General features: G+C 68.9%; 55 protein-coding genes and 1 pseudogene (1 of these 56 only partly in view). 28 read left to right on the top strand and 28 right to left on the bottom strand.

Annotation, left to right across the window (positions count from 1 at the left end):
• The 4 genes from A5727_RS25350 to A5727_RS25335 form a co-directional block, all read right to left on the bottom strand.
• A protein-coding gene (locus A5727_RS25350; protein ID WP_068257062.1) for a nucleoside deaminase crosses the window boundary here: on the bottom strand, positions 1-335 show its 5' portion. Its footprint begins 145 nt before the window's first position; the window shows 335 of its 480 coding nt (coding positions 1-335); it begins with the start codon at positions 333-335; its stop codon lies beyond the left edge, outside the window.
• A 29-nt stretch (positions 336-364) separates the two neighbouring features.
• Positions 365-2,101, bottom strand: coding sequence for an ABC transporter ATP-binding protein (locus tag A5727_RS25345; protein WP_068257059.1), 1,737 nt, complete (start codon positions 2,099-2,101; stop codon positions 365-367).
• Complete coding sequence (locus A5727_RS25340; RefSeq protein ID WP_068257204.1) at positions 2,098-4,674, bottom strand: ABC transporter ATP-binding protein/permease; 2,577 nt, start codon at positions 4,672-4,674, stop codon at positions 2,098-2,100. Before A5727_RS25340 ends, A5727_RS25345 begins: the two co-directional genes overlap by 4 nt.
• Before the next feature lie 91 nt (positions 4,675-4,765).
• Positions 4,766-6,439, bottom strand: a complete 1,674-nt coding sequence (locus A5727_RS25335) for a tetratricopeptide repeat protein (RefSeq protein ID WP_231992222.1) — start codon at positions 6,437-6,439, stop codon at positions 4,766-4,768.
• 89 nt (positions 6,440-6,528) lie between these two features.
• Between A5727_RS25335 and A5727_RS25330 the strand changes: the two genes are divergently transcribed.
• Together A5727_RS25330 and A5727_RS25325 are read left to right on the top strand one after the other, a co-directional pair.
• The gene (locus A5727_RS25330) at positions 6,529-7,578 is read left to right on the top strand and encodes an ABC transporter permease (protein WP_068257054.1); all 1,050 of its coding nucleotides are present in this window, start codon (positions 6,529-6,531) and stop codon (positions 7,576-7,578) included.
• Positions 7,578-8,570: an ABC transporter ATP-binding protein gene (locus A5727_RS25325; RefSeq protein ID WP_068257051.1), complete on the top strand. Its 993-nt coding sequence runs from the start codon at positions 7,578-7,580 to the stop codon at positions 8,568-8,570. The genes A5727_RS25330 and A5727_RS25325 overlap by 1 nt, the downstream gene beginning before the upstream one ends.
• A 1-nt stretch (position 8,571) precedes the next feature.
• On the opposite strand, the gene A5727_RS25320 is transcribed toward A5727_RS25325, so the two are convergent.
• Positions 8,572-10,536 carry an FUSC family protein gene (locus A5727_RS25320; protein WP_068257048.1) on the bottom strand — a complete coding sequence of 655 codons (1,965 nt, stop codon included), beginning with the start codon at positions 10,534-10,536 and terminating at the stop codon, positions 8,572-8,574.
• 32 nt (positions 10,537-10,568) lie between these two features.
• Here A5727_RS25320 and A5727_RS25315 point away from each other — a divergent pair, with 32 nt between their 5' ends.
• Both A5727_RS25315 and A5727_RS25310 read left to right on the top strand, forming a co-directional pair.
• Complete coding sequence (locus tag A5727_RS25315) at positions 10,569-11,282, top strand: EthD domain-containing protein (protein ID WP_068257045.1); 714 nt, start codon at positions 10,569-10,571, stop codon at positions 11,280-11,282.
• Positions 11,283-11,287: 5 nt separating this feature from the next.
• The gene (locus A5727_RS25310) at positions 11,288-12,043 is read left to right on the top strand and encodes an enoyl-CoA hydratase/isomerase family protein (protein WP_068257042.1); all 756 of its coding nucleotides are present in this window, start codon (positions 11,288-11,290) and stop codon (positions 12,041-12,043) included.
• A gap of 19 nt (positions 12,044-12,062) precedes the next feature.
• On the opposite strand, the gene A5727_RS25305 is transcribed toward A5727_RS25310, so the two are convergent.
• On the bottom strand, positions 12,063-12,251 hold the full coding sequence (locus tag A5727_RS25305) for a (2Fe-2S)-binding protein (RefSeq protein WP_068257040.1): 189 nt from the start codon (positions 12,249-12,251) through the stop codon (positions 12,063-12,065).
• 258 nt (positions 12,252-12,509) lie between these two features.
• On the opposite strand from A5727_RS25305, the gene bfr reads away from it, so the two are divergent.
• Genes bfr through A5727_RS25280 form a run of 5 tightly spaced genes read left to right on the top strand, consistent with a single transcriptional unit; the run spans position 12,510 to position 18,109 of the window.
• Entirely contained in the window at positions 12,510-12,989 is a 480-nt protein-coding gene (gene bfr / locus A5727_RS25300; RefSeq protein WP_068257037.1) for a bacterioferritin, read from the top strand.
• Between the two features lie 52 nt (positions 12,990-13,041).
• Positions 13,042-15,078 (top strand): MDR family MFS transporter, encoded by a 2,037-nt coding sequence (locus A5727_RS25295; protein WP_068257034.1) that lies wholly within the window; start codon positions 13,042-13,044, stop codon positions 15,076-15,078.
• A gap of 34 nt (positions 15,079-15,112) precedes the next feature.
• On the top strand, positions 15,113-15,607 hold the full coding sequence (locus A5727_RS25290) for a carboxymuconolactone decarboxylase family protein (RefSeq protein WP_068257031.1): 495 nt from the start codon (positions 15,113-15,115) through the stop codon (positions 15,605-15,607).
• A 39-nt stretch (positions 15,608-15,646) separates the two neighbouring features.
• Complete coding sequence (locus A5727_RS25285) at positions 15,647-16,999, top strand: type I glutamate--ammonia ligase (protein ID WP_068257028.1); 1,353 nt, start codon at positions 15,647-15,649, stop codon at positions 16,997-16,999.
• Positions 17,000-18,109: an amidohydrolase family protein gene (locus A5727_RS25280; RefSeq protein WP_068257025.1), complete on the top strand. Its 1,110-nt coding sequence runs from the start codon at positions 17,000-17,002 to the stop codon at positions 18,107-18,109. It begins immediately after the preceding gene.
• A 24-nt stretch (positions 18,110-18,133) separates the two neighbouring features.
• Here the strand turns inward: A5727_RS25280 and A5727_RS25275 are convergent, their stop codons facing one another.
• Together A5727_RS25275 and A5727_RS25270 are read right to left on the bottom strand one after the other, a co-directional pair.
• On the bottom strand, positions 18,134-19,903 hold the full coding sequence (locus tag A5727_RS25275) for an N-acyl-D-amino-acid deacylase family protein (RefSeq protein WP_068257022.1): 1,770 nt from the start codon (positions 19,901-19,903) through the stop codon (positions 18,134-18,136).
• A gap of 9 nt (positions 19,904-19,912) precedes the next feature.
• Entirely contained in the window at positions 19,913-20,386 is a 474-nt protein-coding gene (locus A5727_RS25270; protein WP_286150276.1) for a nuclear transport factor 2 family protein, read from the bottom strand.
• A gap of 110 nt (positions 20,387-20,496) precedes the next feature.
• Between A5727_RS25270 and A5727_RS25265 the strand changes: the two genes are divergently transcribed.
• Entirely contained in the window at positions 20,497-21,405 is a 909-nt protein-coding gene (locus A5727_RS25265; RefSeq protein ID WP_068257198.1) for a dienelactone hydrolase family protein, read from the top strand.
• On the opposite strand, the gene A5727_RS25260 is transcribed toward A5727_RS25265, so the two are convergent.
• The gene (locus A5727_RS25260; protein ID WP_068257018.1) at positions 21,393-22,220 is read right to left on the bottom strand and encodes a formate/nitrite transporter family protein; all 828 of its coding nucleotides are present in this window, start codon (positions 22,218-22,220) and stop codon (positions 21,393-21,395) included. The two genes, A5727_RS25265 and A5727_RS25260, sit on opposite strands and share 13 nt — an antisense overlap.
• A gap of 85 nt (positions 22,221-22,305) precedes the next feature.
• Between A5727_RS25260 and A5727_RS25255 the strand changes: the two genes are divergently transcribed.
• From A5727_RS25255 to A5727_RS25245, 3 genes are all read left to right on the top strand, one after another.
• Positions 22,306-23,133 (top strand): acyl-CoA thioesterase, encoded by an 828-nt coding sequence (locus tag A5727_RS25255; RefSeq protein WP_068257195.1) that lies wholly within the window; start codon positions 22,306-22,308, stop codon positions 23,131-23,133.
• 78 nt (positions 23,134-23,211) lie between these two features.
• Positions 23,212-24,327: a glycosyltransferase gene (locus A5727_RS25250; protein ID WP_068257015.1), complete on the top strand. Its 1,116-nt coding sequence runs from the start codon at positions 23,212-23,214 to the stop codon at positions 24,325-24,327.
• A 77-nt stretch (positions 24,328-24,404) separates the two neighbouring features.
• Entirely contained in the window at positions 24,405-24,899 is a 495-nt protein-coding gene (locus tag A5727_RS25245) for a hypothetical protein (protein ID WP_068257013.1), read from the top strand.
• Positions 24,900-24,904: 5 nt separating this feature from the next.
• Here A5727_RS25245 and A5727_RS25240 read toward each other — a convergent pair whose 3' ends face one another.
• The gene (locus A5727_RS25240) at positions 24,905-26,227 is read right to left on the bottom strand and encodes a cytochrome P450 (protein ID WP_068257010.1); all 1,323 of its coding nucleotides are present in this window, start codon (positions 26,225-26,227) and stop codon (positions 24,905-24,907) included.
• A gap of 69 nt (positions 26,228-26,296) precedes the next feature.
• Between A5727_RS25240 and A5727_RS25235 the strand changes: the two genes are divergently transcribed.
• Entirely contained in the window at positions 26,297-26,713 is a 417-nt protein-coding gene (locus tag A5727_RS25235) for a hypothetical protein (RefSeq protein WP_157521558.1), read from the top strand.
• On the opposite strand, the gene A5727_RS25230 is transcribed toward A5727_RS25235, so the two are convergent.
• A complete protein-coding gene (locus tag A5727_RS25230) occupies positions 26,714-28,012 on the bottom strand; it encodes a cytochrome P450 (protein WP_068257004.1) in 1,299 nt (432 codons plus the stop codon).
• 162 nt (positions 28,013-28,174) lie between these two features.
• Here A5727_RS25230 and A5727_RS25225 point away from each other — a divergent pair, with 162 nt between their 5' ends.
• Positions 28,175-29,308 (top strand): pyridoxal-phosphate dependent enzyme, encoded by a 1,134-nt coding sequence (locus A5727_RS25225; RefSeq protein WP_231992221.1) that lies wholly within the window; start codon positions 28,175-28,177, stop codon positions 29,306-29,308.
• A 144-nt stretch (positions 29,309-29,452) separates the two neighbouring features.
• On the opposite strand, the pseudogene A5727_RS28555 reads toward A5727_RS25225, so the two are convergent.
• Positions 29,453-29,683 (bottom strand): annotated as a pseudogene (locus A5727_RS28555) (transglycosylase family protein); the annotation flags it as partial.
• 304 nt (positions 29,684-29,987) lie between these two features.
• Between A5727_RS28555 and A5727_RS25215 the strand changes: the two are divergent.
• The 5 genes from A5727_RS25215 to A5727_RS25195 all read left to right on the top strand — a co-directional run bounded on the left by A5727_RS25215 (position 29,988) and on the right by A5727_RS25195 (position 33,664).
• A complete protein-coding gene (locus tag A5727_RS25215) occupies positions 29,988-30,452 on the top strand; it encodes a protein disulfide oxidoreductase (RefSeq protein WP_502687712.1) in 465 nt (154 codons plus the stop codon).
• Positions 30,453-30,456: 4 nt separating this feature from the next.
• Positions 30,457-31,338, top strand: a complete 882-nt coding sequence (locus A5727_RS25210) for a cytochrome c biogenesis CcdA family protein (RefSeq protein WP_068257001.1) — start codon at positions 30,457-30,459, stop codon at positions 31,336-31,338.
• 10 nt (positions 31,339-31,348) lie between these two features.
• Positions 31,349-31,873, top strand: a complete 525-nt coding sequence (locus tag A5727_RS25205) for a hypothetical protein (protein WP_068256997.1) — start codon at positions 31,349-31,351, stop codon at positions 31,871-31,873.
• A gap of 70 nt (positions 31,874-31,943) precedes the next feature.
• Positions 31,944-32,285 (top strand): ferredoxin, encoded by a 342-nt coding sequence (fdxA, locus tag A5727_RS25200; RefSeq protein ID WP_068256994.1) that lies wholly within the window; start codon positions 31,944-31,946, stop codon positions 32,283-32,285.
• A gap of 161 nt (positions 32,286-32,446) precedes the next feature.
• Complete coding sequence (locus tag A5727_RS25195; RefSeq protein WP_068256991.1) at positions 32,447-33,664, top strand: DUF7159 family protein; 1,218 nt, start codon at positions 32,447-32,449, stop codon at positions 33,662-33,664.
• A 7-nt stretch (positions 33,665-33,671) separates the two neighbouring features.
• Here A5727_RS25195 and A5727_RS25190 read toward each other — a convergent pair whose 3' ends face one another.
• From A5727_RS25190 to A5727_RS25180, 3 genes are read right to left on the bottom strand one after another with little or no spacing between them, the layout of a single operon-like run.
• Positions 33,672-34,334, bottom strand: a complete 663-nt coding sequence (locus A5727_RS25190; protein WP_068256988.1) for a sterol desaturase family protein — start codon at positions 34,332-34,334, stop codon at positions 33,672-33,674.
• A complete protein-coding gene (locus A5727_RS25185; protein WP_068256985.1) occupies positions 34,331-35,050 on the bottom strand; it encodes a FadR/GntR family transcriptional regulator in 720 nt (239 codons plus the stop codon). Before A5727_RS25185 ends, A5727_RS25190 begins: the two co-directional genes overlap by 4 nt.
• Positions 35,051-35,091: 41 nt before the next feature.
• Positions 35,092-36,336 carry a cytochrome P450 gene (locus tag A5727_RS25180; protein ID WP_068256982.1) on the bottom strand — a complete coding sequence of 415 codons (1,245 nt, stop codon included), beginning with the start codon at positions 36,334-36,336 and terminating at the stop codon, positions 35,092-35,094.
• A gap of 149 nt (positions 36,337-36,485) precedes the next feature.
• On the opposite strand from A5727_RS25180, the gene A5727_RS25175 reads away from it, so the two are divergent.
• Entirely contained in the window at positions 36,486-36,923 is a 438-nt protein-coding gene (locus A5727_RS25175; protein ID WP_068256980.1) for a hypothetical protein, read from the top strand.
• Here A5727_RS25175 and A5727_RS25170 read toward each other — a convergent pair.
• Positions 36,920-37,540: a hypothetical protein gene (locus tag A5727_RS25170; RefSeq protein WP_068256977.1), complete on the bottom strand. Its 621-nt coding sequence runs from the start codon at positions 37,538-37,540 to the stop codon at positions 36,920-36,922. The two genes, A5727_RS25175 and A5727_RS25170, sit on opposite strands and share 4 nt — an antisense overlap.
• Positions 37,541-37,713: 173 nt before the next feature.
• Here A5727_RS25170 and A5727_RS25165 point away from each other — a divergent pair, with 173 nt between their 5' ends.
• A complete protein-coding gene (locus A5727_RS25165; RefSeq protein WP_068257182.1) occupies positions 37,714-38,094 on the top strand; it encodes a hypothetical protein in 381 nt (126 codons plus the stop codon).
• A gap of 75 nt (positions 38,095-38,169) precedes the next feature.
• Here A5727_RS25165 and A5727_RS25160 read toward each other — a convergent pair whose 3' ends face one another.
• A complete protein-coding gene (locus A5727_RS25160) occupies positions 38,170-39,291 on the bottom strand; it encodes a nitronate monooxygenase (RefSeq protein WP_068256974.1) in 1,122 nt (373 codons plus the stop codon).
• Positions 39,292-39,462: 171 nt separating this feature from the next.
• Here A5727_RS25160 and A5727_RS25155 point away from each other — a divergent pair, with 171 nt between their 5' ends.
• Entirely contained in the window at positions 39,463-42,249 is a 2,787-nt protein-coding gene (locus A5727_RS25155) for a glycoside hydrolase family 2 protein (protein ID WP_082950027.1), read from the top strand.
• A gap of 1 nt (position 42,250) precedes the next feature.
• Here A5727_RS25155 and A5727_RS25150 read toward each other — a convergent pair whose 3' ends face one another.
• The gene (locus tag A5727_RS25150; protein WP_068257179.1) at positions 42,251-43,375 is read right to left on the bottom strand and encodes an epoxide hydrolase family protein; all 1,125 of its coding nucleotides are present in this window, start codon (positions 43,373-43,375) and stop codon (positions 42,251-42,253) included.
• An 82-nt stretch (positions 43,376-43,457) separates the two neighbouring features.
• Here A5727_RS25150 and A5727_RS25145 point away from each other — a divergent pair, with 82 nt between their 5' ends.
• Both A5727_RS25145 and A5727_RS25140 read left to right on the top strand, forming a co-directional pair.
• Positions 43,458-44,120 (top strand): GNAT family N-acetyltransferase, encoded by a 663-nt coding sequence (locus A5727_RS25145; protein WP_068256971.1) that lies wholly within the window; start codon positions 43,458-43,460, stop codon positions 44,118-44,120.
• 31 nt (positions 44,121-44,151) lie between these two features.
• Positions 44,152-45,417: a competence/damage-inducible protein A gene (locus A5727_RS25140; protein ID WP_068256968.1), complete on the top strand. Its 1,266-nt coding sequence runs from the start codon at positions 44,152-44,154 to the stop codon at positions 45,415-45,417.
• 12 nt (positions 45,418-45,429) lie between these two features.
• On the opposite strand, the gene A5727_RS25135 is transcribed toward A5727_RS25140, so the two are convergent.
• From A5727_RS25135 to A5727_RS25120, 4 genes are read right to left on the bottom strand one after another with little or no spacing between them, the layout of a single operon-like run.
• Positions 45,430-45,840: a nitroreductase family deazaflavin-dependent oxidoreductase gene (locus tag A5727_RS25135; protein ID WP_068256965.1), complete on the bottom strand. Its 411-nt coding sequence runs from the start codon at positions 45,838-45,840 to the stop codon at positions 45,430-45,432.
• A 23-nt stretch (positions 45,841-45,863) separates the two neighbouring features.
• Positions 45,864-46,793, bottom strand: a complete 930-nt coding sequence (locus A5727_RS25130) for an alpha/beta fold hydrolase (protein WP_068256960.1) — start codon at positions 46,791-46,793, stop codon at positions 45,864-45,866.
• Entirely contained in the window at positions 46,786-47,034 is a 249-nt protein-coding gene (locus A5727_RS25125; RefSeq protein ID WP_231992220.1) for a hypothetical protein, read from the bottom strand. The genes A5727_RS25130 and A5727_RS25125 overlap by 8 nt, the downstream gene beginning before the upstream one ends.
• Positions 47,035-47,037: 3 nt before the next feature.
• Positions 47,038-47,871: an AraC family transcriptional regulator gene (locus tag A5727_RS25120; protein WP_068256957.1), complete on the bottom strand. Its 834-nt coding sequence runs from the start codon at positions 47,869-47,871 to the stop codon at positions 47,038-47,040.
• 70 nt (positions 47,872-47,941) lie between these two features.
• Here A5727_RS25120 and A5727_RS25115 point away from each other — a divergent pair, with 70 nt between their 5' ends.
• Positions 47,942-49,204, top strand: a complete 1,263-nt coding sequence (locus A5727_RS25115; protein WP_353612284.1) for an amidohydrolase family protein — start codon at positions 47,942-47,944, stop codon at positions 49,202-49,204.
• Here A5727_RS25115 and yaaA read toward each other — a convergent pair.
• From yaaA to A5727_RS25090, 5 genes are all read right to left on the bottom strand, one after another.
• Positions 49,103-49,849 (bottom strand): peroxide stress protein YaaA, encoded by a 747-nt coding sequence (yaaA, locus tag A5727_RS25110; RefSeq protein ID WP_068257171.1) that lies wholly within the window; start codon positions 49,847-49,849, stop codon positions 49,103-49,105. The genes A5727_RS25115 and yaaA overlap by 102 nt on opposite strands.
• Before the next feature lie 26 nt (positions 49,850-49,875).
• A complete protein-coding gene (locus A5727_RS25105) occupies positions 49,876-51,006 on the bottom strand; it encodes an alkaline phosphatase family protein (protein ID WP_068257162.1) in 1,131 nt (376 codons plus the stop codon).
• Positions 51,007-51,056: 50 nt separating this feature from the next.
• Positions 51,057-51,716, bottom strand: coding sequence for an MOSC domain-containing protein (locus A5727_RS25100; RefSeq protein WP_068256954.1), 660 nt, complete (start codon positions 51,714-51,716; stop codon positions 51,057-51,059).
• Between the two features lie 10 nt (positions 51,717-51,726).
• Positions 51,727-52,143 carry an STAS domain-containing protein gene (locus tag A5727_RS25095; RefSeq protein ID WP_082950026.1) on the bottom strand — a complete coding sequence of 139 codons (417 nt, stop codon included), beginning with the start codon at positions 52,141-52,143 and terminating at the stop codon, positions 51,727-51,729.
• Positions 52,144-52,331: 188 nt separating this feature from the next.
• Positions 52,332-53,207 carry a DMT family transporter gene (locus tag A5727_RS25090; protein WP_068256948.1) on the bottom strand — a complete coding sequence of 292 codons (876 nt, stop codon included), beginning with the start codon at positions 53,205-53,207 and terminating at the stop codon, positions 52,332-52,334.
• A gap of 238 nt (positions 53,208-53,445) precedes the next feature.
• Here A5727_RS25090 and A5727_RS25085 point away from each other — a divergent pair, with 238 nt between their 5' ends.
• Together A5727_RS25085 and A5727_RS25080 are read left to right on the top strand one after the other, a co-directional pair.
• Positions 53,446-54,660: an acyltransferase family protein gene (locus A5727_RS25085; RefSeq protein ID WP_068256945.1), complete on the top strand. Its 1,215-nt coding sequence runs from the start codon at positions 53,446-53,448 to the stop codon at positions 54,658-54,660.
• A gap of 9 nt (positions 54,661-54,669) precedes the next feature.
• Positions 54,670-55,368 (top strand): Rv0518 family GDSL lipase, encoded by a 699-nt coding sequence (locus A5727_RS25080; RefSeq protein ID WP_502687710.1) that lies wholly within the window; start codon positions 54,670-54,672, stop codon positions 55,366-55,368.
• Positions 55,369-55,405: 37 nt separating this feature from the next.
• Here the strand turns inward: A5727_RS25080 and A5727_RS25075 are convergent, their stop codons facing one another.
• Positions 55,406-56,230, bottom strand: a complete 825-nt coding sequence (locus tag A5727_RS25075) for a mycofactocin-coupled SDR family oxidoreductase (protein WP_068256942.1) — start codon at positions 56,228-56,230, stop codon at positions 55,406-55,408.

The following is a 56,230-nucleotide window of genomic DNA, read 5'->3' as shown; positions in this document are numbered from 1 at the left end:
TGTGACAACTGCGCGGACGACGTGGCATAGACGATGCGGCCCAAGCCCACCCACGCGTGCGCGGCCGAGCACATGGGGCAGTGCTCACCCGAGGTGTACACCGTGGTCCGGATCCGCCGCACGGGAGGGACGTTCTCCGCGGCCCACCGCGCGATGGCGAACTCCGGGTGCTGCGTGGCGTCGCCGTCCTTGACCCGGTTGCGGTCCTCGAACAGGAGCCTGCCGTCGGCGTCGACGAGCACCGAGCCGAACGGCTCGTCGCCGTCCTCGAGGGCCTCCCGCGCCAACTCCACGCAGCGAGTCAGGTGTCGCACATCCTCATCGGAGACAGCCACGCTCGCAGTCTACGCACCCGCGCCGCGCACTAGCCGTTGGCGATCTGCCACTCGGCGGCAGCGCGCTGCTGGGTCCAGAACTCGGCGAATCGGCCGTCGGCGGCCAGCAGTTCGTCGATGCTGCCGTCCTCGATGATTCGGCCCTCGTCGATGAACAGCACCCGGTCGGCGTTCCGGATGCTGGCCAGGCGGTGCGCCACGATCACCCGCGTGCGCGGTCGCAGGTCCACCGTGAGCGCGTCGACCACCGCGGCCTCGTTCTCGGTGTCGAGCGCGCTGGTGGCCTCGTCGACAAGCAGCACCGGGGCCGGCTTCACCAGCGCACGCGCGATGCTCACGCGCTGGCGTTCACCGCCCGACAACGCGGTCCCCGCCTCGCCGACGAGCGACTGCACACCGTCGGGCAGGTGCGCGCTGAGCTGATCGACCCTGGCCAGGCGTGTCGCGGCGGCGACCGTGGCGTCGTCGGCCGAGGGATCGCCGACCCGCAGGTTGTCATCGAGTGTGCCGTCGAACAGGTACGGATGCTGGAACACCACGCTGACCGCGTCCCGCCGGGCGGCGGGTTCCAGGCTCGCCGTGTCGACACCGTCGAAGAGCACGTGGCCGCCGGTCGGTTGATGCAGACCCGCGATGAGCGCGAGGATCGTGCTCTTGCCCGAGCCCGAGGGCCCGACGATCGCGGTGGTGGTGCCGGGTTCCAACACGAAGCTCAGCCCGTCGAGCACCCTGGTGCCGCCGGGAAAGTCGAACGCGACCCGGTCGAACTCGATGCGCGGAGCGGCCTGCGGCTGCGGCAGCGCACCGGCCCCGGTCGCGAGCGTCGGTGCGTCGAGGACCGCCCGGATGCGGCCGAGGGTCGTGCGGATGGTCTCGATCGCCGGTGCCAACTCACTGAGCATCGTGAAGGGCTCGAGATAGCGGACGATGACGACGATGAGCGCAATCGCTTCGGGGACAGCGAGTTCGCCGCGCATCGTCAGCAGCGTCGTCATGCCGGCGAGCAGGATCAGTGCCACCTGGCTGGCCAGGCTGAACAGGACCTGACCGGGCACCTGCAGCGCCAGCAGCCGCACCGTGGCACCGTGCTGGGCGGTCAACGCGGTGCCCACCAGGCTGCGGGCCGGTTCGACCCGGCGCGCCGCGCGCAGCGCCTGCTGGGTGCGGGCGAACTCGATGAGCCGCTCGGTCAACGCGGTGTTCGATTCGTCGGCGACCGCGTCGGCGCGCCGCGACAGCCGCCCGGAGGCCCCCATGGCGCCCAGCAGGACCGCGACCCCGGCCAACGCCGCGAGCCCGAGTTGCGGCGAGATCGCCAGCAGCGCCACGGCAATGGCGGCGGGCAGCAGGATCGCACCGATCAGCGGCGTGAGCAGGTTGACCACCAGCCCCACCAGTTCGGGTCCGGTGGAGGCGATCGCCTGCCGTGCGGTCGCGGTGTTCTCGGCGGTCAACCAGTCGAGGCGGACGTCGGGCAGGCGGTCGGCCACGTCGTGCTGGGTGTGGTCGAGCACCGCGAAACCCAGATCGAACCCGAGTCGCGCCGTGGCGGTGTCCACGGCCCAGCCGGCGACGGTGACGACGGTGAGCCAGCCCAGCCAGACCCAGGCGTCACCGGGGGAGTCGCCGAACAGCGCGGCCACCAGGGGCACCAGGAGCACCGTGCCCGCGGCCCGCAGCAGCACCGACAGCAGGGTCAGCACGGTGTACGCGGCCACCCGGTCACGCCGGTCGGCGGGAATCAGCGCCAGCAGCGTGCGGATCATCGGTTCGCCTCCTGCATATGCGCCGCGGCGGGGTGGCCGGAGTCCCACAGTGCGCGATAACGGCCCGCCGCGGCCAGCAGCTGCCCGTGCGTGCCGGATTCGGCGATCCGGCCCTGATCGAGCACGACGATCTGGTCGGCGTGGGTGATGGTGTGCAGCCGGTGGGCGATCACCAGCACGGTGCGGTCCCGGGTCAGCCGGTTGAGGGCCTGCTGCACAAGGTATTCCGACTCGGGGTCGGCGAATGCGGTGGCCTCGTCGAGGATCAGCACAGGCGTGTCGGCGAGGATCGCGCGGGCGATCGTCAACCGTTGCCGTTCGCCGCCCGACAGACCCGATGCCGCCCCCAGGACGGTGTCGTAGCCCTGCGGCAGCCGCAGGATGCGGTCGTGGATCTGCGCATCGCGGGCCGCGGCCTGGATCCGGTCGAGACTCGCGTCGGGGACGGCGAGTGCGATGTTCTCGGCGACCGTGCCCCGCACCAGCTGGGTGTCCTGCAGGACGAATCCGATGCGGCGGTAGAGGTCGTCGGCCTCGAGCGTGCGGATGTCGGCGCCGTCGATGCGGATTGCGCCCGCATCGACGTCGTGGAACCGCGCGAGCAGGGCCGCCAGCGTGGACTTGCCGGAGCCGGACGGGCCGACCAGCGCGGTGATGGTGCCTGGTTCCAGACGCAGCGTGACGTCGTCGACGACCGTGACGCCGGGCCGGTAGGAGAACGTGACGTGGTCGAACTCGACGGTGCCGCGGGGGGCGTCGGTGACCTCGCCGTCATGGCGCGACAGCTCGGCTTCGTCGAGGGCGCCCTGGATGCGTCGGGCCGCGAGCATGCCGCCCTGGATGCCGCCCACCCCGTAGCCGATGCCGAGCAGCCGCGTGCCGAAGGTGGTGCCCAGGAACAGGAACGGCAGCAGGTTCACGGGATCCATGTGGCCGCTCACGATCAGCGGGGTGCCGACCACGACGATGAGCCACAGGAAGGTCCCCGGCCGCGTGACCAGGTCCATCCAGGTCTTCTTCCCGACGAACGGGCGCTGCCAGGTGACGAGGAAGTCGATGTATTCGTCGAGGCGGCGCCGGAAACTCGACGCGGCCGCGCCGCCGAAGATCCGGACCACGGGCTGACCCTCGAGGTAGGCGCCCGCCTCGCCGCCCATCCGCTCGGTCCACCGCTGCGACTGCCCGATCTTGGCAGCCGATTGAAACGACATGTTCGACATCAGCAGCAGCGCCGCCAGAACGGGGACGAACAGGACCAACGCCAGGCGCCAATCGACGACGAACAGGTAGACCAGCACCGCGACGGGCGCGACGACCGCCGCGACCGCGTCGGGTATCGCGTGGGTGACCAGGTAGTGCAGCGCGAGGGTGTCGTCCTGGACGAGTTGTTTGATCGACCCTGATCCGCGCGCGGTGAACCAGCCCAGCGGCAGGCGGGAGAGCTTGGTCAGCAGGCGGGCACGGATGTCGCGGGCGAAGCGGGCGTCGATCCAATGCAGCCACAGCGTCAACGCCGCCGCCAGCACCGTGCCCGTCCCGAGCAGTCCGATGGCGGTCAGGCCGAGGGACCACAGCCGGCTCTGGTCGGCGCCGGAGAGCAGCAGCCGAGTCAGTTCGACCAACAGCACGAACGGCGCCAACTGCACCAGCGTGATCAGGGCCTGCAGCACACCCGAGAGGATCAGCGGCGTCTTGAGCGGCGCGAGCAGCCGGCCCGCGCCCTGCGCGCGCCAACTGCCCTGGGCGGGGGGCTTGGCGGCCGGGACTTCCGGTGCCTCGGGCGTGGGTGTGGGTGTGGTTTCGGCGTCTGGGGTCTCATCGCCGCGACGCGACCCCATCGCGCGGCCCTCGGTCCAGTAGGCCTGCGGATGCATCTCGGACTTGGGGAAGCCGAACTCGTCGCGCAGTCGCGTGCGCAGGTGTTTCAGCGATCCGGCCTCGGGTCCCATCCAGGCATACCAGTTGGACCAGTCCCGCGACTCGATGGCCGCCGCGAGCGAGGTGACACCGTCGCGGGGCACCCAGTGCACGCGCAGGCGCGGGTGCTCGGCCAGCGGAATGAGGTGGTCGTTGTGGTCGTGCTGTTCGAGGTAGCACTCGATCGGCAGGTCGTCGGGAACCGCGCCGATGATGCCGCGGATCGCTGGCAGCGACGCCGAATCGCCGATCAGCAGGTATCCGGCCGGGCGGGCGTCGGGGTCCTCGGCGACGTTGAACCCGCGCGAGCCCAGGCTCACGACGGGGATGGTGTCGCCGGGTTTCGCGCTGCACAGCCAGGTCGATGCCGGTCCCGCGGGTTCGTGCAGGACGACGTCGATGGCGAACCGGCCCGTGTCGGGGTCCGCCTCCGAGAGCGTGTAGGCGCGCTGGAACTCGGTGTCGGAGCCGTCGGGATCGGGGAACCAGAACCGCAGCCACGCGGTCGGTTCGGCCACCGCGTCGGTGAACACCGTCGGTGAGACCATCCGGACACGACGGAAGTGCGGGGCCAGTTCGATGGTCTCGACGACCGTCGCCTCGTGGTCTCGTCCGCCGAATCCGCGCAGCATCACGCCCTGAAAACCGCGTGCCATCTCCCGGTCCTCTCCCGCGACGCCCACGTGGCCGCGTCGTCATCGATCGACGAGGACTAAGGTTAGCCTTAGTGAAGATGCGGTGGTGTGCTCAGCCCCGCGAGAGCGCCTCCAGGGCGCATGCGCAGGACGCCTTGACCGGCACGTCCGCCCGGGCCCTGGCCAGATCCAGCTGGCGGCCGATGATGTTCGCCTCGGCGTCGCGGCCCAGTCTGCGCAGGCACTCGTGGTAGCCGTGCAGGCTCCACAGGTTGCCCGGATGCTGGCATGGTCGGCTCAGCGTCGGGTCCAGGCCCAGATCGGCCTCGTAGACCGCGGCCGCCTCCTCGACGCGCCCCTGTTCGAGCAGCAGCGCCCCCAGGGCGTGCCGGGTGGGCTGCATCCATCCCCAGGGTTCGTCGTAGGGCAGTGAATCGTCGAGTTCGATCGCGCGTCGCAGATGCGCGAACGCGACGTCGAAGTCACCTTCTCGGTAGGAGATCTCGCCGTCGAGCATTTCGGCGGCGACGGCCAGGATGTCGCGGCTGGTGTTGTTGAAGAGGTATCGGCTCTCGGGGATGGTCTCGTAGGCCGCCGAGAACGCCTCGCGTTCTGCCTTCGCCTGGGCCAGTTGGCCTTTCGCGGCATGGGCGACACCTTTGCCGTAGTGCAGCGTGGCCGTGGTGGTGCAGTACAGCTGCGTGTCGGCGGGCAGCGGCTGGGCGATCAGATCGTCCCAACGACCGAACCGCACGAGGACGTGGGTGCGCAACGGGGCGAACGCCTCGAGCCAGTCCGCCATCGGCGGTGACTCGATCGACAGCAGTTCGGGAGTCAACTGCTCGGCGAGTTCGTCGGCGGCGGCCAGCGCCACCCTCGACTGCCCGCTGAACATCGCGGCGTAGACCACGAAGTGCAGGTCGTGTGCGCGGTAGAGCGAATAGAAGTTCAACGGGCCTTCGCGCTCGACGAACCTGCGGTCGGCCTCGACCGCGGCCAGATTCGACTCGACCGCGCTGCGATAGTCACCGCAGAGCACGTCGAGGTGGGTGGGCATGTGCTGCAGATGCCCGGCATCGGGGACCAGGCCGCGGAGCAGATCGGCTGCGGGAAGGGCGGTTTCGGGATGCGCCGACATCTCCATGGTGTGGATGTAGAGGTGCAGCAGGCCTGGATGGCTGCGGCCGGCCTCGGTGGCCAGCGCGGCGTCGAGGATGCGCTTGGCCTCCACGACTCGTGACCCGGGCGCGGGCTCCCCGGTGCTGATGTCCCACAGCGCCCACGCGGTGACGTTGACGAGCGCATCGGCGGCCAGCGTCTGGATGTCGACATCGTCCGGATACGCCTCGGCGAGTTCGGCCATCGCATCGGCGTAGGCGGAGTGACCCGCGGCCAGGGCCTCGTCATCGTCGGGGTCATCGGTGCGGAAGCGTGCGCTGAGCGCGTCGATGAGCCCGAGTTCGGCGGGCGTGGCGCGGCCGTTGCGGGCCAGCGTCAGCTCCATCCGCGCGCGGGCCAGTGAGGCCGCGAGGTCAACCGGATCGAACGCGTCCCAGGCCTTGTTGTAGTTGGGACCCACCGAGTAGGCGATGCCCCAGCGTGCGATCGCCAGGTCCGGGTCCAGCGCCAAAGCGTGCTCGAAGCAGCGCACGGCCTCGTCGTGATTGAAGGCGTAGGCCCACACCAGTCCCCGGTCGAACCAGACCTGCGCCTGCGGCGACGGCGTGTCCACCTGCCGGTGGTGGGCGCCCAGGTCGTAGTAGTCGGTGTCCGGGTCCACAGTCACAGGCGAAACTCTAGTTCCGCGAGCCGTCTGCGCAACCATTCTTGGCTGGCGGCACCGCCGAGGTCCCGCATCGCGGTAGATTTCACAGCATGCTCACCGCGGCGTTGCGTGATCTGCAGTGGCGACGCCGTCGCTTCCTGATCGCGATCATCGGCACCGCCTTCGTGTTCGCGATGACGCTGGTGCTGACCGGGTTGGCCAACGGCTTTCGGGTCGAAGCCCGCAACACCGTCAACTCCTTCGGGGTGGACCACTTTCTGATCCAGGCGGGGGCGGTCGGCCCGTTCCTTGGTTCGGTTCCGTTTTCCGCATCTGAAGTTCGTGCAGTCCAACGGATTCCGGGTGTACAGGCAGCAGCTCCGTTGGTGTATGCGGGCACCACCGCGCTCGACAACGGGGTGCCCAGGACCATGAACCTGTTCGGCGCGCCCACCGACGGACCGGGAATGCCGGCGATGTCGCAGGGGCGCCCGCCGGCCAACCCGGACGAGGTCGCGGTGTCCTCGACGCTGGGCCGCAGCCTGGGAGACGACCTCGAGATCGCCACGAGCCGATTGACAGTGGTGGGGATCGTCGAGAACTCGACCGTACTGGCCAAGCAGCCCAACCTGTTCCTCACCGTCGCCGGAGCGCAGCGCCTCGTCTACGGCGGGCAACCCGTGGTCTCCTCGATCGGGATCCGGGGTGACCCCGAGCGCGTACCCGACGGATTCCGGTCCGTGGATCGGCAGAACGCGATCGACGACATGTTGCGCCCACTCAAGGTCGCCGTCGACGCCATCACGGTGATGGCCGTGCTGCTGTGGGTGGTCGCGGCGCTGATCGTGGGCTCGATGATCTACATGTCGGCGTTGGAGAGGGTGCGCGATTTCGCGGTGTTCAAGGCGGTCGGGGTCCCCACCCGGTCGGTGCTGGCCGGACTGGCGCTGCAGGCCGTGATCGTCGCGACCGTGGCCGCTGTGCTGGGAGCGCTGCTCTCCCTGGTGCTGGCGCCGCTGTTCCCCATGCGGGTCGACATCCCCGACGGCGCATTCCTGCTTCTGCCCGTGCTCGCGATCCTGATCGGCCTGGTGGCCAGTGGCGCCGGCCTTCGCCGCGCGGTGACCGTCGATCCGGCCCTGGCGTTCGGAGGTCCCTGATGCGTGAGCTGAGCATCCGCGACCTGGTGGTCGAGTACTCCAGCGGCGGATACGCGGTGCGCCCGATCAATGGACTCGACCTCGACGTCTCGGCCAAGTCCCTGGCCCTGCTGCTGGGCCCCAGCGGGTGCGGCAAGACCACGCTGCTGTCGTGCATCGGCGGCATCCTCAAGCCCACGTCGGGCCGGATCCTGTTCGACGACATCGACGTGACCGCGCTGGACGCCCGCGGTCTGGCGCTCTACCGGCGTCGCAGTGTCGGCATCATCTTCCAGGCGTTCAATCTCGTGCCCAGTCTCAATGCCGCGGAGAACGTCATGGTTCCCATGCGCGCGGCCGGACTGGGGCGTCGGGAGTCGCGGGCACGGGCGGAGGAGCTGCTTTCGCGTGTCGGCCTCGCCGACCGGATGGCGCACCGCCCCGGCGACATGAGCGGCGGACAGCAGCAACGCGTCGCGGTGGCCCGGGCGCTGGCGCTGGACCCGCCGTTGATCCTGGCCGACGAGCCCACCGCGCACCTCGACTTCATCCAGGTCGAGGAGGTGCTGCGGCTGATCCGCGAGCTCGCCGACGATGACCGCGTGGTGGTGGTCGCGACGCACGACAGCCGGATGCTGCCGCTGGCCGACCAGGTGGTGGAGCTGGTGCCCGACGTCGGCACCGCCGATCGTCCACCAGAGACACTCGAGGTGCCCGCCGGGGACGTCGTGTTCCGGCAGAACACCATGGGTGACCTGATCTACGTGGTGTCCGGTGGTGAGTTCGAGATCGTGCGCGAGCTGGCCGACGGCGACGAGGAACTCGTGTCGACCGCCAAGGCGGGGGAGTACTTCGGCGAAATCGGTCCGCTGTTCGGCCTGCCGCGCTCGGCCACTGTGCGCGCCCGCACCGATGGGACGCTCATCGGCTACACCGTCAAGGCGTTCCGGGAGCGCTTGGGCAACAACGGTGTTCGCGACCTGATCGAACACAGACCACTCGACCCCGACTGAGTCACCGGCGAGCCAGGTCGGCCACCTTGAGCAGGTGCCGGGTGATGGTCTCCGTTTCGGCGAGCAGCACACGCTGTGCGGTGTCCTGCTTGCCGAGCAGGCTCGCCGCATCCCGCAGCTGTTGGTCGGCCTCGCCGAGGTGGCGGGCGTCGAGGCTCCACGGCCGTCCGGCGCGCGGTGCCTCGCCACGAAGTGCATCCACGTAATCGTCGACGGCCACCACGAATCGGGGATCCAGCGTGTGAGGTTGCGCGGTGGGGGCGTGCTCCTCCAGCGTCGCGCACGCCCCGGTGACGGCATTGAGGGCCGCGCGATACGCCATCAGCCACCGCCGAACCTCGGGTGCGTCGGCTCGGGCGCTGCCGCTGGTCGCCTCGAACGCCGAGCGCGCACGGGTCGCGCGTTCCCACACCGCCGCGAGGGTCTCGTCGGCGTGGCCGAGTGGGTGCACGAACGCGCGGATCACCGTGGCCGCGTAGTCGATCTCCGCCTTGAGCAGTTCACCGGCGCGTTGCCGCAGCCGGACCAGCGAGCGGTCGGGCAGGATCACATGGCTTGCCACGGCGAGTCCGCCGCCGATGATCGTCGCCAGCAGGCGTTGACTGACGGTGGTCGCGTCGACCGGCCCCGACACGTCGATCAGGAACGACAGGGCGGCCGCGAGCGCGATGGCCAGCGGCACATAACTGAGGCCCACCACGGCGTAGGCCGCCCCGACGAACACGACGGCCAGCGTCGCGGCCACCGCGGGTCCGGGCTGCAGGACCGCCGTCACCGTCGTGGCCACCAGGACACCCGTCGCTGTCCCGGCCACGCGCGCCACGCACCGGGTGTAGGTGTGCGCGGTTTCCGGGCGAAGCACGAGCAGCACCGTCACTGCGATCCAGTACGCGTTGTGCACTCCGGTGACGGCCATGATGAGCATGCCGACGCCGACCGCCGCGGCGAGTCGCACGGCATGGCGCAGGATCGGCGAGTTGCCGTACCACTGGGCGGCGACGGTCGTGCGGGCGGCGCGGGCCGCCGACAACAGATCAGCGCCGCCGAAGTGTTCCGTGACCGCCTCGGTGACCTGCTCGCGCAGTCGGGCGACCACGACGGCGACGTTTCCGTGCAGGGCGGCCGCGGCATCGGTGAGGCGTCGCAACGCCAGATCGGCGTCGGTGCGTGCGGTGGGGGCGTCGCCATCGGATCCCGAAATCGCCTGCAGCGCATCAGCGGTGGCGAGCAGCACCGCCCGCAGATGGGGTGTGCCGGAGTACGGGCGCAGCGCGTTCAACGTCATCGCAATGCGCTCGGGCAGCCCGTACAACCCGCGGTGCGCGGGCGGCCTGCGCCGAGCCTGGTGTTCGGTCAGCGTCGCGGTTTCGCGGAGTTCGATCAGGGGAGTGGGGTCCAGGATCGTGTCGGGGTCGACGGCGATGTGTCGTGCTCCGGTGGCCAGCCATCCGTAGGCGTCGGTGAGGATGCGCCGCTGTCCTCTCCAGCGCTGGCGGGGCCATGCCGCGACCAGCACGGCCTGACTCAGGCCTCCCAGCAGAGCCAGCAGTGCAGCGGTGAGGGCCTCGGGTGGACCGGCGCCGGCCGCGGGTTCAGTGACCAGGAGGATGCTCGAGGATGCGGCCACCAGTCCGACATTGGCGCTGACGGCCCACGCCATGCCGGCGGCCAGACACCAGAGCACCGCCGTCGGTACATACAGGGCGGGATGCGGGGCGGCCAGTTCGCCGACGAACGCCGCGAGGGCCATTGCGGCCGAAGCCGAGACGACGAGTGGGAGCCGGCCGCGGGGGCTGTCCTGCAGGGCGATGGCGCCGGCGATCGCACCACTGAGCCCGGCCGCGATGGCACCCGCAGCGGAGCCGATCTCGAGTGCCACGAGCACCGAGAGCAGGATTCCGAGCAGACTCCGAGTCACTTCGCCGACATACGGCCACGGCGGCCGCAGGGCGAGGGCCCGCAACATACCTGCCATTATGCGCGGGTAGGTTCGCGATCGTGGAGAAGGTCATCGTGATCATGCAACCGCGTGTCGCCGACGACGGCTGGTGCGACCGACTGCGCGGGCCGGTCGCCGACGCCCTGCTCGATCTCGGGCTGCCGGGGGTGACCGTCAACGTCAAGGATTCCGCGGTGCGGGACTCCCTGATGACATTGACGACGCTGGATCCGCCGGTGGCCGCCATCGTGACCCTCTGGTCACAGCAGCACTACGGCGCCGACGTGGCGGCCGCGCTCGATGTGCTCGGGAACGAATCCGACCGGCTGGCAGGCTATCTGGTGACCGAGTCGGTGCCGTTGCCGCCGCCGGTGCACATCGGCGAACGGACACCGGGACTGGCCAACGTCGCGCTGCTGCGCCGGCCCGAGCGTCTCGACGAGGCGACCTGGCTGCGGCGATGGCACATCGACCACACGCCGGTGGCGATCGCGACGCAGGCGACGTTCGGGTATGTGCAGAACACCGTCGTGCGGGCCCTGACGGCACACGCGCCCCGGGTGGACGCAATCGTCGAGGAGTTGTTCCCCGCCGCCGCGGTGACGGACCTGATGGCGTTCTTCGGCGCGGCCGACGACGCCGATCTCAACGACCGGCTGAGCCGAATGGTCGCCAGCACAGCGGCGTTCGGCGCCAATGAGAACGTCGACACGGTGCCGACGAGCCGGTACGTCCGCAGGTCGCCGTTCGCGGACACCCCTGCGCTAGGTTGATCCGCGTGACGCTCACGATCGCCGACGAGAATCGGGTCCGGACCATCACGTTGAACCGGCCGGAGGCGCTCAACGCCTTCAACGAGGCCCTCTACGACGCCACGGCCATCGCGCTGCGAGAGGCCGCGCAGGATCCGGAGGTGTCGGTGGTGCTGCTGACCGGTGCCGGACGGGCTTTCACGGCCGGTACGGATCTGACTGAGATGCAGGCGATGTTCACCGATCCGGACTTCACGTTCGGTGAGTACGGCTTCAACGGTCTGATCGATGCCCTGGCCGAGTTCCCCAAACCGTTCATCTGCGCGGTCAACGGGGTCGGACTGGGCGCCGGAGCCACAATCCTCGGGTTCGCGGATCTGGTCTTCATGTCGACCGAGGCCCGGCTGAAGTGCCCGTTCACCTCGCTGGGGGTGGCGCCGGAGGCCGCGTCGTCATATCTGCTGCCCCAGCTGCTCGGCAGGCAGAACGCGGCCTGGCTGCTGCTGTCCTCCGAGTGGGTGGGCGCGGAGGAGGCCAGGCAGATGGGCTTGGTCTGGAAGGTGTGCGAACCCGACTCGCTGCTGGCTGAGGCGCGCAGGCACGCCGAACTGCTGGCCTCGCGTCCCCTGTCGAGCCTGATGGCGGTGAAGAGGACGATGACAGCGCCGTTGCTGGAGGAGATCGCGGCGGCCCGCAAGCGCGAGAACGCGTGCTTTGCGGAACTTCTCGGTGGTGCCGAGAACGCCGAGGCGCTGGCCGAGTTCAACGACCGCAGGGCGTAGTTCGCAGTTGGGTGCGAAGTTAGCTGGCCACCGTGATGCTGACCCTCGCGGCCTCCGCCTCGATGATGGCTCGGACGGTGTGACGGCACCTGCCGCAGTCGGTGCCGGCCCCGCAGGCCTGTGCGACCTGTTTGGAGGTGCAGGCCCCCTTGGCCACGGCGTCGGCGACTTCGTGGCTGGTCGCACCGGTGCAGAGGCACACGTACATCTATGCGGCCTCCTTGCGGGCGTCACGGCCGAACCGGGTCATGGTTGGTGAGTCTAACCTAACTTAGGCGGAAATGTTAGGGCAGCCTGCCCCTAATTTCGTGAGGCTTACCTACCCGGAAGAGTTTGCGGTGCCGCGGCGATTTGTCACGCTTCGGACCTGTTTCTGGGCTACATTCAATGGGTGCAGCAGCGACGTTCAGCCCACGTCCACTGCGGTTTTCACCACTGACAGCCCATGCTCTGACGAGGAGTGCTCATGCAAGGCGATCCAGAGGTTTTGAAGTTGCTCAACGAGCAGCTGACCAGTGAATTGACGGCGATCAACCAGTACTTCCTGCATTCGAAGATGCAGGACAACTGGGGTTTCACCGAGTTGGCCGCGCACACCCGCGCCGAGTCGTTCGACGAGATGAAGCACGCCGAGGCCATCACTGACCGCATTCTGCTGCTCGACGGGCTGCCCAATTATCAGCGGCTGTTCTCCCTGCGGGTCGGTCAGACGCTGCGGGAGCAGTTCGAAGCGGACCTGGCGATCGAGAGGGAAGTGCTGGAGCGTCTGCGCCCAGGGGTGATCATGTGTCGCGAGAAGCAGGACAGCACCAGCGCGTCGCTGCTCGAGGGCATCATCGCGGACGAGGAGAGCCACGTCGACTACCTCGAGACGCAGTTGGAGTTGATGGACAAGCTCGGCGAGCAGCTCTACGCGGCGCAGTGTGTGTCGCGGCCGCCGAGCTGATTGATTCCATAGCTCTGCTAACAAAGTCGTCACCGGCGGGTATAGACCGGGTATGACGACAGCTCCCACGGCCGATCCCGAAGCCGGCAGCGCGCTGATCAGCCCGCAACGGCGGAACCTGATCTTCGTCGCGGTTCTGCTCGGCATGCTGCTGGCGGCACTCGACCAGACGATCGTCGCCACCGCTCTGCCGACGGTGGTGGCCGACCTCGGCGGCGCGGGCCACCAGTCGTGGGTGGTCACCAGCTATCTGTTGGCATCGACCATCGCGACGGCCATCGTCGGCAAGCTCGGTGACCTGTTCGGACGCAAGGCCGTGTTCCAGGCCTCGATCGTGTTCTTCCTGCTCGGTTCGGTGCTCTGCGGTCTGGCGACCTCGATGGGCATGCTCGTGGCGGCGCGCGCTCTGCAGGGCATCGGCGGCGGCGCGATCATGGTGACCTCGATGGCCGTCATCGGCGAGGTCATCCCGTTGCGTGATCGCGGTCGGTACCAGGGCGCCCTGGGTGCGGTGTTCGGTGTCACCACGGTGATCGGCCCTCTGCTCGGCGGATTCTTCACCGACCACATGACGTGGCGGTGGGCGTTCTGGATCAATGTGCCGGTCGCGATCGTGGTGTTCGCCGTCGCGGTGGCGGCGATCCCCTCGCTGGCGCGGTCCTCGAAACCCGTAATCGACTACGCCGGCATCGTGCTGGTCGGCATCGGGGCCTCGGGCCTGACGCTGGCGACCAGTTGGGGCGGCGGCGAATACGCGTGGGGGTCACCGATGATCGTGGGCCTGTTCCTCGGCTCGGCGATCGCCCTGGCGTTCTTCGTCCGGGTGGAACTGCGTGCGGCGGAACCCATCCTGCCGATCCGGCTGTTCGCGAGTCCCGTGTTCACGGTGTGCTGCATCCTGGCCTTCATAGTGGGCTTCGCGATGCTCGGGGCCATGACGTTCCTGCCGACCTTCATGCAGTTCGTCGACGGTGTGTCCGCCACCGAATCGGGTCTGCGCACACTGCCCATGGTGCTCGGCCTCCTCATCACGTCCATCGGCAGCGGGCAGATCGTCGGGCGCACCGGGCGCTACAAGATCTTCCCCATCGTGGGCACCGCGGTGATGGCCCTCGGATTCCTCCTGCTGTCCCAGTTGGGCGTCGGTGCCCCGCTGTGGCGCGAGGGTCTGTTCCTGTTCATCCTCGGCACCGGTATCGGCATGTGCATGCAGGTGCTGGTGTTGACGGTGCAGAACACCGCCGCCTTCGCCGATCTGGGGGTGGCCACCTCGGGTGTCACGTTCTTCCGGACCATCGGCAGTTCGTTCGGCGCGGCGATCTTCGGCTCGCTGTTCGCCAACTTCCTCGCCGGCCGCATCGGGCCCGCGCTGCTGGCCTCGGGGGCGCCACCCGAGGCCGCCGAGTCGCCGAAGGCGCTGCACGGGTTGTCCGCCGAGATGGCTCGGCCGATCGTCGAGGCGTATGCCGACTCGCTGGGCCGGGTGTTCCTGTGCGCGGTCCCGGTGGCTCTCGTGGGCTTCGTGGTGGCCCTGTTCCTCAAGGAGGTGCCGCTGCGTGAGATGGACGTGGCCGCGGCGGCCGACCTCGGCGAGGGGTTCGGCATGCCCAGCACCGAATCGCCCGAGAAGATCCTCGAGGTCGCGGTGGGCCGGATGTTCCGGGACTCGCCGGAAATCCGGCTGCGAAACCTGGCCGGACGGCACGGCTGTGTGCTCGACGTGCCCGAATTGTGGGCGCTGCTGCAGATCTACCGGCAGAATCAGGTGTTCGGTTCGGCCGACATCGGCAACATCGCCGACCGCCTGCGGGTGCCGCGGGAGGTCATCGAGCCCGCATTCGATCGGCTGGTCGAGCGGGGATGCGCGCTGCGCACGGGCGACCTGCTGTGGCTGACGCAGATGGGCGTGTCGCAGGTCGACTCGGTCTCGGGGGCGATCGTGGAGCGCATCGTCGCCAAGCTCGCGGCCTCGCCGACGTTCGACGGCCGTCCGGACCGGGAGCAGGTGGAGGCCGCCCTCGAACGCATCGCGCACAGAATGCTCGTGCAGCGGGAATGGAGCGACGAACCGGTTCTGGCGCGAAACTAGAACGCGTTCCATTCTCGGGCGTAGCATCGCCGCTATGAGTCGAATCGGAGACTTCCCCGACGACGACGTCGCGGGGTGGATGCTCAAATCGCCGAAGATCGGTGGGGCGCTGGCCGGGTTCACCCGTGCGGTCTATGACGAGAACCGTCTTCCGATGCGGGTGCGCGAACTCGCGCGCATCGTCATCGCCCACGACAACGAGTGCACGGTGTGCGTCAACACCCGCGACGCCGACGGCCCCGCCGCCGGGGTGGACGAGGAGCTCTACGATCACGCGCCGGAATGGCGCACCTGGCCCGGCTATTCCGACCAGGAACGCATCGCCGCCGAGTTCGCGCACCGGTTCGCCACGGAGCACACCGCCCTGCGTGACGATGAGGACTTCTGGCAGCGCGCCGCCGAGCACTTCTCCGACGAGCTTCTCGCCGACCTCGCGCTCTCGTGCGCCATGTGGGTCGGCATGGGTCGCGTCCTGCGCACCCTGGACATCGGGCAGAGCTGCAGGCTCACTCTGCCCAGCCGCGCCTGAAGCCTGGCCGCCGACGCCGGTCCGGAGGAGGATGTGGCCATGACCGCCGCCTCCACGCCGGCCGCATCCATCGCCCAGTTGAAGGCCAACGGCGCCGCGACGGTGCTGGGCACCGTCGTCAACCCGGCGGGGCTGACACAGGCCAAGATGGTGCCGATCGGCCGCATCCACGCATTCGCCGAACCCGGACTGGGCGCAAGCCCGGTCTGGCACGGTTTCGCCATCGACCAGACCGGCGTTGTGAAGACCGACTCGATCGGTGTCGTCGGCGACCAGCGCGTGCGCATCGACCTGACCGCACTGCACGGCATCGGTGACGGATTCGTCTGGGCGCCAGGGGAGTTCTTCGACCAGGACGGCAATCGCATCCCGATGTGCAGCCGCGGCACCCTGGCCCGGGTGGAGGCGCGACTGGCCGAGGCGGGTCTGACGGCGTTCGTCGGACACGAACTCGAGTTCGTGCTGGTCGGCCCCGACGGTGCGCGCCTGCCGACCCACCTCTGGGCGCAATACGGTCTGACCGGTGTATTGGAGCACGAGGGATTTGTGCACGACGTCATGGCCGCGGCCGCCGCCGCCGGCGTGGACATCGAGCAGTTCCATCCCGAGTACGGTCAGAACCAGTTCGAGATCTCGCTGCGCCCCCAGCCCCCAGTGCCGGCCGCCGACCACCTGATGTTGTTGCGCCTCATCGTGTCCCGCGTGGCGCGCCGTTTCGGGCTGCGCGTCAGCCTGTCGCCGGTGCCGTTCGCCGGTGGCGTCGGAACCGGTGCCCACCAGCACTTCTCACTGTTCAAGGACAGGAGGTCGGTGTTCTCCGGCGGCTCAGGTCCCTACGGCCTGACCGATGAGGGGCAGCATGCCATCGCGGGCCTGCTGGCCGGACTGCCTGAGGCTCAAGGCATTCTGGCAGGCTCGATCCTGTCCGGGATGCGCATGCAACCGGGGTTCTGGGCAGGTGCGTTCATCTGCTGGGGCGCCGAGAACCGCGAGGCCGCGGTGCGTCTCCTGGTCGGGGGTCCGGCCAATCCCCACGGTGCCAATCTCGAGGTCAAGCCCATCGACCCGTCGGCCAACGTCTACCTGGCCAGTGCGGCGATCCTCGGGCTCGCGCTCCACGGCATCGAGCGAAGGGCCGCCCTGGGACCTGAGACCACGATCGATCCGGCGCTGCAGACCAAGTCGGAGCGAAGGAGGGCCGGCACGGTCCAGCTTCCGGACCGCCAGGCCGACGTCATAGACACCCTGGACTCCTCGACTCTGCTGCGGGATCTGCTCGGCGACGGTGTGGTCGACATGTCGGTGGCTGTGCGCCGGCACGAGATCCACCACTACGGCGCGTTGGCGCCCGACGAGCTCGCCGACCGGTTCCGGCTCGCGTGGAGCCTGTGAGTGAGCGCGCTCGCCGACCACATCGCCGCGGTCGCGCTGATCGACCACCACGTGCACGGATGCTGGACGGGCGACGGCGATCAGGCCCGCTTTCAGAACGCCCTCAACGAGGCCGACACCGAACCTCTCGCCGAACCGGACTCGGTGTTCGACAGCCAATTGGGTTTCGCGGTGCGGACGCACTGCGCACCGGTGCTCGGACTGCCGGCACACACTGAGCCGCAGGACTATTGGGAACGACGGCAGCGGATGGGTGAGGCCGAGGTCGCGCAGACGTTCCTCCGCGGCTGCGGGGTCACCGACTGGATTGTGGACACCGGCTTCGCCGACGGTGTCGCCGGACCCGACGAGGTCGGCCGAGCATCCGGCGGACGCGCGCACGAGGTGGTCCGCCTCGAACAGGTCGCCGAGCAGGCCGCCGCGGCACCGGGAGGCTATGGGGAGGCGTTCGCCGAGATCCTCGCCGCCCGAGCCGAACACGCCGTGGGCACCAAGACCATCCTCGCCTACCGCGGGGGGTTCGAGGGGGACCTCGGTGAGCCCAGCGTACGTGAGGTCGCCGAGGCGGCCAGCAGATGGCGCGACGAGGGCGGCCGGCGTCTGACCGACCGCACACTGCTGAGGTTCGGCCTCCACCAGGGACTGCGACTGGGCAAGCCGTTGCAGATCCACGTCGGCTTCGGCGACCGGGACCTTGACCTGAACCGCGCCAATCCGCTTCTGCTGCTGGACTTTCTGCGATCCTCGGGCGGCACGCCGATCACTCTGCTGCACTGCTACCCCTTCGAGCGTGAGGCGGGTTATCTCGCCCAGGCCTTCGACAACGTCTTCGTCGACGTCGGCTTGAGCGTCAACCACGTCGGCGCGCGCTCGCCCTCGGTGATCGCGCGCCTGCTCGAACTCGCGCCCTTCCGCAAGATTCTGTACTCCTCGGACGCCTTCGGGCCCGCCGAACTGCACTTCCTCGGCGCCCGGTTGTGGCGGCTCGGCATGACCCGGGTGCTCACGGGTTTCGTCGACTCGGGAGAGTGGTCACGGCGCGATGCGATGCGGGTGGTTGACCTGATCGCGCACCGCAACGCCCAGCGGGTGTACCCAGAACTGGGCTGACGGTCGCCGATGCGGCAGTGGGGCTCAGCGCACCCCGCGGATCAGAGCGCCGGGCCGAGCGCCGGTGTCGGCACCGTGCCGCCGAGTCACCACGCCGCTGACCACCGTCGCGTCGTAGCCGGCGGCACCCTGGATCAACCGGCGCCCACCGGCGGGCAGGTCGTGCACCATTCGCGGCACGTCCAGCGTCAGCGCGTCCATGTCGATGACGTTCATGTCGGCCTTCTTGCCGACCGCGAGCACACCGCGATCCGACAGCCCGAAAAGCGTTGCGGTGTCCAGGGTCTGCTTGCGCACGACGTACTCCAGGGAGAACTTCGGCCCGCGGTGCCGATCCCGCGCCCAGTGCGTCAGCATGAAGGTGGGGTAGGAGGCGTCGCAGATCAGACCGCAGTGCGCCCCGCCGTCGGACAGTCCCGACACCGCGGCGGGATGGGTCATCATGTCGTAGATCGCGTCGTGGTTGCCCTCGGCGTAGTTGAAGAACGGAAGCATCAGCATCGCGGTGCCGTCGGCCTCCAGCATCAGGTCATACAGCATGGCCAGCGGGTCCTGGCCGTACCGGGCGGCGATCGCGGCCACCGTCTGATCGGGCGTCGGCTCGTAGTCCGGCGGATCGCCGATGGGGAAGATGCGGTCCAGGCTGTGCTGGATCAGCGCGAACAGACCGTCGAACAACGGGACCGGCGAAGGCGGCAGATCCTGCTCCGCGAGGATGGTCGCTCGCACCCGCGGATCGGCCAGTCGGCGGGTCAGCTCCTCCTGTTCGTACCGGGCCGCCAAGGCGCGGTAGGTCGGGCGGTGCGTGAACGCGTGGTAGCCCGGGAAGCCGAACAGCATGCCGAAGGGTCGGGCCGCGAACTGTGCGTAGACCTCGATGCCGTTCTCCAGCGCCTTCCCAGCCCGCTCCAGCTGCCGGCGCCACAGATCCGGTGCACCGCCGGTTTGAATCATCGTGAACGACACAGGCCGTTCGATCTCCGCGGCGAGCTTGGTCATCCAGTCCATCTCCCGCATGCACGCCTCGGCGGGTGACTCGCCGGCCGTGCCCTGCGGCGAGACCTCGAACACCGCGCGTCCGCCGGCGGCCATGGCCCGCCCGAGCCCGAAGAGTTCGGCTTCGGCGGCGTATGTGCCGGGCACCGGTTCACCGTCGATGGCGCGGTGTGCTTCCGTGCGGGAGGTCGAGAATCCCAGCGCACCGGCCTCGACGGCCTCCTGCACGATCCGTGCCATCACGGCGATGTCGTCCTCGGTCGCCTCCTCGTTGCGGGCGCCGCGCTCGCCCATGGCGTAGCCGCGCACCGCGCCGTGCGCGATCTGCGTCCCGAAATCGACTGCCAAGGAGCGCTTCTCGATGGCGTCCAGGTACTCGGGGAAGGTGCGCCAGTTCCAGGCGATGCCCTCGGCCAGCGCCGTGCCGGGGATGTCCTCGACGCCCTCCATCAACTCGATGAGCCACTGCTCACGGCCGGGCTGCACCGGCGCGAAGCCGACCCCGCAGTTGCCGCTCACGACGGTCGTCACACCGTGCATGCTCGACGGTTCCAGCAGATCGTCCCAGCTGACCTGACCGTCGTAATGCGTGTGGATGTCGACGAATCCGGGTGTGATCACGCGTCCGCCCGCGTCGATGTGGTCGGCGCTGTTCTCCAGCAGATCGGTCGAGTCGGTGAAGGCGTCGCGGCGACGGATCTCGACGATCCGTCCGTCCTTGACGGCGATGTCGGCGGCGAAGCGATCGGCGCCGGTGCCGTCGACGACGGTCCCGCCGGTGATGGTCAGGTCATACATGTGTGCTCCTCAGACCAGTCCGGTCGCGTCGAACACCCACGACATGTCGGCGTCGGCGAAATCGGACATCCATGTCGGTGGTGCATGGTCGGCCAGCGCACCCATATCCCAGTAGTCCTTCCACAGGGTGATCAGACCGTCACGCACCCGGTGCACGCTCACGAACTGCAGGATCGCGGATTCGCCTGTGGCCCAGTGCCACTCCTCATGGTGTTCGTACATCACATCGGCGCCGGTGTGCACCATCAGGCCGGGGAAGTTCGCATACGACGCCAACGGTTCCAGCCCGATCTTCAAGCGTTTGACGATGTCCACGGGGCCACGCGCCGCGGCGGCCGGGCCGACCGGCATGTCGAGATAGATGCAGTCCGGGGCCAGGTGGGTCTGCAGGCGGTCCCAGTCCCGGTCGGACAGCGCCTGCCACATAGCGCGCACGGTCTCGGTGACGTCGGAGCGGGTGTCGACGGACGTGTCGTGGGTCACAGCACTAGATAGAACCTGTTGCAGTCCGCGTAGTCAACGATTACGTGAACACTTTCCTGTGTTTGTCAACTCGCCTGTTCGCGGGCCACTCCGCGACGATACTGACGATGATGACGCCGCTGCAGCGCTACATCGCCGAAGAGATCGCCACCGACCACGCCGACGGACTGCTGACCCGCCGCGAGGCGATGCGGCGCCTGGGCCTGCTTGGCCTGTCGACAGCTGCCGCGACCGGATTGATCGCCGCGTGCCGAACTGACCGCGGCGCGCCCGCGTCGGCTCCCGTCGACACCGACTCGACGTCCGCCTCTGCGGCGGCGCCCGGGATGGATCGGGCGCTCCCCACCGCACCGATCACCTGGCCTGGACCGCGTGGAGAGCTGCAGGGCGCATGGGCGCAGGCCGAGACGCCGCGTGGGGCTGTGCTGGTGATCCATGAGAACAAGGGACTCAACGACTGGGTGCGCTCGGTGGCCGGACGGTTGGCGGGTGCGGGCCAGTCGGCACTCGCCATCGATCTGCTCTCCGAGGAGGGGGGCACCGCACGCTACGCAGATCCCGCGGAGGCCACCGCGGCGCTCGGTGCGGTCGATCCCCAGCGCTTCGTCGACGATCTGCGGTCCGGCCTCGATGAGCTTGCGCGACGCACACCGGCCGCCAAGCTGGCCGTCGTCGGCTTCTGCTTCGGCGGCGGTATGACCTGGCGGCTGCTCGCCGCCGGTGAACCCCGACTGGCCGCGGCCGCGCCCTTCTATGGGCCACTGCCCGAGAATCCGGACTTCGCAGGCTCCAAAGATGCTGCGGTGCTTGGTTTCTATGGTGCTCTCGACACGCGGATCACCTCCGCCGAGCCGGCGGCGCGGGCGGCTCTGGAGCGTGCCGGACTGGTCCACGAGCTGGTCGTCGAACCCGAAGCCGACCACGCCTTCTTCAACGACACCGGCCAGCGATACAACGCGGCCGCCGCAGCCGACGCGTGGCGGCGGCTGCAGGACTGGTTCACCCGCTATCTGGGTTGAGCGTCGGGCTGGGTGTCGTCGCGTGCCTCGGCGACCTTGTGCGGCACCTGCATCAGACGCAGCACGGTGACGAGGCCGAGTCCGCCCATGGCGTTGCCCAGGATCGCCAGCCAGAGCATGTCGGCGACGTCGAGATAGCCGAACGATGCGCCGCTGACGAGCGCGGTGAAGCAGAAGATGGACGACACGATCGCGTGGTTGATGTGTCCGACCGACAAGGTGAACCCGATGATGACCGCGGGCACCAGGCGCAGACCGTCGGAGTCGGTCGAGTGCTGCAGATGGGTCATCAGGGTCACGAGCATGCCGCCGACCACCGCCAGTGCGAACACCTGCCATGTGGTTCCCAGGCCGACGTAGTCGGCGGCGGTCTCCGTGGCGGTTCGTCGCAGGCTGGGGAACGCGAGCATCAGCAGCGCGGCGCTGAACCAGCCCGCGGCCAGGTTGGTGACCAGGGTGGTGGCCCAGAGGCGCACCAGCGCGCCCGCGGTGGCCTCCTTGGCGATCACCGCCGCGACCGGCACCAGGAAGTTCTCGGTGAACAACTCACTTTTGGCCATCGTCAGGGCGATGAACCCGATGGAGAAGGCCAGCGCTGACAGCAGCGGATCTCCGGTGAGGTGCTTGACCAGCAGGTACGCGAGCACGCCCACGCCGATGTCGAGGCCCCCGAGCACCCCGGTGGCGATCAGCTGCAACCACGAGCGTCCGAGCCGTTGGCGGCCCTCGTCGATCGTGCGGTCGAAGGTCTCCTCCTCGTCGGCGGGAGCGACCTGGGGTTCGACGCTGTCGGCGTCCCCGTCGGGCCGAGTCATGCCCGCTCAACGTCGGTTCCGGGGCCCGCAACCGCCGAGCCGACCTGCTCGCGTCGGCCATCCGCGCATGCGGCAGGATCGCGACGTGTCTTCTTCGCTGGGCGATGTGCTCGCCACGCTGCGGCTCGAACGGGTGAACGCCTCATTCTTCGTAGGTGACCAATTGCCCGCGCCCGCAAACCACATCCTGGGCGGCCACATCTCCGCGCAGGCCCTGATGGCGGCGAGCCTGACAGCTCCCGGGCGTTCGCCGCACAGCGTGCACACCTACTTCCTGCGCCCCGGTGATGCGCGCCGGCCCGTGGACTTCGAGGTGGTCGAACTCCAGGAGGGCCGGACCTTCTCCGCGCGCCGGGTCACCGCGCGGCAGGACGGTCAGGTCCTGCTCGAGGCCATGTCCTCGTTCAAGGAGGTGGGAGCGCCCGCCGACCTCGAGTACCAGCCGCCGATGCCGGCGGTGCCGCAACCGGAGAAGGTGGCCCCCGCGACGCCGCATGTCGCCGAGTCCGACGACGTCGGGAAGAACCAGTGGGCCAGCCTGCGCTGGTTCGCGCGCCGGGTCATCGACGCCGACCGGCTCCCGCCGGCCCGGTCCCGGATCTGGTGGCGGCCCGACGGGGACGTCCCCACCGACGACCCCGCACTCACGGGTGCCCTGGTGGCCTATCTGTCGGCGGTCACGCTGACAGAGCCCGCCTTCGCCGCGCGGGGGCAGTTGGGGCCGTCGGCTCAGCGGGACCATTCGGTGTGGTTCCACAGCCCGGCCGTGCTGTCGGACTGGCTGCTCTACGACATGGCCTCGCCGAGCAGCGCCGACTCGCTGGCGTTGGCGCGCGGACAGATGTACAACCGCAACGGCGACCTGGTGTGCACCGTCACGCAGGAGATGTACTTTCCGCCCGCGCGGCGCTGACGTCGTTCATCGACTGTTCAGGTCCACGTGGTCACGCCGTGGACGCCGGAACACCCCGCACCGCTGAGATGAACTCCGATGCGGGTGGTGCAGGTGGCGAACTTCTATGGGCCCCGGTCGGGCGGACTGCGCACCGCGGTCGACCGGTTGGGCGCCGAGTACTGCCGGGCCGGACACGAGGTGTACCTGATCGTGCCGGGGACCCGGCCGGAGCGCGTCCGATTGGAATCGGGTGTGGTCCGGGTGTCGGTTCCGGCGCCTCGCATCCCGTGCACCGGCGGCTACCGCGCGGTGCTGCCGGGTCCCGTCCTCGACATCGTCGGCGATCTGTGTCCCCACGCGCTCGAGGTCTCCGACCGCTTCACGCTGCGGTCGTTGGGCCGGTGGGGCAGCCGGCACGGTGTGCGGACGGTGATGATCTCGCACGAGCGCCTCGATCGGCTCACCGCACAGGTGCTGCCGTCTCGGGTCGCCCGCGCCGCCGCGGACTTCGCGAACCGGCGCACGGCCCGCGACTACGACACGGTGCTGTGCACGACGGCGTTCGCGCGCGAGGAGTTCGATCGCATCGGTGCTCGCAATGTTCTGACGGTCCCACTCGGGGTCGACCTCGAGGTCTTTCACCCCCGACACCACTCGGCGCAACTGCGCACCCGCTGGGTGCGGCCGAACCAGCTGCTGCTCGTCCACTGCGGCCGGCTGTCGGTCGAGAAGCGCGCGGATCGAAGCATCGATACCGTTGCGGCACTGCGTGATTCGGGAATCGATGCGCGGTTGGTGATCGTCGGGGACGGTCCGCTGCGGGCGCGGCTGGAACGGCAGGCGAGCCGGCTTCCCGTGCACTTCACCGGCTTCATCGACGAGCGACAACAGGTGGCGGCGCTGCTGGCCTCGGCGGACGTGGCGCTGGCGCCGGGACCGCACGAGACCTTCGGCCTGGCCGCGCTGGAGGCGCTGGCGTGCGGCACCCCGGCGGTCGTGTCGCGAACGTCGGCGCTGACCGAGATCCTGTGCGCCGACAGCGGCGCGTGTGCCGACAACGATCCGCAGGCGATCGCCGCGGCCGTCGCCGCACTGGTGCAGCGTCCCGAGTGGGCGCGCAGGACCGCGGCGCGGCGTCGTGCCGAACGGTTCACCTGGCCGGCGTCTGCCGCGGGCATGCTCAGCGCGCTGTGCACGGGTCACCCGGCCTGAGTTTGGCCTGTGCCGATCAGGGAACCCTCGTTTTTACGGGGCCGTAGACGCGCGGGCCCACCGATCAAAGGATTGACATGGACACCAGTGCCGTATGGATCATCGTCGCGGTGGTCGCCGTGCTGATCGTGCTGGGTGTGGTGCTCTACGCCGGCCGCCGCCGGCGGGACGCCAAACTGCACGGGCAGGCCGAGCAGATCCGCGAAGAGGTCCAGCAGAAGACCGTGCAGGCCGATCGGCGCGCGGCCCTGGCCGACGAGACCGCGGCGCGGGCCCGGGCGGCGGAAGCCGAGGCGCAGGCCAAGGCAGCCGAGGCGAAGCGGTTGGCGGACCGGGCCCAAATGCACCGCAGCGAGGCCGAATCCACCCACGAGGAACTCCAGGCTCGCCGTGAGCACGCGGACTCCATCGACCCACGGGTCAAGACGGATTCGACGTCGGACCGTGCACAGAACGCCCCCGTCGACCGGCCGCAGGACGTACCGGTTGACCGGTCGCACGACGCACCGGTCGACCGATCGCACACCGCACCCGTCGACCGACCGCACACCGCACCCGTCGACCGGGCGTGAACCGATCAGCGTGGCGCCGGGCCCACGTCGGCCCGGTCATGCGCTGAGCTCAACATGACCGGCAGTTCCGACCACCCACGCAGAACGCGGGTGCTGCGCCGGACACCGGCCCCGGCCGGCCGCGCCTCGGGGAAGCGGTCGAAGAACGCACGCAGGCCCACTTCGCCCTCGGCCCGCGCCAGTGCGGCGCCGAGGCAGAAGTGCCTGCCGCCGGAGAATGCAAGGTGGCGCGCCGAATTGGGGCGATGCACATCGAATGTGTGCGGGTCGGGGAAGACCGCGGGGTCACGGTTGGCCCCGGCCAGACAGATCACCACCATCTCGCCCGCACGAATCCGGTGTCCGGCCACCACGGTGTCCGTGGTGGCGACCCGGGCACTCATCTGCACGGGCGAGTCCAGCCGAAGGATCTCCTCGACTGCATTCGGCCAGCACTCGGGGTGCGTCTGCAGTTCGGTGAGCTGAGCCGGTGAGTCCATCAGCATGCGGATGCCGTTGCCCAGCAGGTTGACCGTCGTCTCGAAGCCGGCGGCAAGCACCAGGCCCGCCGTCGCCTTCAGTTCGGCGTCGTCGAGCAGGCCGTCGGCGTCGGAGAGCCGGACCAGCTGGCTCATCAGGTCGTCGCCCGGTGCGCGCCGCAGCCTGTTCAGATGATCAGTGAGCCAGGCGTTGAACCCGTCGAGCCCGCGCTGGACGCGCTGGAACTGTGCCCACGTCAGGCCGATGTCGAGGCTGGGTGCGGCGAGTTCACCGAACTCCAGTACGCGCGCCCGTTCACTGTCGGGGACACCGAGGATGTCGCTGATGACGGCGACGGGCAGCTGCGCGCAGTAGTCCCCGACGACGTCGACGACGCCGGCCCGACCCGCCAACCGATCGAGCAGTTCGTGGGCGGTGAGCTCGACCCGTTCCCTCAGCGCCGCAACGGCTCTGGGTGTGAAGACCGCCGAGACGGTCCTGCGGTATCTGGTGTGAGCGGGCGGTTCGACGGCCAGCAGTGACGGCGGGCGCAGCGGGTGCAGCGTGTCCGGCCTCGTCAACGCCTGAAGTCGGCGGAAGGGAGCGGGCAGGCTCCCGCCGAGGGTCATGACACGGAACTCCTCGGACCGCAGCAGTTCCTGCGCGACGGCATGCTCGACGGTCAGCCGGCTGATCCGGCACGGGATCAACGGCCCGAGGGGGCGAAGTTCGTCGTAGAAGCCCACCGGATCGGCGAGCACCGCGGGGTCGGCCAGCATCCGCCCCTGGGGATCGCCGCGGCGGGCCGCCACGGTCGCGAAAATCCGTGTCACTCCATGCAGGGAGAACCAGTGGACGCGGTCTCTCATCGGCCCCACGTTACGCCGAGTCGCGCAATCGATTGTGGCCACGCGCACACACCCCCTAGGCTGCTCGTCATGTTTCGGCGCATGGGTCAGACGACATTGGTCATCACTGCAGTGCTGGGCACCGCGGCAGGGTTCGTCGCCGTCGCGTCGGCGGCCCCGGAGGCTGACCCGGTGCTGTGCCAGTACACGTTGAGCGAGCCGCGGGTGGTCGACGTGTCCGGCACTGCGATGGTCAACGCGTCGCTGACGCCCTCGGGCTGCACCGGCTCCGCCGAACCGAACGCGACGCAGGTCTGCGTGTCGGTCGCGGGCAGTAGCACCGCCGGGAAATGCGCCGAACTGCCCGGCTACGGCACCGCCCAGGTGTACCTGTCGCCGTATGTGCCCGGGCAGACCTACACGGTGCGCGGCAGGGGTTGTGCGAATCAGGCGCAGCCGCCGCTGTACTTCTGCTCGACGTTGGGCCCCAAGAGCGCCACGCTCTAGTCAGAGCTTCGGCGGCGTCCAACTCACCGGCAGGCGTTTGATCCCGTGGATGAACGCCGACAGCAGGCGGGCGGGTTCGTCCGTCGCGGTGATGTCGGGCACCTGCTGCCGCAGCTCATCGAAGGCCACGCTGATCTCGCGGCGCGCGAGGTTCGCGCCGAGACAGAAGTGTGCGCCGCCGCCGCCGAACCCGAGGTGCGGGTTGGGGTCACGGCGCACGTCGAATCGCCACGGATCGCTGAACCTCGCCTCGTCGCGGTTGGCCGAGCCGTACCACATCGTGACCTTGTCACCTTCGGCCATCGGCACTCCGGACAGCTCGAAGTCACGGGTCAGCGTGCGACGCATGTAGACCACCGGTGACGCCCACCTGACGATCTCCTCGACCGCGCTGTGGTTGACGGCCGCGAAGTCGTCCCACCAGATCTGCCGCTGCTCGGGGTACCGGCTCAGCGCCAGTACGCCGTGACTGATGGCGTTGCGCGTGGTCTCGTTGCCCGCCACCACCAGCAGGATGAAGAAGGAGGCGACCTCGGCGGAGGTCAGACGCTGTCCGTCGACCTCGGCCTGAACCAGGCTGGTGGTCAGGTCGTCCTGTGGGCTGCGTCGGCGGTCCTCGGCGAGTTCATGCGCATAGGCGCCGATTTCCATTGCGGTGCGCGCGAACTCGTCGAAATCAGTGGTCAGGTCGGGGTCGCCGAAACCCAGGATGATGTTGGTCCAGTGGAATACGCGGTCGTGGTCTTCGGCGGCGATGCCCATCATGTCGCAGATCACCTGCAGCGGCAGGGGACCGGCCACGTCGGCCACGATGTCGCCGTTGCCGTCGGGATGTGCCGTGATCATCTCCGAGACGAGACGGCGGGCGCGGTCACGCACTGCCGCCTCGACCTTGGCCACCACGCGGGGGGTGAAGGCCCGGCTGACGATCGAGCGCAGGCGCTGATGGCGGGGGTCGTCCAGCACGATCATCGAACCGAAGTACTCGGCGAGTTCGGGGACGTTGTCGCCGATCGTGATGTTCGGGCTCGAACTGAAGATCTCGGGGTGTCGGCTGGCGAAGTGCACGTCGTCGTAGCGGGTCAGGGCCCAGTGCCCAGGACCGGATGGCCACTCCTCCAGTCCAGCCTCCGGGAAGAATTTGATGGGCTCGTCCCGGCGCAGCGTCGCGAATGCGCCGTCGCGGAAGTCGTCGTCACGTGACCAGAACTTCCAGCTGCCGAAGTCGATGTCGGACAGCGGCACCTCGGGCGGCGGCTGACCATTGGTGCGTGTCGCGATTCGGGTTGGGGCGCCCATGGTTTCACGCTACCAACGACACTGACGTGGCCCGGTGTTTTCGGGCGGCTGCTGACGCGGCGTGGTGGCCGACCAGCGCGGGCGACGGTCTGGACCGGCGGCCGGCCTGCCCGCGGGTCGCGCAGTTGTGCGGCGAGGCCCTCGGCGGAGAGACTGACCCCCGTGCGCGAGAGCTCTGCGGCAGTTGAGGACCCTCCGGCACTGCGGTGCCGCGACTGCGGAACCCTCGTCGATGTCGCGAGCCTGCTCGTCACGTGCCCGTGCGGCGGCCTGTTCGACCTCGCCGACCGGATCCCAGCCGCCGGCGTGGCTCCCGTCGACGAGACTCGCAACTCCCTCTGGCGCTACGCGAGCGTGCTGCCGGTCGACGTCGACGACCGGATCAGCCTCGGCGAGGGCATGACACCGCTGGTGCCTTCGCGGGACATGCCCAATGTCAGGTTCAAGCTCGACCTGCTGCTGCCGACGCTGTCGTTCAAGGACCGCGGCGCGGTGGTCCTGGCGACGCTGGCCCGCACGCTGGGGGTCGAATCGGCGCTCACGGACAGCAGCGGCAACGCCGGAACGGCGGCCGCGGCTTACCTGGGCCGGGCGCGCATCCCGTGCCGCGTCTTCGTGCCGGAGTCCACCTCGCCGGTCAAGCTGGCGCAGATGCGCGCGTACGGCGCCGAGGTCGTGACGGTGCGGGGGAGTCGCGCGGACACGGCCACGGCGGCGAGGCGTGCGGCCGCGCAGCCCGGCGTGTTCTACGCCAGTCACGTCTATCACCCGTACTTCATCCACGGGGTCAAGACGTTCGGATATGAGTTGTGGGAGCAGAACGGCCGCAGGCTGCCCGAGGTCGTGGTGGTGCCTGTCGGCAACGGCACCCTGCTGCTCGGTGCTCATCTGGCGTTTCGCGAACTCGTCGAGGCGGGGTGGGCGAGCGGGATGCCGACGATCGTGGCGGTGCAGGCCCGAGGGTGCGCCCCGGTCGCCGAGGCGTTCGCGCTGGGTTCCGACACGGTGACCTCGTCGACGGGAACGGAACCGACCGTCGCGGAGGGGATCGCGATCAGCCACCCACCCCGGGGAGCCCAGATCCTGGCGGCGGTCAGAGACACGGGCGGGACCGTCGTCTCGGTGTCCGACGAGCAGATCCTGCGGGCTCGTGCCGACCTGGCGCACCAGGGTCTCTACGTGGAACCGACCTCGGCGGTGTGCTGGGCCGCGGTGCTCGCCGGGGCCGCCGGAGGACTGCTGAACACTGCCGAGGTCGTCGTCCCGTTGTGCGGGGCGGGGGCTAAGTCACCCTGAGCGTCAGCGCGGAGCGCGGGGGATCAGCGCAATGATCTCGTTGATGGTGTTGCGGATGTAGGCACCCGGCGAGCGCTGCGGAAGGACCGGTCCGCGCGGGGCCGTGACGTTGGTGACTCCGGGAACACCCGCGAACGGGGCGGACCCCTTGGGGCCGCACTTGGGCCAGGCCTTGATGCCCTGGGTCGCCAGGACGTTCTCCGCGACGCGGATCTGCTCCTCGCGGGAGGCCGCCGCGGGGTTCCCGACACCGCCGTTGGCGGTCCAGGTGGACTGCTTGAACTGCAGGCCGCCGTAATGGCCGTTGCCGGTGTTGATGGCCCAGTTACCACCGGATTCGCATTGCGCGATGGCGTCCCAATTCACGCTGTCAGCCTGCGCGGTGCCGGCTGACAGGGCCAGGAAGGCAACCAGGAAGGCGCCGGTCAGCGCGGTCATGGCGAGGAACTTCCGGATGGTTTTCATATGGCGTCTTTCGCCTCAATTGACGCAGCTGTTACTCCGATCACTCCAATTCTTATTAAGAATTTTCTGGCATTGTCCGAGCAGCCCCAACCCTGGGCCGCCGTTCGCCGTGATGTGGGTGTGATCGTTCCGCGACCCGGGTATTCGCGCGGAAAAGTGGAAGGAACCGAACATGACGAATTCTCTCGGCAGGGTCCGGGCGCTCCTGGCCGCCATGACACTTGCGCTGGGCGTGGCGATCGGGGTGGCCGCCGCCCCCGCCGCCAGCGCCGACAGCCGCCTCGATTTCACCGGTACCACGGTGTCGGGCGCGCCGTTCAACGGCTCCAGCCTGCAGGGCAAGCCCGCCGTGCTGTGGTTCTGGACGCCGTGGTGCCCGTTCTGCAACCAGGAGGCACCGAATGTCAGTCGGGTGGCGGCCGCCAATCCGGGCGTGACCTTCGTGGGTGTGGCCGCGCGTTCGGATGTCGCCGACATGGCGAACTTCATCTCGAAGTACAACCTCAACTTCACCAATCTCAACGACGCCGACGGTTCGATCTGGGCGCGGTTCAACGTGCCGTGGCAGCCGGCCTATCTGTTCGTCAAGGCCGACGGTTCCTCGACGTTCGTCAACAATCCGACGTCGGCGATGAGTGAGTCGGACCTGTCCAGCCGGGTGGCGGCACTGACCGCCTGACCGCGTGAGTCCCGATCTGGTCGGTCTGGCGTTCGCCGCAGGCCTGGTCGCCGCGCTCAACCCGTGCGGCTTCGCGCTGCTGCCGGTCTATCTGGCCTATGTCGTCTCGGCCACGGACGCGGGCCGGCCCGCGGCCGTGGTGCGCGCCCTGACGGCGACGCTGGTGATGACCCTCGGATTCGTTGTGGTGTTCGCGGCATTCGGGTCGCTGACCGTGGCCCTGGCTTCGACCCTTCAGCGTTACCTGCCCGCGGTCACCGTCGTCATCGGGGTGCTGCTCGTGCTCGTCGGCGGCTGGCTGCTCAGCGGTCGCAGAGCCGCCCTCGTGCTGCCGCAGGCGCTGCAACCGGGCGCGGCGTCGGCGCCCAGCACGCGCCTGGTGTCGATGTTCGGATACGGACTCGCCTACGCGATCGCGTCGCTGTCGTGCACCGTCGGGCCCTTCCTGGCGGTCACGGCGGCGGGGACGCGCACCGGGTCATTCGGGTCCGCGGCCGCGGTCTACGTCGCCTACGCCGGCGGCTTCGCCCTCGTGGTCGGCACGCTGGCGGTCGCGGCGGCATTCGCGAGCTCGGCGCTGGCGGACAGGATGCGGGCCGCGCTTCCCCTGATCGGCCGCATCAGCGGCGCACTGGTCATTCTGGTCGGCCTCTACGTCGCCTATTACGGCGTCTACGAACTGCGCATCTTCCACTCCGACACCGGCGTCGACGACGGCGTGATTCGGGCCGCCGGTCGGATCCAGGCCACGGTCGCCGGGTGGGTGCACGGTCACGGCGGCTGGCCGTGGCTGCTCGCGCTTCTGGTGCTGCTGCTGGCCGCCGGAGGGTGGGGGTGGCGTCACACCCGTCGCCGAACGTGGCACACCCGACAGGGCAGCCGCTAACATTCGCCGCATGATTCGAGCGGCACTGATCGCGGCCGGCACATGCACCCTCGCTGTTTCAGGTCTCGCGCCCGCGTCCGCCGACCCGGACGCCTCGGGGGAGACCGCGTACCTGATCGGTGCCTGCTATGACCCCAGCCAGCCGGTCACAGAGCGCCCGGCCACGCTCGTCTACGGGTGCGATCACTCGAGCGTCATGACCGACATGACGTGGACGTCCTGGGGCGCCGACGGCGCCACCGGCACCGGCATCGACGACGCCGTGGAGTGTCAGCCGAACTGCGCCCAGGGTGCCCGGCTGTCGAACCCCATCGTGGTGCACGCCTGGAACCCGCAGCCGCCGGCCGCGGCGGGCTGCCCGGACGGCGTGCAGTTCTACACCGACTTCACCGTCGCCTATCCCGAGGGTGTTCCGCCGTGGGTGCAGCCGGGCACGTCGTGGACCGAGGACGTCGACTTCATCCGGCTCGACGGGGTTCCCGCGGTGCACTTCAAGAACCAGGGGCCGCTCACCTGCACGCCGCAGAACTCTTGAGGACCGAGGTCCTGAAGATGGGGACCTTCGCTGCGGCATAACGCGCCCAAGGCTCGTTAGCGTCGTCGGTATGACATATGTGATCGGAAGCGCGTGCGTCGACGTCGTGGACAAGTCATGTGTGCAGGACTGTCCGGCCGACTGCATCTACGAAGGTGAGCGGTCGCTCTACATCAACCCGAACGAGTGCGTGGACTGTGCGGCCTGCGCGTTCATCTGCAAGATGGACGCCATCTACTTCGAGGCCGACCTTCCCGACGATCAGAAGCAGCACCTGGCCGACAACGCGGAGTTCTTCACGAAGATCCTGCCTGGTCGGGACGCCCCGCTGGGATCGCCGGGCGGTGCGACGGCCCTCGGGCCCGTGGGGGTGGACACGCCGCTGGTGTCGGCGATGCCCCGAAAGCACTAGCGCAGCATTCGCGTTTCGGCCCGCGATGCGGTAGAGAAAACATCGGATGTGTGTCGAGGGTCGATGACACGCGGGTGCTTCTCGAGTCTGATGGCTGCCCCTGTGCGTGTCTGAGTTCGTCGCGGTCGCGCGACGGCCCCGGACACGAAGGGAGAAGCTGCATGGACACCGTGTTGGGCCTGTCTGTGACCGCCAACACCGTCCAGACCGTGCTGGTCGAGGGCCGAGACGGCGACGGCGCGACCCTGGGCCACGATGAGTTCGACGTCTTCACCGGTGACGTGTCGCCCACCCGGGCCTCCGAGCAGGTCGCCGAGGCCGTGCTGAGCATCGCCTCGGCCGATGGTCACCACCTGCACTCGATCGGTGTCACCTGGAGTGAGGACGCCGACCTGGAGGCCTCGCTGCTGCTGGACACGCTCGCCGAAATGGGCCTGGCCAACGTGGTCGCGGTGCAGTCGCCGCGGGCGGCCGAGGCCCTCGCGCGCAGCATCGGCCGGATGATCGGCTACGAACGCACCGCGGTCTGTGTCGTCGAACCCGACAGCACGATCCTGTCGCTCGTGGACACCCTCAGCTCAAATGTCGAGACCTTCGTCAGCCACGGCATCGAGAACGACGAGCAGCTGCTGGACTGGCTGTCCGGAATTCTCGACGCACGATTCTGGCGACCGGACGGCATGTTCGTCGTCGGTTCGGTCGGTGGATTGGACTCCCTGGCCGGTTGGCTCGAGCAGGAGCTCGGCGTGCCGGTGTTCGACCCGCCCGAGGCCGAACTCGCTCTGGCGCACGGTGCCGCGCTGGCCTCAGCCGGCGACGCCGCGCCGGTGGCCGAGCGCACGGGCCGCCGGCGGCTGCCCGCGGCCCCCATGACCATGCTGGTCGCCGGCGCACTGACCTTCGTGGTCTCGGTGTCGCTGGCGGTGAGCTCCCAGCTGCTCCCGCATCGGGAGGCTGCCGTCGTCACCGACCAGGACGCCCGCAGCACCGCGGTGGCGCCGAAGACGCCCAAGGCCAAACCGGCGGTCCCCGCATCGGCGGCACCGCGTCCTGCGGCGGTGGCGCCGCCGCCGGAGGCGCCCCCGGCGCCGATCCCCGAACAGGCCCCGGTGCCCGAGGCCCGGGTCGACCCGGCGCCCGTCGTCGAGGCGGCCCAGCCGGTGCCGGTGCCGCCTCCGGTCTCGGCGCCCCAGCCCGTCGTGGAGGCCCCGGCGCCGCCGGCCTACGTGCCGCCCCCGGAACCCGAGGTCATCAACCAGATCGCCCCGCCGCCGCCCCCGGTCGTCGCGCCGGTGGTGCCGCAGGTGCCGTATCAGAAGCCGCGGCTGCGGGACCGGATCCTGGACAAGATTCCCGGCCTCAACCGATTCGGCGACTAGGGCTCGCTCAGGCGTTGAGCGCGTGCAGGTTCTTCGCGGTCGGTGATGACGGGACCGCCTGCGGGTCCGGGCAGGTGCCCAACACGCGGTCGGCCGTCCCCGCGGTCGTGACGGTGAACCAGTAGTTCTCGTTCTTGAAGTGATGCTGCCGGTGGTTTCGCCAAATCCCGCGGTACACAGATGATTTCGGCTTGTAGTCGCTGTGGATCAGGTAATGCGTCCACTCGTAGGCCAAGCCGAGGGCGGCCAGGGTCATCAGGAACGTGTATCCGAGTTCACTGCGCGGGAACGCGAACACGGCGATCAGGACGGCTCCGGGCAGCACCCACAGCAGCGCCTGCCACGGAATGAAGACCAGCGCGATCTGACGAGGGTCGACGTGGTGCTCGCGATGCTTACGGGCCAGCAGCGGATCGATGACCACCGGGCCCAGGCGGCGCGGTCGCCAGTGCAGGATCACCACGTGGATGACCCACTCCAGGAACGGAAACGCCGCGAGCATCACGATTGGAACCGCCGCGTCGGCCGGTCGCCACTCGCCGTGTGCGACCCGCATCACCGAGGCGACGATGAGCAGCGCGAGGATCATGGGCGGGGTGGGATGACGCACGAACTCCCGTGCGGCCTGGGGCAGCGTCACAGCCCGGTGTGACTTCTCGGTGACAGTCATGAGTTCTCCAACTCCTCCAGAGCGCCGAGGATGGCCGAGGTGGCCGGGGCGAGCAGGTCGACCGCGGCCCGATGTGCCGCCGCTTCGTCTCCGGCGGCGATCGCCTCGGCCAGCGTGCGATAGGCCTCGGGATGTCCCACCTCGGCCGACATCAGCGTGGCCAGCGCGGGCAGGGCGGGTTCGTACGTCGCGCGCAGCGTGTTGTACATCAGCCGGAACACGATGGAGTCCGCGGCGTCGACGATGTGGTCCCAGTAGGTCAACGCATGTTGTTGTGCGGCAATGGGATCCGTTTCGTCTGTCAGGAGGTCGACGACCCCGCCGAGCAGTGCCGCGAGATCCGCGCCCCCACGCCGGGCGGCCAGTTCGGCGACTTTGGGGCCGTTGTGCAGGCGTGTCTCGAGGATGCTGCGCACCACCGTGAGGTCGACTTCCGTGCCCCGGATGAGCAGATGGGGGAGAAGGTCGAGGCCGGCGTGGCGGCGGAAGTCGCGGACCGTGGTGGCGTCACCCTGCCGGATGTCGACCAGGCCGACCGCCATCACGCGCTTGAGTGCCTCCCGGACCGCGGGCCGCGACACACCCAGCACCTCGGCCAGGCGACGTTCACTGGGCAGTGCCTCGCCGGGGGCGAGGTTGCCGCGGAGCACTTCGTCGAGAAGCTGGTCGAACACGTCCTCGGGGACCGAACGCCGGTTCACCGGTTGCAGGGCCATGCCCTCCAGGCTGACCCATCGTGGTGGCAGAGGTCAAGTGGTCAGACCAGTTGGTCTCGAGCGCCCTGGTAGTCGACCCGCCAGTGCTTGATGCCGTTGAGCCACCCCGAACGCAGGCGCTGCGGAGTCCCGACCGCCTTCAGGGCCGGCAGATGGTCGGCGATCGCGTTGAACATCAACTCGATGGTCATCCGGGCGAGGTTGGCGCCGATGCAGTAGTGCGCACCCGTGCCCCCGAAGCCGACGTGCGGGTTGGGGTCCCGCAGGATGTCGAACGTGAACGGGTCCTCGAACACCGTCTCGTCGAAGTTGGCGGAGCGGTAGGACATCACCACCCGCTGGCCCGCGGCGATGTGTACGCCCGACAGGTCGTAGTCGGTCAGGGCCGTGCGCTGGAACGACGTCACCGGGGTGGCCCATCGCACGATCTCGTCGACCGCGGTCGCTGGCCGGTCGCGCTTGAAGAGGTCCCACTGGTCGGGGTGCTCGGCGAAGGCGATCATTCCGTGGGTGATCGAGTTGCGGGTGGTCTCGTTGCCGGCCACGGCCAACAGCACCATGAAGAAGCCGAACTCGTCGTCGGAGAGCTTGTGACCTTCGACGTCGGCCTCGATCAGTGTGGTGACGATGTCCTCTCCGGGGTGCTCGGCGCGGTCGGCCGCGAGCTGCATCGCGTACATGATCAGTTCGGTTGCGGCACTGCGGTTGTCGTAGTGGGCGAACTCCGGGTCGTCGTCGCTGACCATCTGGTTGGACCAGTCGAACAGCTTCCTGCGGTCCTCGAGCGGAACTCCGAGGAGCCCGGCGATCGCCTGCAGCGGAAGTTCGGCGGCCACCTGTTCGACGAAGTCTCCGGTGCCGGTGGCCGCCGCGGCCTTGGCGATGTGCTGGGCTCGTTCGTCGAGATCGGCCCGCAGTCGTTCGACGGCGCGGGGCGTGAACCCACGCGAGATGATCTTGCGCAGATGGGTGTGGTGCGGCGCGTCCATATTGAGCAGCACGAACTTGCCCGTTTCAAGCTGCTGCTGCGTGGACCCCTCCGGGTAGCGCGGAATCGCCGTCTTCTTCTCACTGGAGAAGACGTCGCTTCGCACCGACACCTCTTTGACGTCGGCATGCCTGGTGACGAGCCAGAAGCCGTCGTCGTCGAAGCCGCCCCGGGGCTGCGCGTTCCACCAGATCGGGGCCTGCTGCCGCAGTTGGGCGAGTTCCTCGGCCGGCAGGCGTTCGCAGTTGAGATCCGGATCGGTGAAATCGAAGCCGGGAGGCAGGGTCGGACCTGGCATGCGGTGCACTCCTCACGACAGCTGTGTCTGTGCTGGTTCCCCAAGCCATTCGTACACCGCGGTCCGGCACCACGGGGGCCGTTTATGGAACGTGTTCTCGTTCGTGGCCGAACCTGTAACGAATGGGACCGGTGGGGTGAAAATGGAATATGCGGATTCGTTCAGCTTCGCTCGCGGCGTTCATCGCCTCGGCCGGGGTCCTGTTGGCCCCACCTGCGGGCGCCGAACCCGGCGACCCCGCACCCAGTCCCGATCCAGCCGGCACCGCGGAGGTGCAGGCGGCGCCCACGCCCGCGGCGAGCGACCCCGCGGCACCGGAGGGTGTGCCGCACCTGCCGAGTCCCGACCACCTGCCGCCCGGTGCCAGTGCGGTCCCAGTGGACCGGGAGGGACGAGGGGTGTCCTACCTGCGTGACCTCTGGCATGCGGTGCAGACCCAGGAGATCAGCGGGGCCGGCGCACTGCTGCTGCTCACGCAGCGTCCGATGAACCCGGATTCGGCGCCACCGGGCGTGCCGGCACAGCCGGTGCCGCCGCCGAGCGCGCCGGCTGCCGGGCCCGGTCCCGAACCGGCCGCCGCTCCTTAGCGCGGTTTCGCGGTGGTGGTCGGGGCCGAACTCGTCGTCGCCGCGGGTCCGCCGGTCTCGGCGGCGAAGCTGGGGGACTGGTAGTCCACCCAGGTGTCCCGATAGATCACCTTGCCGCCGGAGGTCACGGCCAGGGTCGACGGGGACACCGTGTATTCGGCGCCGTCGTTGAGCGCGACGAAGGTGCCGTCGCCGGTGGCCTCGGCTTCGGTGATCAGCGTCGCGCCGTCGCTGATCCGCACCCCGCGGTATTCATATCCCCCCGAACCATCGGGGCAGATCGCCACGAGGGAGCGCTGGGTGCGGCCGAATGCGACGGCGGACTGACCGTCGGGGCAGCGCGCGTCCGATCCCACGAATCCGCGCTCGTCGGTGCCGGCGGCCTTCGGTGAGGCTGACGTGGTTGCGGGCGCCTTCGTGGTGGCTGGGGCCGTGGTGGCTGGGGCCGTGGTCGCGGGTGCCGTGGTCGCGGGTGCCAGCGGAAGCATGGGCTTCGCGTCGGCCGCGGGCAGCGGAATCTGGGTGCCGGGGCGAGCCGCCACCCCGGCGAACAGCACGACAATCGCCAGAACCGCACCGACACCGGTGCACATCAATATGTTGCGGATCGACAGCATCGGATCGCCTCCTTCGTGGCTCGGGCTGCTGGTCCCCACAGCAAACCACCACCGAGCGCCAATCCGGCGCTGCCGACCGGGTGTTTCGCCAAATTCTTCCCGCGCCGCCGTTAGGCTGGGCGCCGACGGGCCGACGGGGTGAAGGGCCCGAAACTCAACATCTGGGGGTGGACATGATTCGTGCGTTTGCGGCCGCGGCCGCGGCCGCCGGTGCCATGCTGGCCGCCGCCACCGCCGCCGGCGCTCAACCCGAGTTCGATTACGCGGACGTCCCGAACATGGCCCATGACGTCCAGTTGAGCACCAAGTGCTACAGCTGGGAGCGGTTCATCTTCGGGCGCGGCGAAGGCGGTCAGACGTACGCCTGCCACTACATCCCCAACCAGTGGCCCCCTGTCGACTCGGGATTCTGGGTCTGGTCGCCGCCGCTCTACGGCGTGCAGGAGATCGGTGCGCCGTGCCCGACCAATCGGGGCGCGGCCGCCCAGACACCGGACGGCCTGCCGCTGGAGTGCGCCGGCCCCAAGGGCTGGCAGCAGGACTTCTACGCCTGACGCACAGAATCCGCCCAAACGAACGTTTGGGCGGATTCTGTGTGTGCGTGGTGCGCCCGGGAGCGCGAACCCGGGTCAGGCCTCGTTGAACTCCGTCAACGTCGCGGTGGCCTCCAGGTACTCCTGCACCCAGCGCTCGATCACCGCCGAGGTCTTCTCGACCTTGGTGAACTGACCGACGACCTGCCCGATCGGGTTGAACGCGACGTCGACGGTCTCGTTCGGGTACTTGTGCGTCGCGGCCACGGCCATGCCGGACACCATGTACTGCAGCGGCATGCCCAGCGGCTTCGGGTTGTCCGGGTTCTCCCAGGCCTCAGTCCAGTCATTGCGCAGCATGCGCGCGGGCTTGCCGGTGAACGACCGACTGCGGACCGTGTCGCGGCTGCTGGCCTTGGCATAGGCCGCGTGCTGCACGGGCGTGTTCTCCGACTCCTCGACCATCACCCACTGCGACCCCGTCCAGGCGCCCTGTGCCCCCAGCGCCAGCGCCGCGGCGATCTGCTGGCCGCTGCCGATGCCGCCCGCAGCCAGGACGGGGACCGGCGCCACCTCCTTGACCACCTGCGGCCACAGCACGATCGAACCGACCTCGCCGCTGTGTCCGCCGGCCTCGCCGCCCTGGGCGATGATGATGTCCACGCCCGCATCGGCGTGCTTGCGCGCCTGCGACGGAGACCCGCACAGCGCGGCGACCTTGCGGCCCTCGGCGTGGATGTGCGCGATCATGTCGGCCGGCGGGGTGCCCAGCGCGTTGGCGATCAGCGTCATCTTCGGGTGCTTCAGCGCGATCTCCACCTGCGGGGTGGCGGTGGCCTCGGTCCAGCCGAGAAGCTGCAGAGCGTTGTCGTCGCTGTCATCGGTCGGCACGCCGTGGTCGGCGAGGATCTTCTTCGCGAAGTCCAGGTGCTCCTGGGGAACCAGGGCGTTCAGGGTGGACTTGAGCTCGTCGGCGGACATGTTCGAATCCATGCCCTCGTATTTGTTCGGGATGACGATGTCGACACCGTAGGGATGGTCGCCGATGTGCTCGTCGATCCAGTTCAGCTCGATCTCGAGCTGTTCCGGCGTGAACCCGACGGCGCCGAGGACGCCGAATCCGCCGGCCCGGCTCACCGCGACCACGACATCACGGCAGTGGGTGAAGGCGAAAATCGGCAGGTCGATGCCGAGTTGGTCGCACAGGGGAGTATGCATAGTCCGCTCCTGGGGGGTTCACGACGTTGCGAAGTCCGAAACTGAAACGTGTTCTAGTTTATCGCAGGTGTCGGCGGATAGTCATCAGGTGCCCTCCGACACCTGATCTCGTAAGGTGACGAGCGTTGTGCGGGGGAGAACGATTCGCGGCAGGAGTGCGCCATAGCAGGGATGCGTCGACGTACCGCCGCACTGGCCCTGGTGCCGATCCTGCTGGCGGTGCTGGTTCTGGGCGCCGGTGACGTCGCGGGCTTCCTTCGACCCGAACCGGCGCCGGCCACGGTGGAACTTGCGCAGGGGTGGGCACTCGCGTCCGCTCGCGACGTCCCCGCCGACGGCGCGGTCATCTCGACGCCCGAGTACGCCGACGCCGGGTGGCATCCGATCCAGCGCATGCCCAGCACGGTGCTGGCCGCGCTCGAGGACGACGGTGTCTACCCCGACCTCTACTACGGCACCAACCTGCGCGACGAGGTGCCGGCCGATCTCTACCGCCAGGACTGGTGGTACCGCACGACGTTCACCCCGCCTGCCGGCCACCGGCGGTACACGCTGGAGTTTCCCGGCATCAACTACCGAGCCGAGGTCTGGCTCAACGGGCACCGGGTCGTCGACAGCACCGAGATGGTCGGCATGTATGTCAGCCACGACCTCGATGTCACCCCGTGGTTGCACCCGGGCGCCCCGAACACGTTGGCGGTCAAGGTGACACCGGAGCAGTCCCTGCAGGATGTCGACGGCGTCGAACTCGCCGACAGTTGGTGGGACTGGATCAACTGGCGTGACATCGGCCATCAGGGGCCGCCGGGTGACCCGGCCGTGGGCACCTCCTTTGTGCCCGACCGCAACGCCGGCATCTGGAAGCCGGTGTTCCTGCACGCCTCCGGCGGTGTCGACCTGGGCCCTGCCACGGTGAACACCGAACTTCCCCTGCCTGCCACGGACTCCGCACGGCTCACCGTCAACGCCGAGGTCACCAACCAGACTCGGCGCACAGTTCGGGGCGTCCTGCGGGCCACCATCTCCCGGCCCGGTAAGCCCACCGTGACCGTGGACCAGTCCGTGACCCTGCCGTCAGGTGACCGGCGCCAGGTGCGGTTCGACCCGGAGACGTTCCCGCAGTTGCGAATCCAGGGCCCGGATCTCTGGTGGCCCTACACCATGGGCGATCCCAGCCTCTACGACCTGAATCTGGAATTCCTCACCTACGGCAGGGCCCTTGACACCGAGCGGCAGCGGTTCGGCATCCGCACCGTCACCCAGCACCGAGACGACAGCACCGACTTCCCGGAACTGGGCCGCGGCGGCAACTTCTACCTGAAGGTCAATGGCCGGGACTTTCTGGTCCGCGGAGCCACCTACACCCCGGACCTGCTGTATCGCTACGACCCCGATCGTGAGAAGGCGATCCTGGGGTACGTCCGGGACCTGGGCCTGAACATGCTGCGGTTGGAGGGCAAGTTTCCGGGCGACCATCTGCTCGAACAGGCCGACGCACTGGGCATTCCGTTGATGTACGGCTGGATGTGCTGCAACCAGTGGGAGAAATGGTGGCAGTGGGACGACGAGGACCGGCGCATCGCGCAGGACAGCATGCGGTCCCAGGTCGAGGAATTCGGCCCGCATGCGGCGGCGTTCCTGTGGGCCAACGGCAGCGACGGACGGCCGCCGCCGGAGGTGCTCGGCTGGTACCGCGACATCCTGGCCGAAATGCACTGGCAGAACGCCACAGTGGACACCGTGTCGTCAGTCAACCGGGACGACGACGGTGAGGTGGCCTGGGACGGCATCCAGATGGCCGGACCGTACAGTTGGCGTCCGCCGAGCTACTGGTTCGACGGCCGGTACGCCGCGACCCGGGGAGCCTCGGCCGAACAGGGCGACAACGAGCACATCCCGCCGTTCGCGAGCCTGGTCAAGTTCATTCCGCCCGACAAACTCTGGCCGATCAACGACACGTGGTACACCCATGCCGGGTCCGACGACAACAACGTCGAACTCGACAGCATCCGCACCGCGGTGATGCGTCGTTACGGCTCGTCGCGCAGCGCCCAGGAGTTCACGCGCAAGGCCCAACTGGCGCACTACGAGTCGACTCGTGCTCAGTTCGAGGGTTTCGCGGCCGGCGGCTTCGGCAGCCACAAGATGACCATCTACTGGATGCTCAACAACCACTGGCCGTCGTTCTTCGGCCATCTCTTCGACTACTACCTGCGGCCCGGCGGTTCATACTTCGGCGCCAAGAAGGGACTCACCCCGCTGTCGGTGGTGTTCGACTCCTACGCCACCGGCGACCACAGCACCGCCGACATCACCGTGGTGAACCAGAGTCCCAGTGCCGCAACGGGTCTTCGTGCTCGGGTGCGCGTCTACGACCTGTCCGGCGAACTCGTCGACGATCGGACCTCGGATCCGGTGGACGTGGCCGCCAACGGCACCGCGCGCGCCATGGTGCTGCCCCGGATGCCGCAGGCCTCCCGAGTCTTCTTCGTCAGGGCTCAGCTGCTCGGCGCCGACGACACCGTCATGACGGAGAACGTCTACTGGCAGTCGCAGCAGCGCGACGATGTCGGACATCCCAGCAACGACACGGCGTTCTCACTCAAACAGTCCAGTTGGGCGGACATGACACCACTGAACACCATGGCCAAGACGCCGTTGATGATCAGGGCCGAGCGGACGGAGCCGGACGGCAGACGGGTCGACATCCGCCTGTCGAATCGCACGGACCGCATCGCCTTCTTCGAACGCGCCGAGGTGCTCGCCACCCGCGACGGTGACGAGATCCTGCCCGTGACCTACTCCGACAACTACGTGACGGTGTTCCCCGGCGAGGCCGTGACCGTGCACGCCGAGACCCCGGCCGGCGCTCCGGCGCCGCGGTGGGTGCGGGTCACAGGCGTCAACACCGCACCGGCCGTGGTCGAGATCGGCGGCAGGCCCAGCGGAGCGCGCTGACTCAGCGCAGGGTCGCGAAGAACGTCCGGACGTCCTCGACGAAGAGATCGGGCTGTTCGAATGCCGCGAAATGACCGCCCCGCGGCATCGTCGTCCAGTGCGTGATGTGATAGCTCGCCTCGCACCACGATCGCGGCGCACGCAGAATCTCCTTGGGAAACTCCGCCATGCCCGTGGGGATCTCCACCCGATCGCCTGTGCCGAAGCGGCGGAAGCTCTCCCAGTACAGCCGTGCCGACGAGGTGGCCGTCGCGGTCAGCCAGTACACCATCACGTTGTCGAGCAGTTCGTCGCGCGTCAGGACGTTCTCCGGATGGCCCTCGCAGTCGGTCCAGGCCCAGAACTTCTCGACGATCCACGCCAACTGCCCGACCGGCGAGTCGGTCAGGCCGTATCCCAGGGTCTGTGGGCGAGTGGACTGCTGTGTGGAGTAGCCGGTGCCCCATCGACGGTGTTCGGCGGCCGCCGCCAGTGCGGCCTGCTCCTCGGCGGTGAATTTCCCCGAATGGTCCTTGGGTGGGCCCGCGATCGGCATGTTGAGGTGAATCCCGATGCAGCCACCCTCATTTCGCCCGATCTGGGTGGTCACGGCCGCACCCCAGTCGCCGCCTTGGGCGCCGTAGCGTGGATAGCCGAGGCGCTGCATGAGGGTCTCCCAGGCCACAGCGATGTGTTCGACGTTCCACCCGGTGTGCGTCGGCTTCCCGGAGAACCCGTAGCCGGGCAGCGACGGGCACACCACGTGGAAGGCGTCCTCGGGCCGGCCTCCGAACGCGGTCGGGTTGGTCAGCGGTTCGATGACCTTGTGGAATTCGACGATCGATCCTGGCCAGCCATGGGTGATCAGCAGCGGCAACGCGTCCTCGTGAGGTGAGCGCTGGTGGATGAAGTGAATGTCCAGGTCATCGATCTCGGTCTTGAAGTGGTCGAACCGGTTCAGTGCGGATTCCCTTGACCGCCAATCGTATTGATCAGCCCAGTACTTCACCAGCTCGGTGGTGTAGGACAGCGGGATGCCCTGGCTCCAGTCGTCGACGCACTCGGCTTCGGGCCAGCGCGTCCGGTGCAGCCGGTCCCGGAGATCGTCGAGCGCACTGTCGGGCACGTCGATGCGGAACGGTCGCACCGTGGGCGATGAGGCCATCTGGATCCCTCCTGGGCTTGGGCGTCCCTGTCACAGTAGGGCGACGCTGAACTAGAGTTGCGCCATGCCCGATCACGACATCTCCGCGGCGCGTCGCGAGATCACCAACGCCCTGCTCACGGCCCTCGATCGCCGTCACGAGGTGCTCGACACGATCGTCGAGGCCGAGAACACTGCGGCCGCCGTCGACGCTGTGGCGGCCCTGCTGGAGACGTCGCGTCAGTCCGCCGAAGCGGTCATCGGCCTGTCCTTCGACCGGCTCACGAAGAGTTCGCGCCGCAAGATCGCCGCGGAACTCGAAGACCTCAACAGTCAGCTGTCGTTCACCGTCGGCGAGCGTCCCGCGGCCAGCGGGGAGACCCTGACCCTGCGCCCGTTCGGTGCGGGGGACCGCGACATCTTCGCGGCCAGGACCGAGGACATGCACACCGCCGGGGACGGCTCCGGCGCCCCGGCCGGTGGCCTCGACGACGAGATCAGCTCGGCACTGGAACGGGTCTCGAGCGAGGACGCGGCCTGGTTCGTCGCGCTCGAGGGACCGGTCAAGGTCGGCATGGTCTTCGGGGAACTTCTCGACGGCGAGGTCAACGTCCGCATCTGGATCCACCCCGAGCACCGGAAGAAGGGCTTGGGCACCGCCGCGCTGCGCAAGTGCCGGTCGGAGATGGCCGCGTACTTCCCGGCGGTGCCGATGGTGGTCCGTGCTCCGGGTGCCACGCCGCGGTAGGGCGGCGCGGCGCACGCCGTAGCCTCGAGGCGTGAGCACACGCGCGGGCATCGTCGTCACCGGCACCGAGGTCCTGACCGGCAGGGTCACCGATCTCAACGGTCCCTGGCTGGCGGATCGACTGCTGGAACTCGGTGTCGAACTGGCCCACATCACGATCTGCGGAGACCGGCCCGCCGACATCGTCGCGGCGTTGAAGTTCCACGCCGACGAGGGAGTGGACCTGATCCTGACCAGCGGCGGGCTCGGACCGACGGCCGACGACATGACGGTCGCGGTGGTCGCCGACTTCTGCGGTCGCGACCTGATTCTGGACCCAGACCTCGAGGCGCGGATCGCCGCGATCCTCAAGCGGATGATGCGCCGTTTCCCCGATGCCGATTTCGACGCTGTCCTGGCGGCCAACCGCAAGCAGGCGATGATTCCGGCCGGGGCCGAGGTGCTCAACCCGGTGGGCACCGCGCCGGGGGTGGTCGTCGAGGGCACCCCGACGGTGGTCGTGCTGCCCGGCCCGCCGAGAGAACTGCAGCCCATGTGGGCGACCGCGCTGGGAACCGAAGCGGTGCGGCGCGCCATCGCGGGCCGAACGGAGTATCGCCAGGAGACCGTGCGCATGTACGGCCTGCCCGAATCGGGGTTGGCCGAGACGCTTCGACTGGCGGAGAAGGAGATCAACGGATTCGACCGGTTGGAGATCACGACCTGTCTGCGCCGCGGCGAACTTGAGATCGTCACGCGCTACGAACCGGCCGACGCCGACGTCTATCGCGATGTCGTGGCACTGCTGGTCGAAAAGCACGGCACCGACGTGTACTCCACCGACGGTTCGACAGTCGACGATCAGGTCGCCGCTCTGCTCGCCGGGCGCACCATCGCCACCGCCGAGTCATGCACCGCCGGTCTGGTCGTGGCCAGGCTGACGGACCGTCCGGGATCCTCGGCCTATGTCATGGGCGGTGGCGTCGTGTACTCCAACGAGGCCAAATCCGAACTGTTGGGCGTGGATCCGGCGCTCATCGCCGCCCACGGTGCGGTCTCCGAGCCGGTCGCCGAGGCGATGGCCGCGGGTGCGCTGCGACGGTTCGGGGTGGACACCGCGGTGGCGATCACCGGCATCGCAGGCCCCGGCGGCGGCTCAGCGGAGAAACCGGTCGGCACAGTGTGTTTCACCGTCATGCGCGCCGACGGCGCGGCGCTGACCCGCACGGTGCTGCTGCCGGGTGAGCGCGCCGACATCCGAGAGCGGTCCACGACCGTGGCGATGCACCTGCTGCGCAGGCTCCTGCAGGCCCCCTAGGCTGCAGCAGCCTCAAGCGACATCGGCGACGAGGGCCCCGACCCGCTTCAGCTGCATCCGCACGATCCGCGGCAGTCCGGTGCCGTCCGAACCGGCGGGGACAATCCTCGGATTGACGAGGTGCAGATCCTCCTTGCGCAGGTGTAGGTCGGCCTCACCCGCGGCGAGCACGTTCTTGACCCAGTTGGTCTTGCCGTGGATCAGCGAGATCGCCACGGTGTTCCCCCTGCGGTACGGCGTCACCGGGGTCTCGTGCAGCGTGCCGGAACGGCGGCCGCGATGACGAATCACGGCCACGCCCGGCATCAGGCCCGACAACCGGCGCACCACCGGGTTGAAGTATTTGATCTGCAGGCTCTCGGCCCACGGCGGCACGATCATGGGCACGTCGGACGTGTGGTTGGGATGGTCTTGAGCTTTCATGGCGCGGCCTCCATGCCATCACGCTACTTTTCCTGGGCGCGATCCCACAGGGCTGACATCGAGCCGAGGATCTCCTGTGCGTACCCCAGCCCCGCGAGATGGCTCTCGCCGGGGAGGGTGAACAACTCCGCGTCGGGCAGTCGCGAGACCACGTGTGCGCCGTGCGCATAGGGGATGATGTGGTCTTTGTCGCCGTGCCACCACTTCACGGGCACCTTGACCTCGTCGAGGCGGAAACCCCAGTCGTGTGCGAAGTTCACGACGTCGGCGAACGGTGCGGTCAACTGCTTGCGGCCACCGTTGAGCAGGTCGTCGAGGAACATGGCCTTGAACTCGGGCCGCGCCAGCAGCCTGCGGTCGCCCTCGGGTGAGACTCGTGCATAGATCTCGAGGGCGGGCAGCGCGACGGGCTTGATGAGGCGCACCAGTCCGGTGGCCACCACGCCCACCGGTTGTCCCACCACCTCCAGCACCGGCGCGACGAGGGTGCCCAGGTTCATCGCACCGCCCTTGATGGCGTCGGCGCCCACGGTGGGGGCGACGCCGCCGAGGACTCCGGCGGCGATCACGCGGTCGGGCATCAGCGCCGCTGCGGCCAGCGTGTACGGGCCGCCACCCGACAACCCGACCACGGTCATCTTGTCGATGCCGAGTGTGTCGGCGATGATGCGCAGGTCGTCGGCGAACGCGGCGATGTTGGTGTACTGGTGCGGTGTCGAGGATCCGATGCCCGGGCGGTCCACCCCGAGCAGACGCAGGTGGTTCTCCTCAGCGAAGACGCGGGCCTCGGTGGGGATCTGTCGGCGGGCGCCGGGTGTGCCGTGCAGCCAGAACACCGGACGGCCCTGTGGGTCTCCGAACTCGGCGAAGCCGATGCGACGGTCGTCGCCGACAGCGATGGTGCCTTCGAGCTTGGGGCGCGGCAGCTTCGGGGCGCCCAGGGGATTAGCCATGTGCTGAAGTGTCGCACGCCACAGTGCCGCCGACGGCGTCCCGCTCCCGGTTCGTCAGGGCCTCAGTGACGAGCAGTGCCACGATCACGTCGGCCGCGGTGATGAACAGGCCTGCGTAGTACATCCACTTCAGCTCGGGCAGAGCTCCCGAGCCGAAGAACACCAGCAGGAAGATCGGCCCGACGATGCCGCAGACCAACGTCATGCCCTGGATCAGCAGATAGCGACGGAAAGTGCGCACGGTTCAGACCTCGACGCTCTTGACGCGGCGCCGGTAGGCCGACGGTGTCTCACCGCTGAACTGCGCGAACGCCCTGGTGAATGAACTGAGGCTGTCGAAGCCGACCGAGCTGGACACCTCCTGGACGCTGGTGTCGGGCGAGGCCAGCAGCGCCATCGCGCGCAGCATCCGCGCATGCAGCAGATACGTCCGCCAGGAGATGCCGAGGCAGTCCTGGAACAACCGGCGCAGGGTGCGCTCCGACACCGCGACGGCACGGCTGACGTCCAGCGCCGTGACCGACGGCAGATGCTCCTTCGTGTAGTCCATCGCCGCCGCGACGATCGGGTTCTCCGACGTGGGCAGGCTCAACGGCGCCTCGTGGTCGAGCGCCTCGGACACCAGGTTGGCCAGCGTTCGGAAGAACCCGTCGGACTCCTCGTCGCCGGTCGCGCGCTCGATCGGCCAGCGCAGCGCGTAGATCATCATCTCTCGGATCAGCGGGGAGACCGCGAGGATGCGGGCCCGGTCTCCCGCGTTGGGCACGAGCTGCGGATCGAACATCACCGCGATGGTCTTGACGTCGGGGTTCATGGTCGCCGAGTGCTCCAGCCCGACGGGCAACCACGCGGCCTGCTGGGGCGGCAACAGATAGTGACCGGCGGGTGTCTGGACTTCGACGACCCCGCCGATGGCGTACTCGATCTGGTGCACATCATGCGAATGCCAGCCGGTCAGGAGCTTGCCACCCTCGTACAGATAGCTGCCGGCCAGCGCGCGCCCACCACGTCGCAGATCGATCTGGGGCACGTTGGCCGAATCTGCACGGTGTCTGTCCGATAGCGCAGAGACGGTCATAGTGAGCGAGGGTACAAGTGATGGGACGGGTGAGCCAGCCCACGAAGAGACGCACGCGTGTAGGAGATTGATGAACGTCGACGACCTGATCCTGGTGAGCATTGACGACCATGTCGTGGAGCCCCCGGACATGTTCCTCAACCACGTCCCGGAGAAGTACCGGGCTGAGGCTCCGATCGTGGTGACCGACGACAAGGGTGTCGACCAGTGGATGTATCAGGGACGTCCGCAGGGCGTCAGTGGACTCAACGCCGTGGTGTCCTGGCCGGCCGAGGAGTGGGGCCGAGACCCCGCGGGTTTCGCCGAGATGCGCCCCGGCGTCTACGACGTCCACGAGCGGGTGCGGGACATGAACCGCAACGGCATCCTGGCCTCGATGTGCTTCCCGACCTTCACGGGATTCTCGGCGCGGCATCTCAACATGACTCGGGAGGACGTCACGCTGGTCATGGTGTCGGCCTACAACGACTGGCACATCGATGAGTGGGCCGGGTCGTATCCCGACCGGTTCATCCCGATCGCGATCCTGCCGACGTGGACTCCCGAGGGGATGTGCGCCGAGATCCGCCGCGTCGCGGCGAAGGGCTGCCGTGCGGTCACCATGCCGGAGCTTCCGCACCTCGAAGGGCTGCCCAGCTACCACGACGAGGAGTACTGGGGTCCCGTCTTCCGGACGTTGTCCGAGGAGAACGTCGTCATGTGCCTGCACATCGGGACAGGTTTCGGGGCGATCAGCATGGCGCCCAACGCGCCGATCGACAACCTCATCATCCTGGCCACCCAGGTGTCGGCGATGTGCGCCCAGGACCTGCTGTGGGGCCCGGCGATGCGCAACTACCCCGACCTGAAGTTCGCGTTCTCCGAGGGCGGCATCGGCTGGATCCCGTTCTACCTTGACCGCAGCGACCGGCACTACACGAACCAGAAGTGGCTGCGGCGCGACTTCGGGGACAAGCTGCCCTCGGAGGTGTTCCGGGACCACTCGCTGGCCTGCTACGTCACCGACAAGACGTCGCTGAAACTGCGTCACGAGATCGGCATCGACATCATCGCGTGGGAGTGCGACTACCCGCACAGCGACTGCTTCTGGCCGGACGCGCCCCGCCGTCGCCGATCGCCGCGCCGCGCGCGTGCGCCCGCGGGCGGCTCCCCCCCCCGCGCCCCCGCCCGTTGTTGGTTTCCCCGCGCCCCCGCCCCGCGCCCCCGGCCCCCCCCCCCCCGCCGAAATCGCCTAAGCGGAGGTGACGATCGTGAGGTGATCACCGTCGCGTTCGACCGTCATACCGGCCTTCTTGGCGACCGCGGCGACCTTGGCGGCGTCGTCGGGTTCTGAGCGGCTGCCCGCCAGGGCCCGCGCGAGCCTGCCCTTGTGCGCCTTGTTGAAGTGGCTGACGACCGTGCGGTGCCCATCGGCGTGCTCGGCCAGCACATCGACCTTGACCGCGCCCGGCACCCTGCCCAGCCCGGCGTAGGAGCCCGACCGCAGATCGACCACCAACTCGTCGGCGGCGATCCCGGCCAGCAGGGGTTCGAGCAGCGGCCGCCAGCGCGCCGCCAGGGTGCGGCCATCGGGAAGCTTGGAGCCCGCCGACAGCCGGTAGGCGGGCACCGGGTCGTCGGCGCGCACCAGCCCGAACAGCGCCGAGCCGACGGCGAGCCGCGCTCGGGCTCGGACAAGCTCTGCGCCGCGCAGACTTTCGATGTCCAACGCGTCGTACAGCACGCCGGTGTAGCGCTGGATCGCGGGCATCGTCGGGGTGTTGCGCAGCCCGGCGTTGCGGGCGATCTCGGCGTCCTGCTTGGCAGACAGGCCCAGGGCGCGACGGCTGCCCTCGACGTCGGCCGCGAGCGCCACCAGTTCGTCGATCAACTCCTCGCGCAGGGCGGTGAGTTCGGAAAAGCTCAGCGACGCCAGGTCGAGCGGCGGTCCGTCGCCGCCGGTGCGTTTGGTCTCCGAAGGCGGCAGCAGCACGATCACGGACACAGAGGGTAGAGCACGCGGCCTCACAGACCCCCAAGCAGCAGGGGCACGGTCTGCTCGGCGGGGCTCAGCGAGCCGTGATGCCCCACGAAGGCCGACTCCATGGGTTCGGCGGTGCGGCGGACCAGGACTGCCGAGTCGCGGGCTGCCGCCACAATGTCGCCGATGCGTGCGCGGACGCCGTCGCGCACGCGGGCACCGAACCACCCGGCCTCGATCGCCTCGTCGCGCGAGACCACCCACGCCCGCGATCCGATCCGGGCGCGCCAGCTCTGCAGCACGTCGTCGACGGCGCCGTCTCGCGTGTAGACGTGCCTCGCGCGGGCCTCGCCGGCGACGGCCTCGACGCCGTCGAACAGCGCGGGGTCGGCGTCGAGGTCGACGGTCTCCTCGGCCGCGACCATGCCGTGATCGGCGACCACCGCGAGCAGCGCACCGGGAGGCAACGCCTCCAGCACGGATTCCACCAGGCGATCGATCTGGCGCAACTGCATGCGCCACGCCGCGGAGCCCGGCCCGTACAGGTGGCCCAGCGCGTCCAACTCGCTGTGGTAGGCGTAGCAGAACTCGCCGGCCGACACCACCTCCCGCACGGTCGCGGCCAGATCACCGAGCGCGAAGACCCCGCGGTAGTCGGCGCCGCGCAGCACCGCGCGGGTCAGCCCCGACCCGGCGAACTCGGCGGGGGAGCACACGCTGACGGCCACTCCGGCGGCCGCTGCGCGTTCGAAGGTCGTCGGCTGTGGCTGGACCGCCTCGGGGACTGCACGCTCCCGCAGATCCGGTCCCCACGGGTGCTCGCGCCAGCGCAGGGCGTTGAGCACGCCGGCCTCGGGCACCCGAAACGAATAGCCCACCAGGCCGTGTTCGCCGGACCGCAATCCCGTCCCGACGGCCGCAAGGCCCGCCGCGGTGGTCGCCGGATACCCCACCTGAAGTGTGGGCCCGCGCAGCGCGGCCAGGGTCGGCGCGTCCGCGGCGTGCCGATCCAGCAGGTCGGCGCCCAGGCCGTCGACCAGCAGGACGCAGGCGCCGGTCACGTCGCCTCGGATCGGGATTCGGGCCTCGAACCCGGCGACGCCCATCGCGGTCAACACCGACGGCACGACGTCGGCGAGGTGTGGCAGGTCGAGGTCGAGCGTGGGCAGCGGCACGAATCGAGCCTGCCACACCGCGATTCGCGGTGGCTGTGTTGACGGCGCCGTCAGGCGGTGAGGCGGCGGCGCGCGTAGGCCCTGGTCGACTCGGGCAGTGCGGCGATGTCGAGCAGACGAGGCAGCAGTTCCGGCTCGGACATCTGGGCGCGGAACACCACGCCGATGGTCACGTCGTGATCTGGGCGGTCGGTGACGGTGATGCCGTCGCCGGCACGGACGGTGCCCGGGGTGATGACGCGCAGATAGGCGCCCGGCACCGCCGCGGCCGTGAAGGTCTTCATCCAGCCCGAGATCTCCAGCCATTTCGCGAACGTGCGGCACGGCGTTCGCGGACAGGACACCTCCAGAACCAGCCCGTCGTCGCCGACCTGCCAGCGTTCACCGATGCGGGCTCCGGTGACGTCGATGCCCGTGGTGGTGAAGTTCTCACCGAATGACCCGTTGCTCAGCGTGCGGTTGAGCGTGCGCTGCCACTGATCGAGATCCTCGCGGGCATAGGCGTACACCGCCTGGTCATCGCCACCGTGGAACTTCGAGTTGCCGATGGTGTCGCCGACCAGGCCGCTGCCGAGGCCGCCGCGGCGCGGTCCGGGAGCCCGGACCTCCACGGGTTCGGACGTGGGCAGCTTGTCGATGCCGGTGATCGTTGCGGGTTTGTCTGGATTGGCGCGGGGACGGGCGAGATTGACCGATACGACGTTCGCCATGCCCCACAGACTAAGCGGAACGGGTCAACAGCGGCAGCAGGAGCGTGCGTCGACGCAGCGTCTCATCCGCGAAGTAGCTCAGCGCTTCTGAGACCGTCTCAGCGATCGGATAGGCCTCATCGGAGTGGCCGAGCACCTGCAGGACGGTCTCGCTGGGAACCAGCACCCAATCCTGGCCGGCGGCGGCGCAGTCGGAGTCGAAGGCCTGCAGCAGACAGAGGTCATGGTCATCGAACGATGTGACCCCACTCAGGTCGAGGACCACTGAGGTGGCGGCAAGCACGTAGCGCCGCGCGTGTTCGGTGATGCGGTCGATGTTGTCGTCGTGGACCTGCCCGCTGACGCTGACGACGGTGGCCAGTTGGCGGCTCTGAGCCCGCAGGCGAGCGCCGCTGCAGTCGAACACCGGATTGCTGTGACGGTTCATGTTCGGCCTCATTTCGCTGGCGTGGACTTTTACCTCCACCGCGACACTAAGTGGCTACTCTAAGGTCACAGGGAGCCGCGACTAAATCATTGGTAAGAACCGAATTTCGCGGAACGCCTCGGTTTGACGGCAAACACCCTCGTGCGGATGTCCGCGGATGGGCGGATATCGGTGTCCACCAGGCCATCTCAGGGCCTGCTGGCGATCCGCTCGTCGAACGCGCCGGAGTCCCGGCCCAGTGCGATCGTGGCGGTGGCCATCGCGGCGACGGCAACCAGCAGAGCCACCACACTGACACCGCGAGCAGCCAAATGTTCGCCGAGCACGACGGTCCCGAGCAGAACCGCGATCACCGGCTCCAACACGAGCATGGTCGGCACCGAGGTCTGCAGGGCCCCGGCGTGCAGCGCGGACTGCTGGACGAGGGTGGCCACGATGGACAGCAGGACCAGCAGATACGGTGCCGGTGTCGTCATCAGGTCCCGCCACGATCCGATGCTGATCCGGTGCGCGCACAGCTTCGTCAGCACCGCGATCAGCCCGAACAGCACTCCGACGGCCACCGCCAGCAGCATCGCGCGGCGCGCACCGAGCGAGCGCGCGGCCCAGGCCACGCAGCCGGCGACCACGGGAATGAGGATCAGCGCCACCACCAGCCAGGTCTGCCGGGAGGGGTTGTTGTGCCCCTCCCGCGGGTGTGCCACCAGGACGAAGACCGCCAGCGCCACGGTCAGCAGCCCCGCCCATGCCCATTCGGACCGGCTCACACGCTGACCGGCCAGCCGGGCGCTGATCGGCAGTGCGAACAGCAGTGACGACACCAGCAGCGGCTGTACGAGAACCAGCGATCCGCGCGACAACGCCAGCGCCTGGAACGCATAGCCCGCGCACGCGGTCGCGATGCCCGCCCACCACAGGGGCCGCCGCAGCAGCGTCGTGACGATCGTCGGGCTCATCCCGCGGTCGGCGGGCACATCGCGGGTGGCCAACTGACGCACGACGATGCCGAGAGCCGCGCACAGAGCCGCGGTCAGCGCGAGTGCGACGACGATGGCCAACGCCATGTGGGGCACCTTTCAGATGGCTGAAAAGAATTGGAGGATAAGCACACTAAGGTGCTCGGCACGTACAGCATCTGCACAGGTTCGCCTCCCGCATCAACTGTGCGCACGCTGTTAGGCTACTGACGCTCGCCGGTTGTCCGGGTGGGGTGCAGGGCCGGTGCGAACCGGCGCCCACGGTCGTCGCTCGGTCGGGCTTCGCGAAACTGCAGTGAATCGGATACGTGACGGAAGTGTGTTTGTGCGCGGTGGAGAGATCAGAGCTCTGACGGGCTTACGCATTCTCGCCGCGGTCTGGGTCGTGCTGTTCCACTTCCGCCCGCTGCTGGCCGCGGCGGCGCCCACGGTGAGCGAGGCGCTGGCACCGGTGCTGAACTCCGGTGCGCAGGGGGTCGACCTGTTCTTCATCCTCAGCGGCTTCGTGCTCACCTGGAACTACCTGGACCGGATGGGTCCGTCATGGTCGACCCGGGAGACGCTGCATTTTCTGTGGTTGAGGCTGTCCCGCGTGTGGCCGGTGTACCTGGTGACGCTGCACCTGGCGGCGGCCTGGATCATCTTCACGCTGCACGTCGGCCATGTGCCGTCGGAGGCCGCCGACCAGCTCACGGCCATCAGCTATGTGCGCCAACTGCTCCTGGTTCAGTTGTGGTTCCAGCCGTTCTTCGACGGCTCGAGCTGGGACGGCCCGGCCTGGTCGATCAGTGCCGAGTGGCTCGCGTACCTGCTGTTCGGTGTTCTGATCCTGGTCATCTTCCGGATGGCGGCGGTGACGCGGGCCCGCAGTCTGCTGCTGCTGGCCGTCGCGGCGTCGTCGGCGCCGGTGCTGCTTCTGCTGGCCAGTGGCGAGTTCTACACGCCGTGGAGTTGGCTGCCCCGCATCGTCATGCAGTTCACCGCCGGCGTGCTGGCCTGCGCGGCCATTCGCAGGCTTCGCCTCGGGCACGGCCAGCGGCAGGTCGCGGGGGCCGCGGCGCTGGTGATCGCGGTGGCCGTCATCGCCCTGCAGTACTGGTTCGACGCCAATCCGATCTCCGGGGTCAGCGACAGCAGTGGCGTGATCGACCTGCTGTTCGTCCCGTTTGTGGCGGCGCTGGCGGTCGGGGTCGGGGCGCTGCCCTCCCTGCTGGCGACATCGGTCATGGTCTACGGCGGTCACATCTCGTTCTCGGTCTACATGGTCCACGAGCTGGTCCACACCGCGTGGACCTGGACCGAACAGCAGTTCTCCCTGACGCTGCAGGGCTGGCCGGGCCCGCTCATGCTGGTCGGCATCTATGCGGCCGTGTTCGCGGGGGCGTGCGCGCTGTATCACGGCGTGGAGGAACCGGCGCGCAAGTGGATGCGGCGCATGCTCGGTGCGCGCGGATCCGGCCCGAAACCACCCCGCGCACGTGTGTCGTCGTCAGCGAACAGTCCTGCGCCGCTGCAGGTTTTCCGGTCCGCCGCGCCGTAAGCTGTGTTGGTGATCGACCGGGGGACGGGCCGCCTGTCTGCGCTGCTCGTGACAATGACCATGCTCCTCGGCGCCGTCGCCGCACCGCCGGTGACAGCCGCACCGGTGACGCGCGAGACACCGATTCACCGTATCGCGGTGATCGGCGACTCCTACACCAACGGGACCGACGAGGGGGGTCTCGGCGCACAGGCCTGGCCGGTGCGGGCACAGCAGACCCTCTCGCGTCAGGGCCTCACCGTGGCCGCCGATGTGGCAGCCGAGGGTCGCGCCGGGTACGACACCGTCGGCAACCGCGGCAGCGTCTTCCGGGATCTGGTGGTTCGTGCCGTGCGTCCCGACGACACGCTGGTGGTGTTCTACGGGTCCCGCAACGACCGCGACGTCCCGCCCGATCGGCTCTCGCAGGCGGTGCGGGACACGCTGCAGCTGGCCCGGGGTGCCGCACCGCAGGCGCGTCTGCTGGTGATCAGCACGCCGTGGCCGACGGCCGACGTGCCTCCCGACATCCTCGGCGTCCGCGACGTGCTGGCCGCACAGGCGCGTGCGATGGGCGCCAGCTTCGTCGATCCGATCGCGGCTCGGTGGTTCGTCGACCAGCCCTGGCTGATCGGCTCCGACGGCGTGCATCCCACCGACGCCGGGCACGCCTACATGGCGGACAGGATCGCGCCACTGATGGCCGGGCAGCTTCCGCGCACCGTCTGATCCCGACTCCGGACTGAGACGCGGCCAGACGGCTGGCTCACATGGCCGCGTGGCCTGCGTCGACGGGCAGGGCCACGCCGGTGACGAACCGGGCCTGGGGGCTGACCAGCCACAGCACCGCGTCGGTCACGTCCTGCGCCTCGATGAACGGCACGTCCGGCAACAGATTGGCCGAGATCGAGCTCGAATTGGGGCTCTCGGCCATTATGCGGGCCATGTGCTCGTTGAGGATCATCGGAGTGCCGACCCCCGTCGGGTGCACGGAGTTCACCCGAATCCGGTGTGAGGAGTAGGCATTCGCGGCCGACCGCATCAGACCCACCACACCGTGCTTGGCCGCGGCGTAGGCGAACATCGCGGCGCTGCCGTCGCCACCACGGCCGACGAGGCCCTGCGCCGAACTGACCAACACCATCGAACCGCCGCGGCCCTTGCGGATCATCGACGGCGCCGTTGCCGTGATGGTGTTCCACACCCCGTTGAGGTTGGTCTCCACGATGGCGTGATACACCGCCTCGTCCTCGGGGTCGCGGTTGCCTATCGCGACCACTCCCGCGTTGGCGATGACGATGTCGATGTCGCCGAGTTCGTCGACTCCCTTCTGCACCGCCGCCCTGAGCTGGGCGGAGTCGCGGACATCGGCGACTCCGGTGACAACCCGACGGCCGGTGGCGGCGACCAGTCGCGCGGTCTCATCGAGATCCTCCCGGGAGGCCAGCGGGTAGGGGATCGCGTCGATGTCGGCGCAGATGTCGACGGCGATGATGTCGGCGCCGGCGGCCGCCAACGCCACGGCGTGGCTGCGGCCCTGGCCCCGGGCGGCGCCGGTGATGACGGCGACGGCGTTGTCGAGTTCGGTCAC

It is taken from the genome of Mycobacterium sp. ACS4331, assembly GCF_001667265.1.
GTDB lineage: Bacteria > Actinomycetota > Actinomycetes > Mycobacteriales > Mycobacteriaceae > Mycobacterium.
The sequence above is the reverse complement of the archived record's forward strand: the minus strand, read 5'-3'. Positions and strand labels throughout refer to the sequence as shown.

Coding starts and splice junctions, on each gene's coding strand:
- A5727_RS25345 (WP_068257059.1), bottom strand. CDS start 2,101: ATGATCCGCACGCTGCTGGCGCTGATTCCCGCCGACCGGCGTGACCGG.
- A5727_RS25340 (WP_068257204.1), bottom strand. CDS start 4,674: ATGGCACGCGGTTTTCAGGGCGTGATGCTGCGCGGATTCGGCGGACGA.
- A5727_RS25330 (WP_068257054.1), top strand. CDS start 6,529: ATGCTCACCGCGGCGTTGCGTGATCTGCAGTGGCGACGCCGTCGCTTC.
- A5727_RS25325 (WP_068257051.1), top strand. CDS start 7,578: ATGCGTGAGCTGAGCATCCGCGACCTGGTGGTCGAGTACTCCAGCGGC.
- A5727_RS25320 (WP_068257048.1), bottom strand. CDS start 10,536: ATGTTGCGGGCCCTCGCCCTGCGGCCGCCGTGGCCGTATGTCGGCGAA.
- A5727_RS25305 (WP_068257040.1), bottom strand. CDS start 12,251: ATGTACGTGTGCCTCTGCACCGGTGCGACCAGCCACGAAGTCGCCGAC.
- bfr (WP_068257037.1), top strand. CDS start 12,510: ATGCAAGGCGATCCAGAGGTTTTGAAGTTGCTCAACGAGCAGCTGACC.
- A5727_RS25295 (WP_068257034.1), top strand. CDS start 13,042: ATGACGACAGCTCCCACGGCCGATCCCGAAGCCGGCAGCGCGCTGATC.
- A5727_RS25290 (WP_068257031.1), top strand. CDS start 15,113: ATGAGTCGAATCGGAGACTTCCCCGACGACGACGTCGCGGGGTGGATG.
- A5727_RS25285 (WP_068257028.1), top strand. CDS start 15,647: ATGACCGCCGCCTCCACGCCGGCCGCATCCATCGCCCAGTTGAAGGCC.
- A5727_RS25275 (WP_068257022.1), bottom strand. CDS start 19,903: ATGTATGACCTGACCATCACCGGCGGGACCGTCGTCGACGGCACCGGC.
- A5727_RS25265 (WP_068257198.1), top strand. CDS start 20,497: ATGACGCCGCTGCAGCGCTACATCGCCGAAGAGATCGCCACCGACCAC.
- A5727_RS25260 (WP_068257018.1), bottom strand. CDS start 22,220: ATGACTCGGCCCGACGGGGACGCCGACAGCGTCGAACCCCAGGTCGCT.
- A5727_RS25250 (WP_068257015.1), top strand. CDS start 23,212: ATGCGGGTGGTGCAGGTGGCGAACTTCTATGGGCCCCGGTCGGGCGGA.
- A5727_RS25245 (WP_068257013.1), top strand. CDS start 24,405: ATGGACACCAGTGCCGTATGGATCATCGTCGCGGTGGTCGCCGTGCTG.
- A5727_RS25240 (WP_068257010.1), bottom strand. CDS start 26,227: ATGAGAGACCGCGTCCACTGGTTCTCCCTGCATGGAGTGACACGGATT.
- A5727_RS25235 (WP_157521558.1), top strand. CDS start 26,297: ATGTTTCGGCGCATGGGTCAGACGACATTGGTCATCACTGCAGTGCTG.
- A5727_RS25230 (WP_068257004.1), bottom strand. CDS start 28,012: ATGGGCGCCCCAACCCGAATCGCGACACGCACCAATGGTCAGCCGCCG.
- A5727_RS25215 (WP_502687712.1), top strand. CDS start 29,988: ATGACACTTGCGCTGGGCGTGGCGATCGGGGTGGCCGCCGCCCCCGCC.
- A5727_RS25205 (WP_068256997.1), top strand. CDS start 31,349: ATGATTCGAGCGGCACTGATCGCGGCCGGCACATGCACCCTCGCTGTT.
- fdxA (WP_068256994.1), top strand. CDS start 31,944: ATGACATATGTGATCGGAAGCGCGTGCGTCGACGTCGTGGACAAGTCA.
- A5727_RS25195 (WP_068256991.1), top strand. CDS start 32,447: ATGGACACCGTGTTGGGCCTGTCTGTGACCGCCAACACCGTCCAGACC.
- A5727_RS25190 (WP_068256988.1), bottom strand. CDS start 34,334: ATGACTGTCACCGAGAAGTCACACCGGGCTGTGACGCTGCCCCAGGCC.
- A5727_RS25185 (WP_068256985.1), bottom strand. CDS start 35,050: ATGGCCCTGCAACCGGTGAACCGGCGTTCGGTCCCCGAGGACGTGTTC.
- A5727_RS25180 (WP_068256982.1), bottom strand. CDS start 36,336: ATGCCAGGTCCGACCCTGCCTCCCGGCTTCGATTTCACCGATCCGGAT.
- A5727_RS25175 (WP_068256980.1), top strand. CDS start 36,486: ATGCGGATTCGTTCAGCTTCGCTCGCGGCGTTCATCGCCTCGGCCGGG.
- A5727_RS25170 (WP_068256977.1), bottom strand. CDS start 37,540: ATGCTGTCGATCCGCAACATATTGATGTGCACCGGTGTCGGTGCGGTT.
- A5727_RS25165 (WP_068257182.1), top strand. CDS start 37,714: ATGATTCGTGCGTTTGCGGCCGCGGCCGCGGCCGCCGGTGCCATGCTG.
- A5727_RS25160 (WP_068256974.1), bottom strand. CDS start 39,291: ATGCATACTCCCCTGTGCGACCAACTCGGCATCGACCTGCCGATTTTC.
- A5727_RS25155 (WP_082950027.1), top strand. CDS start 39,463: ATGCGTCGACGTACCGCCGCACTGGCCCTGGTGCCGATCCTGCTGGCG.
- A5727_RS25145 (WP_068256971.1), top strand. CDS start 43,458: ATGCCCGATCACGACATCTCCGCGGCGCGTCGCGAGATCACCAACGCC.
- A5727_RS25135 (WP_068256965.1), bottom strand. CDS start 45,840: ATGAAAGCTCAAGACCATCCCAACCACACGTCCGACGTGCCCATGATC.
- A5727_RS25130 (WP_068256960.1), bottom strand. CDS start 46,793: ATGGCTAATCCCCTGGGCGCCCCGAAGCTGCCGCGCCCCAAGCTCGAA.
- A5727_RS25120 (WP_068256957.1), bottom strand. CDS start 47,871: ATGACCGTCTCTGCGCTATCGGACAGACACCGTGCAGATTCGGCCAAC.
- A5727_RS25115 (WP_353612284.1), top strand. CDS start 47,942: ATGAACGTCGACGACCTGATCCTGGTGAGCATTGACGACCATGTCGTG.
- A5727_RS25100 (WP_068256954.1), bottom strand. CDS start 51,716: ATGGCGAACGTCGTATCGGTCAATCTCGCCCGTCCCCGCGCCAATCCA.
- A5727_RS25095 (WP_082950026.1), bottom strand. CDS start 52,143: ATGAACCGTCACAGCAATCCGGTGTTCGACTGCAGCGGCGCTCGCCTG.
- A5727_RS25090 (WP_068256948.1), bottom strand. CDS start 53,207: ATGGCGTTGGCCATCGTCGTCGCACTCGCGCTGACCGCGGCTCTGTGC.